The organism is Pseudomonas sp. LAIL14HWK12:I10, from assembly GCF_900184205.1.
GTDB classification, from domain to species: domain Bacteria; phylum Pseudomonadota; class Gammaproteobacteria; order Pseudomonadales; family Pseudomonadaceae; genus Aquipseudomonas; species Aquipseudomonas kermanshahensis.
The window spans coordinates 1-54058 of the sequence record NZ_FXWU01000020.1; the positions used below are offsets into that span (position 1 = coordinate 1).

At 63.1% G+C, this 54058-nt stretch carries 46 protein-coding genes, 1 rRNA gene and 1 pseudogene; 24 read left to right on the forward strand and 24 right to left on the reverse strand.

Annotated elements, in window-relative coordinates; translation table 11 throughout:
• The first annotated feature begins 108 nt into the window (after positions 1-108).
• The 7 genes from rrf (at position 109) to yfiB (ending at position 12003) form a co-directional block, all read left to right on the forward strand.
• Positions 109-224: ribosomal RNA gene (rrf, locus tag QOS90_RS26410) — 5S ribosomal RNA — on the forward strand.
• A gap of 147 nt (positions 225-371) precedes the next feature.
• Positions 372-3854: an exodeoxyribonuclease V subunit gamma gene (recC, locus tag QOS90_RS26415; protein WP_085273913.1), complete on the forward strand. Its 3483-nt coding sequence runs from the start codon at positions 372-374 to the stop codon at positions 3852-3854.
• On the forward strand, positions 3851-7528 hold the full coding sequence (gene recB / locus QOS90_RS26420; protein ID WP_085273914.1) for an exodeoxyribonuclease V subunit beta: 3678 nt from the start codon (positions 3851-3853) through the stop codon (positions 7526-7528). Before recC ends, recB begins: the two co-directional genes overlap by 4 nt.
• Positions 7525-9600: an exodeoxyribonuclease V subunit alpha gene (gene recD, locus QOS90_RS26425; protein ID WP_085273915.1), complete on the forward strand. Its 2076-nt coding sequence runs from the start codon at positions 7525-7527 to the stop codon at positions 9598-9600. Before recB ends, recD begins: the two co-directional genes overlap by 4 nt.
• A 78-nt stretch (positions 9601-9678) precedes the next feature.
• Complete coding sequence (gene yfiR, locus QOS90_RS26430) at positions 9679-10245, forward strand: regulatory sequestration protein YfiR (protein WP_085273916.1); 567 nt, start codon at positions 9679-9681, stop codon at positions 10243-10245.
• A complete protein-coding gene (gene dgcN / locus QOS90_RS26435) occupies positions 10242-11510 on the forward strand; it encodes a diguanylate cyclase DgcN/YfiN (protein ID WP_085273917.1) in 1269 nt (422 codons plus the stop codon). Before yfiR ends, dgcN begins: the two co-directional genes overlap by 4 nt.
• A 4-nt stretch (positions 11511-11514) precedes the next feature.
• Positions 11515-12003: an outer membrane lipoprotein YfiB gene (gene yfiB / locus QOS90_RS26440; protein WP_027595459.1), complete on the forward strand. Its 489-nt coding sequence runs from the start codon at positions 11515-11517 to the stop codon at positions 12001-12003.
• 174 nt (positions 12004-12177) lie between these two features.
• On the opposite strand, the gene QOS90_RS26445 is transcribed toward yfiB, so the two are convergent.
• Positions 12178-12309 (reverse strand): hypothetical protein, encoded by a 132-nt coding sequence (locus QOS90_RS26445; RefSeq protein WP_256577504.1) that lies wholly within the window; start codon positions 12307-12309, stop codon positions 12178-12180.
• A gap of 466 nt (positions 12310-12775) precedes the next feature.
• Complete coding sequence (locus tag QOS90_RS26450; protein WP_085273918.1) at positions 12776-13726, reverse strand: LysR family transcriptional regulator; 951 nt, start codon at positions 13724-13726, stop codon at positions 12776-12778.
• 132 nt (positions 13727-13858) lie between these two features.
• Here QOS90_RS26450 and QOS90_RS26455 point away from each other — a divergent pair, with 132 nt between their 5' ends.
• Positions 13859-15385: a CoA-acylating methylmalonate-semialdehyde dehydrogenase gene (locus tag QOS90_RS26455; protein WP_085273919.1), complete on the forward strand. Its 1527-nt coding sequence runs from the start codon at positions 13859-13861 to the stop codon at positions 15383-15385.
• Between the two features lie 10 nt (positions 15386-15395).
• On the forward strand, positions 15396-16283 hold the full coding sequence (mmsB, locus tag QOS90_RS26460; protein ID WP_027595454.1) for a 3-hydroxyisobutyrate dehydrogenase: 888 nt from the start codon (positions 15396-15398) through the stop codon (positions 16281-16283).
• Between the two features lie 234 nt (positions 16284-16517).
• Here the strand turns inward: mmsB and QOS90_RS26465 are convergent, their stop codons facing one another.
• On the reverse strand, positions 16518-16862 hold the full coding sequence (locus tag QOS90_RS26465; RefSeq protein ID WP_003251579.1) for a cupin domain-containing protein: 345 nt from the start codon (positions 16860-16862) through the stop codon (positions 16518-16520).
• Positions 16863-16958: 96 nt separating this feature from the next.
• Positions 16959-17888, reverse strand: a complete 930-nt coding sequence (gene dmeF / locus QOS90_RS26470) for a CDF family Co(II)/Ni(II) efflux transporter DmeF (protein WP_085273920.1) — start codon at positions 17886-17888, stop codon at positions 16959-16961.
• A 70-nt stretch (positions 17889-17958) separates the two neighbouring features.
• On the opposite strand from dmeF, the gene QOS90_RS26475 reads away from it, so the two are divergent.
• Positions 17959-18234 carry a metal/formaldehyde-sensitive transcriptional repressor gene (locus QOS90_RS26475; RefSeq protein WP_085273921.1) on the forward strand — a complete coding sequence of 92 codons (276 nt, stop codon included), beginning with the start codon at positions 17959-17961 and terminating at the stop codon, positions 18232-18234.
• Positions 18235-18337: 103 nt separating this feature from the next.
• On the opposite strand, the gene QOS90_RS26480 is transcribed toward QOS90_RS26475, so the two are convergent.
• The 7 genes from QOS90_RS26480 to QOS90_RS26510 form a co-directional block, all read right to left on the reverse strand.
• Entirely contained in the window at positions 18338-19270 is a 933-nt protein-coding gene (locus tag QOS90_RS26480; RefSeq protein ID WP_027595453.1) for a phosphatidate cytidylyltransferase, read from the reverse strand.
• Between the two features lies 1 nt (position 19271).
• The gene (locus QOS90_RS26485) at positions 19272-19895 is read right to left on the reverse strand and encodes a lysophospholipid acyltransferase family protein (RefSeq protein WP_027595452.1); all 624 of its coding nucleotides are present in this window, start codon (positions 19893-19895) and stop codon (positions 19272-19274) included.
• 10 nt (positions 19896-19905) lie between these two features.
• Positions 19906-20337, reverse strand: coding sequence for a hypothetical protein (locus QOS90_RS26490; RefSeq protein WP_027595451.1), 432 nt, complete (start codon positions 20335-20337; stop codon positions 19906-19908).
• On the reverse strand, positions 20334-21656 hold the full coding sequence (locus tag QOS90_RS26495; RefSeq protein WP_085273922.1) for a phosphatase PAP2/dual specificity phosphatase family protein: 1323 nt from the start codon (positions 21654-21656) through the stop codon (positions 20334-20336). Before QOS90_RS26495 ends, QOS90_RS26490 begins: the two co-directional genes overlap by 4 nt.
• Positions 21653-23410 (reverse strand): bifunctional alpha/beta hydrolase/class I SAM-dependent methyltransferase, encoded by a 1758-nt coding sequence (locus tag QOS90_RS26500; protein WP_085273923.1) that lies wholly within the window; start codon positions 23408-23410, stop codon positions 21653-21655. Before QOS90_RS26500 ends, QOS90_RS26495 begins: the two co-directional genes overlap by 4 nt.
• 30 nt (positions 23411-23440) lie before the next feature.
• Positions 23441-24046 (reverse strand): CDP-alcohol phosphatidyltransferase family protein, encoded by a 606-nt coding sequence (locus QOS90_RS26505; protein ID WP_027595449.1) that lies wholly within the window; start codon positions 24044-24046, stop codon positions 23441-23443.
• A gap of 78 nt (positions 24047-24124) precedes the next feature.
• Positions 24125-25036 (reverse strand): LysR substrate-binding domain-containing protein, encoded by a 912-nt coding sequence (locus tag QOS90_RS26510; protein ID WP_085273924.1) that lies wholly within the window; start codon positions 25034-25036, stop codon positions 24125-24127.
• A 77-nt stretch (positions 25037-25113) separates the two neighbouring features.
• On the opposite strand from QOS90_RS26510, the gene QOS90_RS26515 reads away from it, so the two are divergent.
• The gene (locus QOS90_RS26515; protein ID WP_085273925.1) at positions 25114-25878 is read left to right on the forward strand and encodes a sulfite exporter TauE/SafE family protein; all 765 of its coding nucleotides are present in this window, start codon (positions 25114-25116) and stop codon (positions 25876-25878) included.
• On the opposite strand, the gene QOS90_RS26520 is transcribed toward QOS90_RS26515, so the two are convergent.
• Positions 25868-26182, reverse strand: coding sequence for a putative quinol monooxygenase (locus tag QOS90_RS26520; RefSeq protein ID WP_085273926.1), 315 nt, complete (start codon positions 26180-26182; stop codon positions 25868-25870). The two genes, QOS90_RS26515 and QOS90_RS26520, sit on opposite strands and share 11 nt — an antisense overlap.
• Positions 26183-26377: 195 nt before the next feature.
• Between QOS90_RS26520 and mdaB the strand changes: the two genes are divergently transcribed.
• The 3 genes from mdaB to ggt all read left to right on the forward strand — a co-directional run bounded on the left by mdaB (position 26378) and on the right by ggt (position 29835).
• Positions 26378-26968: an NADPH:quinone oxidoreductase MdaB gene (gene mdaB / locus QOS90_RS26525; protein ID WP_027595445.1), complete on the forward strand. Its 591-nt coding sequence runs from the start codon at positions 26378-26380 to the stop codon at positions 26966-26968.
• A 185-nt stretch (positions 26969-27153) separates the two neighbouring features.
• A complete protein-coding gene (locus QOS90_RS26530) occupies positions 27154-28050 on the forward strand; it encodes a LysR family transcriptional regulator (protein ID WP_027595444.1) in 897 nt (298 codons plus the stop codon).
• Positions 28051-28167: 117 nt separating this feature from the next.
• Complete coding sequence (gene ggt / locus QOS90_RS26535) at positions 28168-29835, forward strand: gamma-glutamyltransferase (RefSeq protein WP_085273927.1); 1668 nt, start codon at positions 28168-28170, stop codon at positions 29833-29835.
• A 147-nt stretch (positions 29836-29982) separates the two neighbouring features.
• Here ggt and QOS90_RS27780 read toward each other — a convergent pair whose 3' ends face one another.
• The 3 genes and pseudogenes from QOS90_RS27780 to ypfJ form a co-directional block, all read right to left on the reverse strand.
• Complete coding sequence (locus QOS90_RS27780; protein ID WP_502944326.1) at positions 29983-30987, reverse strand: methyl-accepting chemotaxis protein; 1005 nt, start codon at positions 30985-30987, stop codon at positions 29983-29985.
• Positions 30988-31104: 117 nt separating this feature from the next.
• A pseudogene (locus QOS90_RS27785) lies at positions 31105-31902 on the reverse strand (methyl-accepting chemotaxis protein); the annotation flags it as partial.
• 182 nt (positions 31903-32084) lie between these two features.
• The gene (ypfJ, locus tag QOS90_RS26545) at positions 32085-32972 is read right to left on the reverse strand and encodes a KPN_02809 family neutral zinc metallopeptidase (RefSeq protein ID WP_027595441.1); all 888 of its coding nucleotides are present in this window, start codon (positions 32970-32972) and stop codon (positions 32085-32087) included.
• A 199-nt stretch (positions 32973-33171) separates the two neighbouring features.
• Between ypfJ and pcaH the strand changes: the two genes are divergently transcribed.
• Both pcaH and pcaG read left to right on the forward strand, forming a co-directional pair.
• Entirely contained in the window at positions 33172-33891 is a 720-nt protein-coding gene (pcaH, locus tag QOS90_RS26550) for a protocatechuate 3,4-dioxygenase subunit beta (RefSeq protein WP_027595440.1), read from the forward strand.
• A gap of 10 nt (positions 33892-33901) precedes the next feature.
• Complete coding sequence (gene pcaG, locus QOS90_RS26555) at positions 33902-34507, forward strand: protocatechuate 3,4-dioxygenase subunit alpha (protein WP_027595439.1); 606 nt, start codon at positions 33902-33904, stop codon at positions 34505-34507.
• 137 nt (positions 34508-34644) lie between these two features.
• On the opposite strand, the gene trmA is transcribed toward pcaG, so the two are convergent.
• From trmA to QOS90_RS26570, 3 genes are all read right to left on the reverse strand, one after another.
• The gene (trmA, locus tag QOS90_RS26560; RefSeq protein WP_027595438.1) at positions 34645-35730 is read right to left on the reverse strand and encodes a tRNA (uridine(54)-C5)-methyltransferase TrmA; all 1086 of its coding nucleotides are present in this window, start codon (positions 35728-35730) and stop codon (positions 34645-34647) included.
• Positions 35727-37022: an NCS2 family permease gene (locus tag QOS90_RS26565; protein ID WP_085273929.1), complete on the reverse strand. Its 1296-nt coding sequence runs from the start codon at positions 37020-37022 to the stop codon at positions 35727-35729. Before QOS90_RS26565 ends, trmA begins: the two co-directional genes overlap by 4 nt.
• Positions 37023-37343: 321 nt before the next feature.
• A complete protein-coding gene (locus QOS90_RS26570) occupies positions 37344-38564 on the reverse strand; it encodes an MFS transporter (protein ID WP_027595436.1) in 1221 nt (406 codons plus the stop codon).
• A 354-nt stretch (positions 38565-38918) separates the two neighbouring features.
• On the opposite strand from QOS90_RS26570, the gene QOS90_RS26575 reads away from it, so the two are divergent.
• From QOS90_RS26575 to QOS90_RS26585, 3 genes are read left to right on the forward strand one after another with little or no spacing between them, the layout of a single operon-like run.
• Positions 38919-40355 carry a cytochrome ubiquinol oxidase subunit I gene (locus QOS90_RS26575; protein WP_085273930.1) on the forward strand — a complete coding sequence of 479 codons (1437 nt, stop codon included), beginning with the start codon at positions 38919-38921 and terminating at the stop codon, positions 40353-40355.
• Between the two features lie 3 nt (positions 40356-40358).
• Entirely contained in the window at positions 40359-41366 is a 1008-nt protein-coding gene (cydB, locus tag QOS90_RS26580) for a cytochrome d ubiquinol oxidase subunit II (RefSeq protein WP_027595434.1), read from the forward strand.
• Between the two features lie 9 nt (positions 41367-41375).
• Positions 41376-41531, forward strand: coding sequence for a DUF2474 domain-containing protein (locus QOS90_RS26585; protein WP_081717522.1), 156 nt, complete (start codon positions 41376-41378; stop codon positions 41529-41531).
• Positions 41532-41683: 152 nt separating this feature from the next.
• On the opposite strand, the gene QOS90_RS26590 is transcribed toward QOS90_RS26585, so the two are convergent.
• On the reverse strand, positions 41684-42808 hold the full coding sequence (locus QOS90_RS26590; RefSeq protein WP_085273931.1) for a methyltransferase: 1125 nt from the start codon (positions 42806-42808) through the stop codon (positions 41684-41686).
• 96 nt (positions 42809-42904) lie between these two features.
• Positions 42905-43612 carry an autoinducer binding domain-containing protein gene (locus QOS90_RS26595; RefSeq protein ID WP_085273932.1) on the reverse strand — a complete coding sequence of 236 codons (708 nt, stop codon included), beginning with the start codon at positions 43610-43612 and terminating at the stop codon, positions 42905-42907.
• 212 nt (positions 43613-43824) lie between these two features.
• Between QOS90_RS26595 and QOS90_RS26600 the strand changes: the two genes are divergently transcribed.
• A complete protein-coding gene (locus QOS90_RS26600) occupies positions 43825-44601 on the forward strand; it encodes a ferredoxin--NADP reductase (RefSeq protein WP_085273933.1) in 777 nt (258 codons plus the stop codon).
• 32 nt (positions 44602-44633) lie between these two features.
• On the opposite strand, the gene mscL is transcribed toward QOS90_RS26600, so the two are convergent.
• The gene (gene mscL, locus QOS90_RS26605; RefSeq protein ID WP_027595230.1) at positions 44634-45053 is read right to left on the reverse strand and encodes a large-conductance mechanosensitive channel protein MscL; all 420 of its coding nucleotides are present in this window, start codon (positions 45051-45053) and stop codon (positions 44634-44636) included.
• Between the two features lie 176 nt (positions 45054-45229).
• Between mscL and radA the strand changes: the two genes are divergently transcribed.
• The gene (radA, locus tag QOS90_RS26610; RefSeq protein WP_027595231.1) at positions 45230-46600 is read left to right on the forward strand and encodes a DNA repair protein RadA; all 1371 of its coding nucleotides are present in this window, start codon (positions 45230-45232) and stop codon (positions 46598-46600) included.
• 173 nt (positions 46601-46773) lie between these two features.
• On the opposite strand, the gene QOS90_RS26615 is transcribed toward radA, so the two are convergent.
• Both QOS90_RS26615 and QOS90_RS26620 read right to left on the reverse strand, forming a co-directional pair.
• Positions 46774-48291, reverse strand: coding sequence for a nucleobase:cation symporter-2 family protein (locus tag QOS90_RS26615; RefSeq protein ID WP_033694267.1), 1518 nt, complete (start codon positions 48289-48291; stop codon positions 46774-46776).
• 265 nt (positions 48292-48556) lie between these two features.
• Entirely contained in the window at positions 48557-48919 is a 363-nt protein-coding gene (locus QOS90_RS26620) for a PilZ domain-containing protein (protein ID WP_027595233.1), read from the reverse strand.
• A 165-nt stretch (positions 48920-49084) separates the two neighbouring features.
• Between QOS90_RS26620 and QOS90_RS26625 the strand changes: the two genes are divergently transcribed.
• The 3 genes from QOS90_RS26625 (at position 49085) to yjiA (ending at position 52422) form a co-directional block, all read left to right on the forward strand.
• Positions 49085-51151 (forward strand): carbon starvation CstA family protein, encoded by a 2067-nt coding sequence (locus QOS90_RS26625; protein ID WP_012274172.1) that lies wholly within the window; start codon positions 49085-49087, stop codon positions 51149-51151.
• A gap of 17 nt (positions 51152-51168) precedes the next feature.
• Positions 51169-51366 (forward strand): YbdD/YjiX family protein, encoded by a 198-nt coding sequence (locus tag QOS90_RS26630; RefSeq protein ID WP_027595234.1) that lies wholly within the window; start codon positions 51169-51171, stop codon positions 51364-51366.
• A 78-nt stretch (positions 51367-51444) separates the two neighbouring features.
• The gene (gene yjiA, locus QOS90_RS26635; RefSeq protein WP_027595235.1) at positions 51445-52422 is read left to right on the forward strand and encodes a GTPase; all 978 of its coding nucleotides are present in this window, start codon (positions 51445-51447) and stop codon (positions 52420-52422) included.
• Here yjiA and QOS90_RS26640 read toward each other — a convergent pair.
• Positions 52382-53869: a methylenetetrahydrofolate reductase C-terminal domain-containing protein gene (locus QOS90_RS26640; RefSeq protein ID WP_085273934.1), complete on the reverse strand. Its 1488-nt coding sequence runs from the start codon at positions 53867-53869 to the stop codon at positions 52382-52384. The two genes, yjiA and QOS90_RS26640, sit on opposite strands and share 41 nt — an antisense overlap.
• Between the last annotated feature and the right edge of the window lie 189 nt (positions 53870-54058).

A 54058-nucleotide genomic window follows, 5' to 3' on the forward strand; every position in this document is an offset into this window, starting at 1 on the left:
TAGCGCAGATTGCGGTGGTGAAGACGAAAGACCCGAAAGTTCGTAACCACAAAATCGCATATCCGAATTCGCTGGGCTGTCCATCTGGACATTCTGGCTACAGAATTTCTTGACGACCATAGAGCATTGGAACCACCTGATCCCATCCCGAACTCAGTAGTGAAACGATGCATCGCCGATGGTAGTGTGGGGTTTCCCCATGTGAGAGTAGGTCATCGTCAAGATTCATTTCGCAAAACCCCTATCTGCGCGAGCAGGTAGGGGTTTTGTCTTTTGGGCTGGAAAAGATTTGTCGCCATGCCCGCCATAACCCCGGGCATGCCCCGTGATATGGTTCCGCATCAGAACCCACCGCTTCCAGGGAATGCTCAATGGTCAACACCACCGCCCTCCATCCCGGCTTCATGATCGTACATGGCAACCGCCTCGACGATTTGCGCAGCTTGGTGGTGAGCTGGATGCGCCGTTACCCGTTAGCGCCACTGGAAAACGAAATCGCCCTGGTGCAGAGCAACGGCATCGCCCAGTGGCTAAAACTGGCGCTGGCTGAAGACCCTGAAGAAGGGGACCTAGGCGGCTGTGGTATTGCCGCCGCGATCGATGTGCAGCTACCTGGTAGCTTCATGTGGCAGCTTTACCGGCGAGTGCTGGGCCGCGATGAGATCCCCGAAGTTTCCCTGCTCGACAAAGCACCGTTGACCTGGCGCCTCATGCGCTTGCTTCCGGCGTTGATCGAGCGCCCGCATTTCGAGCCCCTGCGCCGTTTTCTCATCGACGATAGCGACCTGCGCAAGCGTTACCAGCTTGCCGAGCGCCTGGCCGACCTGTTCGACCAGTACCAAGTCTACCGAGCCGATTGGCTCAAGGACTGGGCTGCCGGCGAGCACATCCTTAATACCGCCCGTGGCGAGCGTAAACCTTTGCCCCCTGGCAATCGCTGGCAGGCCGAATTGTGGCGGGCGCTGCTGGACGATGTCGGCGAGCAGGGCATGGCGCAAAGCCGTGCAGGTGTGCATCAACGGTTCATCGAGCGTATCAACAGCCTGGAGCAGGCACCTGTCGGCCTGCCATCGCGCGTGATCGTGTTCGGTATCTCCTCCCTGCCAGCGCAAGCATTGGAGGCTTTGGCGGGGCTTGCCCGGTTCAGCCAGGTACTGCTTTGCGTTCACAACCCGTGTCGCCATCACTGGGCCGATATCGTCGCCGACAAAGACCTGCTGCGGCATCAGTACAAACGTCAACAACGCAAGCAAGGCATGCCGCTTCTGCTGGATGACCAATCGCTACACCAGCATGCCCATCCGCTGCTGGCCGCCTGGGGCAAGCAGGGTCGTGATTACATCAACCTGCTCGACAGCTATGACGACCCCGGCAGCTACCGCGGCGTATTCAGCGAAGGGCGCATCGACCTGTTCAGCGAAGCTTCGCCGACCACGCTGCTCAACCAACTGCAAGATGACATCCTCGAACTGCGTCCACTTGCCGAAACCCGCGAACGCTGGCCGCAAGTCGACCTGGCGCAGGACCGTTCGATGCGCTTCCATGTCGCGCACAGCCCGCAACGCGAGGTGGAAATTCTCCACGACCAGTTACTGGCCCGCTTCAGCGCCGACCCTACGCTGCGCCCGCGCGATGTGATCGTGATGCTGCCGGCAATCGACACTTATGCACCCCATATCCGCGCCGTGTTCGGCCAATTGCAGCGCAACGACCCGCGCTACATCCCATTCACCCTAACCGACCAAGGCCAGCGCGGTCGCGAGCCCTTGCTGATTGCCCTGGAGCACCTGCTCAAGCTGCCAGACAGCCGCTTTGCGGTCAGTGAAGTGCTCGACCTGCTGGACGTGCCTGCTGTACGGGCCCGCTTCGGTATCCGTGAAAGCGATTTGCCCACGCTTCATCGCTGGATCGAAGGTGCCGGTATCCGCTGGGGCCTGAACGCCGAGCAACGGGCCAGCCTCGGCTTGCCTGAAGGCCTGGAACAGAACAGCTGGCGTTTCGGCCTGCGGCGCATGTTGTTGGGTTATGCCGTAGGTGTGGGTGAGGGGTGTGATGGCATTGAACCCTATGACGAAATCGGTGGCCTCGATGCGGCACTGATCGGCCCCTTGGTAGCCCTGCTGGACGCCCTTGAGGTGGCCTGCCAGGCACTGGCACAGCCGGCGACCGTCACCGAGTGGGGCGAGCGCTTGAATGCCTTGCTGCAGGTGTTTTTCCTGGCTGAGGGTGAGCACGACGAGTTTTTGCTGATGCAGTTGCAGGACCTGCGCGACGCCTGGCTGGAGGTGTGCGAAACCGTCGGCCTGCAAGACGCGCTACCGCTGACGGTGGTCCGCGAAGCGTGGTTGTCGGGGCTTGACCAAGGCAAGCTGTCCCAGCGTTTTCTGGCGGGTTCGGTGAACTTCTGCACCCTCATGCCCATGCGCGCCATCCCGTTCCGCGTGGTCTGCCTGCTGGGCATGAACGATGGTGACTACCCCCGCGCCCAGCAGCCGCTGGACTTCGACCTGATGGCCAGCGACTACCGCCCCGGTGATCGCTCGCGCCGTGAAGATGACCGTTACCTGTTGCTCGAAGCGCTGCTGTCGGCACGGGATCAGCTTTATGTCAGTTGGGTCGGGCGCAGCATCCGCGACAACAGCGAGCGCCCGGCCTCGGTGCTGATCGGCCAGTTGCGTGATCATGTGGCTGCCGGCTGGCGTTTGGCCGGTGCAGATGACGCGCCAGGCCAAGGGCCGGATGAGCGCTTGCTGCACGCCTTGACCCAGGAGCACCCGCTGCAGCCGTTCAGCCCGCGCTACTTCCAGAAGGGCAGCCCGTTGTTCAGCTTCGCCCATGAATGGCAGCTGCTGCATCGGCAAGGGCAGGACGCCACGCAGGTCGAGCCGGCTTTGCCTCCTTACGTCGACGACGAAGCACTGAGCCTGACGCAGCTGAACGATTTTCTTCGCCACCCGGTGCGGCACTTCTTCAGCCAGCGCCTGAAGGTGTTCTTCGAGGCCCTGGAGGCGCCGACGCCGGATGAAGAGCCGTTCGTCCTCGATACGCTGCAACGCTACAGCGCCAGTGAAACCCTATTGAATGCCGCGCTGGCCGACCCGGCGAATGCCGAGCAGGCCTTGCAGGTGCAGGCGCGCCGCCTGCAAGCGTGTGGCGTGTTGCCGCTTGCCGGTTTTGGCGCACTGTTGCAGGCCGATCTGATTCAGCCGCTGCCAGACCTGCTGCAACGTCATCGTCAGTTGTTGCAGCGTTGGCCACACCTGGTCGAAGGCGCATTGCCTGTGCATTACGAACAGGGCACGCACCGGCTGGAAGGCTGGCTAGGCCGGGTGTACCAGGCTGATGATCAAAGCCTGCTAAGCATCACCACCGTCCCGAACACCATCAGTGCCGGGCGCAACAACTATAAATGGCACCGGTTGATCGCACCCTGGGTCATGCACCTGGCTGCCTGCGCTGCGGGTTATCCGCTGAACAGTGCGCTGGTGGCCAGTGACCTGACCTTGCTCCTCGCACCTTTACCGCAAGACCAGGCGGCGCAATTGCTCGGCGACCTGTTGGTTGCACGCCAGGCCGCCATGAATGCGCCGCTGCCGGTGGCCGCCAAAACGGCCTTCGCCTGGCTGGCCCAAGACGATGCCGACAAAGCGCTGGCCGCGGCTGCTCGCGCCTATGAAGGCGATGAGCGCAACAGTTTTGGCGAGCGCAGCGAGAGCATCGCCCTGGCGCGGCAGTTCCATGACTTCGCCGCGCTCACCGCCGACGAAACCTTTGAAGGTTGGTGCGAAACCCTGTACCGCCCCTTGTTCAACGCACCCTGGCAGGCCCTGGGCAACCCGGAGAGTGGCGCATGACCCAGGACCGTCCCCTGGCACTGAGTTTCCCCTTGCACGGCAGCCAGCTGATTGAAGCAAGTGCCGGCACCGGCAAGACGTTTACCATCTCGGCGCTGTACCTGCGGCTCATCCTCGGGCACGGGGGCGAACAGGCCTTCGGCCGTGAACTGCTGCCCCCGCAGATTCTGGTGGTGACCTTTACCGACGCCGCCACCAAAGAGCTGCGCGAACGTATCCGCGCCCGCTTGGCCGAGGCGGCGCGGTTCTTCCGTGGCGAGCTTGACGCTGCCGACCCACTGCTGCACCAGTTGCGCGACGATTACCCGCAAGAGGCTTGGCCACGTTGTGCCAGCCGCCTGGAAATCGCCGTGCAATGGATGGACGAAGCCGCAGTGTCGACCATCCACGGTTGGTGCCAGCGCATGCTTCGCGAGCACGCGTTCGACAGCGGCAGCCTGTTCACCCAGACACTCGAGACCGATCACAGCGATTTGCTGGGCCAGGTCATGCGCGATTACTGGCGCCGGTTCTGCTATGGCATGCAAGGTGAGGCCCTGGCCTGGGTGCGTGGGCATTGGGGCAGCCCCGACGCGCTGTTGCCGCGGATTCGCCCGCTGTTCGGCCGGGTACGGGCACAGCAGGACGGGCAAGCGCCCGAAGCGTTGATTCAAACCGCGCTTGGGCAACGTACCGAGCAGTTGGCTGCGCTCAAGGCGCCCTGGGCACAATGGGCCGAGGAACTGCGGCAGATCTGCCGCGATGCCGTGGCCGCCAAGCAGGCCGACGGGCGCAAGATGCAGGCACGCTATTTTGAACCCTGGTTCGACAAGCTGTGCGCCTGGGCCGGCGACGAGCAGGCCGTGGAGCTCGATCTTGGCACCGGCTTCACCCGCCTGACGCCAGCGGGCATGGCCGAGGCCTGGAAGTCTGGCGAGCCACCCGATCACCCCGGGCTGCACGCCATGCAAACGCTGCAGCAACAGTTGCAGGCCCTCGCCAGCCCGGATGCGCAGTTGCTTGAACACGCTGCTGGCTGGGTGTCGGCGCGCTTCGAAGTGGAAAAGCGCCGGCGCGCCGAGATGGGCTTCGACGACATGCTGCTGCGGCTGCAACATGCCTTGGCCAGTGAGGCCGGCGAGCGCCTAGCCGGGTTGATTCGTGAGCAGTTCCCGGTAGCGCTGATCGACGAATTCCAGGACACCGACCCGGTCCAGTACGGGATTTTCGAGCGGATCTACCAGATCAGCGAGAACCGCCCTGAAACCGGGCTGTTCATGATTGGCGACCCCAAGCAGGCGATCTATGCCTTCCGCGGTGCCGACATCTATACCTACCTCGCTGCCCGGCGCGCCACCACCGGGCGTCTGCACAGCCTGGACACCAACTACCGTTCGAGCCAGGCCATGGTCGCGGCGGTAAACCAGGTGTTTCTCCAGGCCGAGGCCCGAAGCCAGGGGCGAGGGGCGTTTCTGTTCCGTGAAGCGCAAGACAACCCGTTGCCCTTCATCGAGGTCCGCGCCAAAGGCCGTAGCGAGCACCTGCTGGTGGACGGCCAGCCAAGTGCAGCCCTGCAATGCTGGCACCTGCAGAGCGAAGAGCCGGTATCGAGCAGCGTTTACCGCCAGCACCTGGCTGCCAGCTGCGCCAGCCATATCGTCGCCTTGCTCAACGGTGGGCAGCAGGGTACGGCGGGTTTCCGCAACGGCGAAGGTGAACTGCGCCCCTGCCTGCCTTCGGATATCGCCATTCTCGTGCGCGACGGCCACGAGGCACAGATGGTCCGTGCCGAACTGGCCGCGCGTGAGGTGCGCAGCGTGTACCTGTCCGACAAGGACTCGGTGTTCGCCGCCCAAGAGGCGCATGACCTGCTGGCCTGGCTCAAGGCCTGCGCCGAGCCGGATTCGGAGCGCCTGCTCAAGGCCGCGCTGGCCAGCCTTACGCTCAACCTGTCACTGGCGGCGCTGGACAAGCTGAACCAGGACGAACGGGTGTGGGAAGACTGGGTCATGCGTTTTCGGCGCTATCGCGATACCTGGCAGCGCCAAGGCGTGCTGCCGATGCTGCGCCACCTGCTGCACGACTTCCAGTTGCCGCGCACGCTCATCGCCCGCAGTGACGGCGAGCGTGTGCTAACCAACCTGCTGCACCTGGCCGAGCTGTTGCAACAGGCGGCGGGCGAGCTTGATGGCGAGCAAGCGTTGATTCGTCACCTGGCCGAACACCTGGCCAGCTCCGGTCAGGCCGGTGAAGAACAGATCCTGCGGCTGGAGAGCGATGAGCAACTGGTCAAAGTGGTGACCATCCACAAGTCCAAGGGCCTCGAATACCCCTTGGTCTACTTGCCGTTCATCTGCACCAGCAAGCCCGTGGACGGTACCCGCCTGCCCTTGGCCTGGCATGACAGCCAAGGCAACGCGCACCTGACGTTAACCCCTGACCAGGAACAGATCGCCCGCGCCGACGACGAGCGCCTGGCCGAAGACCTGCGTCTGCTCTACGTGGCCCTGACCCGCGCCCAGCATGCCTGCTGGCTTGGCGTCGCCGACCTCAAGCGCGGCAACCAGAAGAGCTCGCAACTGCACCGCTCAGCCCTCGGTTACCTGCTTGGCGGTGGCCTTGCGTTGACGGGGTCCGGGCAATTGGCGGACTGGCTGCAGGCGTTGGCATCAAGCTGCCCGTACATTGAGTGCCCGCCGCTGCCGCTGGCCGACGAGCAGCTGTACCGCACGCCACATGCCGAACGTGAGCTGCTGCCTGCGCGCAAGCCCCGGCGAGCGGCCGCCGAGCACTGGTGGATTGCGTCCTATAGTGCCTTGCGCGTCGGTGACCAGACCCTCGGTGCCGACAGCTCACAGGCTCAGCAGCTGCTGGATGACGAAGTCCTCGATGCGCAACTGCTGCGCGAGGTGCCGGCTGAAGGGGGGGATATCCACCGCTTCCCACGCGGGCCAAACCCCGGCACCTTCCTGCATGGCCTGCTGGAATGGGCCGGCCGAGAAGGCTTCGCCGAAGTCAGCGGCAACCCCGAGCTGATCGAGCGCACGGTCGGGCAGCGCTGCAATCGCCGTGACTGGACCGGCTGGATCCCGACGCTGACGCCGTGGCTGCGCCAGTTGCTGAACGAACCGCTGCCTGTCCTTGCCAACGACGTAAGCCTCACCCTGGCGCACCTGCGTCACTACCAGATCGAAATGGAATTCTGGTTCGCCAGCCATCAGGTCGACGCCGAACAGCTCGATCAACTGGTGGCGCGTTATACGCACCCAGGCCAGGCGCGGCCGGCGGCACAGCCGACGCTGCTCAACGGCATGTTCAAGGGCTTCATCGACCTGGCGTTCGAGCTGGACGGGCGCTATTACGTGGCCGATTACAAATCCAACTGGCTGGGCCCGGACATCCAGTCCTACGACAGCCAGGCCATGGAAAAGGCCATCCTCGAGCATCGTTACGACTTGCAGTACGTGCTCTACCTGCTGGCCCTGCACCGCCAACTGCGCGCCCGCCTGCCTGACTACGATTACGACCGCCATGTCGGCGGCGCCCTGTTCATCTTCCTGCGCGGTGCCAACAGCAGCGGTCATGGTGTGTACTTCGTCAAGCCGCCGCGGGCACTGATCGAAGCCCTCGATGCGCTGTTCCGTGGCGAGCATGCACCCGCACAGCAGGACCTGTTTGCCGGAGCCGCACCATGAGCCGAACCCTCACCGACCTGCTGCCCACGCCGCTGCACGCCGAACACCTGCTGGCCCTGGCGCCGCAGCGTGTCAGCGCTGACCTGCTGCAACTGCTGGACCGTTGGGTCGAGCGTGGCTGGCTGCGAGCCCTCGACCGCGCGTTCGTGTCGTTTCTCGAAGAGCGTGCCCCGGGCAGCGACCCCTTGCTATTGCTGGCGGCTGCCCTGGCGAGCCATCAGCTGGGCCACGGCCATGTCTGCCTGGACTTGCAGCAAACCCTGGCCGAACCGGACTTTGCGCTGTCGCTGCCGCCAGAAGGCGACGCCTTGATCGGCCCCTTGCTGCTGCCTTCGCAACTGCTTGCAAACCTGGACCTTCTGGCCTGGCGCCAGCGCATCGCTGCCAGCCCACTGGTGGCCGCTGGCGACACGCCAGGCCAGCAGGCACGGCCGCTGGTGCTCAGCGGCGAGCGCCTGTACCTGCGCCGCTATTGGAACTACGAACGGCGCATCGACCAGAACTTGCGCCAGCGCCTGAGCCAGGATGAAGCCGCACCGGCCGACTTGCCGGCGCGCCTGGCACAGCTGTTCGACGCGGGTGCCCTGGCCGGTCAGGTTGATTGGCAAAAGCTGGCGTGCGCCCTGGCGACCCGCGCCGGCTTCAGCATCATCACCGGCGGCCCTGGCACCGGCAAGACCACCACGGTGGTGCGTCTGCTGGCCTTGCTGCAGGCCCCGGCGGTGGAGCAGGGCAGGCCTCTGCGTATTCGCCTGGCCGCGCCGACCGGCAAGGCCGCTGCGCGCTTGACCGAATCCATTGGCCAGCAGGTCGAGCGCCTGCAAGTCAGCGCAGCCGTGCGCGGGCAGATCCCCACCGAGGTCAGCACCGTGCACCGGCTGCTGGGCAGCCGCCCCGGGTCGCGGCATTTCCGTCATCACGCGGGCAACCCGTTGCCATTGGACGTGCTGGTGGTCGACGAAGCCTCGATGATCGACTTGGAGATGATGGCCAACCTCCTCGACGCCCTGCCACCCCGCGCACGGCTGATCCTGCTGGGTGACAAAGACCAGTTGGCCTCGGTCGAGGCGGGGGCGGTATTGGGCGACCTGTGCCGGGATGCCGAAGAGGGCTGTTACTCACCCGCGACCCAGGCGTGGCTGGAGCAGATTGGTGGCCAGTCGCTGGAAGGCAGCGGTCTCAAAGCCGGTGATGCGCAGCGCAATCCGCTGGCCCAGCAGGTAGTGATGCTGCGTTTCTCCCGGCGCTTCGGCGAAGGCAGCGGGATTGGCCGGTTGGCGCGGCTGGTCAACCGTCAGGAATCCCATGCGGCGCGTAATCTGCTCGCGATGCCACCGCCGGATGTCAATGGCCTGGCGCTGAAGAACGAACACGATCGAGCCTTCGACCGTCTACTGCTCGACGGCCTCAACCGCGGCGCAGAAGGGCCTCAAGGCTATCGCAGCTACCTTCGAACACTGGGCCGCTATCGGCCGGCTCCGGCAACCGCGTTCGATGACCCGCTCTGGGAACGATGGGCAAGCAAGGTGCTGCACAGTTTCGAGGACTTCCAGCTGCTCTGCGCGGTACGCAGGGGCGCATGGGGTGTCGAAGGCCTTAACGAACGGGTGGCGCGGGTGCTGCACAACGCCGGGCTGATCGACGCTCAGCAGCCTTGGTATGAGGGCCGGCCGGTGCTGGTGACCCGTAACGATTATGGCCTGGGCCTGATGAACGGCGACATCGGCATCGCCTTGCGCCTGCCCGACGAGCGGGGCGAGCCCCTGCTACGGGTTGCCTTCCCGCGTAACGACGGCAACGGTGGGGTACGTTTCGTCTTGCCAAGCCGGCTTAACGAAGTGGAAACCGTGTTCGCCATGACGGTGCACAAGTCCCAGGGCTCGGAGTTCAGCCATACCGCCCTGGTGCTGCCGGACGCCCTTAACCCGGTGCTGACCAAAGAGCTTGTGTACACCGGCATCACCCGGGCCAAGCATTGCTTCAGCCTGATCGAACCACGGCAGGGCATCTTCGAGGAGGCGGTGTCGCGCAAGGTGCGGCGCATTTCCGGCCTGATGCTCGAACAGGTCTGACACTGGCCGCCAGGTACGATTGGCGGCCATGTGCTATCGTTGCGCCAACATCTGAAAGGACTTCGAGAGATTTCCCACATGACCGTGGCCGGAAGGCGAGTGACGCGCTGTACGCTTTCGCTGTTGCTGGCGGTCCTGTTACTACTGGCAGGCCCTGCCTGGGCGGAAACCTCAGCAACCGCTGTGCAGGCCCAGCAACGTGCCAAGGCTGTCACCCAGGTGGTGTTGGGCATCCTCAGTTACGCCCGCTGGCCCGTCGAGCCTACGCCCCTGCGCCTGTGCCTGATCGGCCCCACCGAATACGCAGACGACCTGATCAAGGGCCATGTGCAAGAGTCCGGGCGGCCGCTGCAGGTGCGTCGACTGCTGGCTGACGATGTGCAGGTTGCCCAGGCCTGTGATGCCATCTACATCGGTAAACTCGATCAGGGCCAGCGCGACCGCTTGTTCCAGCGTGTCAGCGGTCATCCGGTGCTGAGCATCAGCGAGGCCGACGACCCGTGTACGGTCGGCAGCCTGTTCTGCCTGCGGGTCAGCGACCAGCAGGTCGCCTTTGAAGTGAACCTCGATTCCGTGGCCCGTTCCGGCGTACGCATCCACCCCAGTGTGCTGCAATTGTCGCGGCGCCGAGGTGTGCAGCCATGAAAACGACCAACAGGCGTATTCGCCCGACCCTGCGTTCGGTGCTCGGCCGTGGGCACCTCAGTGTCGCTCTGCTCGCCGTGGGCCTGGTCGGTATTTCGCTGACCGTGCTGGGCGTGCTTGCCCTGCAGGTCTATGCCAACCACAACCTGCACCTTATCGCCCGCTCGATCACCTACACCGTCGAAGCCGCCGTGGTATTCGACGATAGCGTTGCGGCCAGTGAGGCACTGGCACTGATTGCCAGTACCGAAGAGGTGGCCGACGCCAAGGTCTTTAACAATGAAGGCGAGCAACTGGCCCACTGGCAACGCAATGACAGCGGCATGCTCGCGCACCTGGAAAGCCAGGTCGCCACCGCGCTGCTGGACGAGCCGGTCAACCTGCCGATCATTCACCAGCAGCAGAAGGTCGGGCATATCGAACTGATTGGCCAAGGCCGTAGCCTGTTGTTGTTCCTGCTCGGCGGGTTGGGCGGGATCCTGTTGTGCATGGTACTCAGCGCCGTCATCGCCCTGTATTTGTCGCGGCGCCTGCTCGGCGACATCGTTCGCCCATTGCGCGCCCTGGCCAGCGTTGCCCATGCAGCCCGCCGTGAACGTCGTTTCGACCGCCGCGTGCCAGAAGCCCCGATCGCCGAGCTCAACGAGCTGAGTAACGACTTCAACGCCTTGCTCGATGAACTTGAGGTGTGGCACAGCCACCTGCAGAGCGAAAACCAGACCCTCGCTCACCAGGCCAGCCACGACAGCCTGACCGGCCTGCCCAACCGCGCCTTTTTCGAAGGCCGCCTTAGCCGCAGCCTGCGCAACGCTGCGCGGCAGCAGGATCATCTGGCGCTGCTGTTCCTCGACAGTGACCACTTCAAGCAGATCAACGACAGCCTCGGCCATGCCGTGGGCGATGAAGTGCTGATCAGCGTGGCCGACCGCATTCGCGCCCAACTGCGTGAGCATGACCTGGTGGCGCGCCTGGGCGGCGACGAGTTCGCGGTGTTGCTGACACCGCTGCAGTCCCGCTCAGACGCCGAACTCATCGCCGAGAAAATCGTCGCCAGCATGAAACTGCCGGTACAGCTGGACAGTGGCAGCAGCATTGCCACCTCGCTGAGTGTCGGCATCGCCTTTTACCCCCAGGATGGCACTGACCCTGCCAGCCTTCTCGACGCCGCCGATGCGGCAATGTACCAGGCCAAGCGTAAGCACCGTGGTCATTGGCAAGTGGCGCAGACGGAACGGTCCGCCACCGAAATCAAGAACAGGAGTTGAACCCGTGATTCATCGTTTGCGTTTTCCCCTTTGGGCGTTATTGCTCGCCATGCTGGCGCTTACCGGTTGCCAGACCACACCCAAGGGGCTAACTGCTGAGCAAATCGCTGTGCTCAAGCGTGAAGGTTTTGCCCCGACTGATGAAGGTTGGGCGTTTGACCTGTCCGGCAAGGTACTGTTTGGCAGTGACCTGGACAGCCTCAATGGCCAGAGCCAGGCGATCGTCGAGCGAATTGGCAAAGCGTTGCTGGGCGTAGGTCTCCAACGCGTGCGGGTGGATGGCCACGCGGATGCGTCGGGCAGGGCCACCTATAACCAGCAATTGTCCGAGCGCCGCGCACAGAGCGTGGCCAGAACGCTGATCGGGGTCGGCATGCCCGCGCAGAACATCCAGACCCGCGGCCTGGGCAGCACCCAGCCGGTGGCGGACAACCGCAGCAGCGCCGGGCGCACCGAAAATCGACGCGTATCGATCATCGTGGCGTCCTACTGAACAGACCCACCCTGTACGGGGCTGTGGCTGAGGGTCGCATCAGCCCTGAGCAAACCGCATTTCGCGGGTCTCGCCCATCGACAGCGGGGCATTCGCCACTGTCGACTGGGTCAAGAGAGAAATGTCGCAATAACAAGAAACCCGCCGAAGCGGGTTTCCGTTTACTGTTTACTCTCAGCCACGCTTGCGGCTGCGATAACCCTCAAACTGCATCAGCATGAAATAAGCCACCGCAAGCACCGCAGCGGACTTCTGGAAGATAAAGTTTTCATTAACAAACACAGCGACGTCGGCAATCGTAGTCATTGCTCTTCTTCTCTTTTGGTTAGTATCAGTACGCGATCTACTGACACACATAGGCTGCACTATTGTTTTTATGAAATCAACTATGCACTTTCGGTTAAGTTCGGTATATATCTCGATAACCTATAACGGGACTGCATAAAAATAGGGTGTTTTGTTAACGATATGCTAACCATGGAGCCTTGATGTGGCTTCGGGTGGCAATTGTTACAAGTTGTGTACCGGCTTTTTTTACAAACCCCCTGTTAGGTTTTGTACGAAAAGTATGGTCATCCGTCGTTGTGGGAGCGGGCTTGCCCCGCGATCTGCCGCAACGCGGCAGCAAAGCTGAATTCGCGGCGTCTTTGCACTATTTGATATCGGGTAGAGGAGCGCTTCGCACTCCATCGCGGGGCAAGCCCGCTCCCACAAAACTTTCGTATAGAGCCTAATACTGGTTAGGATGGGGCACCCCTGACTCCTTGTCGATCTACCCCTGAGCAAACCGCATTTCGCGCGTATCGCCCATCAACAAAGGCGCATTCGCCTCGGTCACCTCGCGAATGTAATCCCACAACAGGGTTATCCGCTTCAGCTTCCTCAAGTCCTCCCGGCAATACATCCAGAACTGCCGCGTCACCTCGATCTCTTTCGGTAACACCGTCACCAGCCGCGGGTCCTGCGCGGCCAGAAAACACGGCAAGATTGCCAGCCCACGCCCCTGCAATGCCGCGGTGTACTGGGCAATCACGCTGGTACTGCGCAAATGCGCATTGGCATTGGGAATCAGGTTGGCCAGGTACAACAGCTCCGAACTGAACGCCAGGTCATCCACATAACTAATGAACGGGTGCTTCGCCAAGTCCCCGACCTGCCGAATCGGCGCGTGGTTATCCAGGTATGTCTGGGTTGCGTACAGCCGCAGCCGGTAGTCGCACAGCTTGCAGCACACATAAGGGCCGTGTTCAGGCCGTTCCAGGGCGATGACGATATCCGCCTCGCGCTTGGACAGGCTGATGAAGTGCGGCAACGGCAAGATGTCCACCGAAATGGCCGGATACGCATCGACGAAGTGGCTGAGTTGCGGCGTGACGAAGAAGCTGCCAAAGCCTTCGGTGCAGCCCATGCGCACATGCCCCGACAACGCCACGCCCGACCCCGAAACCTGCTCGCACGCCATGTGCAGAGTGCTTTCGATCGACTCGGCATAGCCCAGCAGGCGCTGGCCTTCGGCGGTCAGGACGAAGCCGTTGGTCCGGGATTTTTCGAACAACAACGTGCCCAGCGCACCCTCCAGCGAGGTGATGCGCCGTGACACCGTGGTGTAGTCGACGCTCAGGCGCTTGGCGGCGCTACTGGCTTTGCGGGTGCGGGCCACTTCGAGGAAGAACTTCAGGTCGTCCCAGTTGAGCGCGCTCAGGGATGTGAGGTCTTTTTGCATGATGATCCGGTTTTTTTGTGCGTTCTTGTTGGATGTTTGCACATCTATACTCGAAAAAAGCCCCAGGACGCCACCTCGCGTTTGCACGGCGCTGGCGATCTCGACCCGACAATAATTCCAAGGAGAACCCAGATGAACGCACCTCAATCCCCCGACCAGACCAAGGTCGCGCAGGTCAAGCTGCTGATCGATGGCCAATGGGTCGAATCCAAGACCACCGAATGGCGCGACATCGTCAACCCGGCCACCCAAGAGGTGTTGGCGCGGGTGCCGTTCGCCACCGTCGAGGAAGTCGACGCTGCCGTGGCCGCTGCCCATCGCGCCTTCAAGACCTGGCGTGACACCCCAATCGGCGCGCGCATGCGCATCATGCTCAAGCTGCAGGCGCTGATCCGCGAACACACCAAACGCATCGCCCAAACCCTCAGCGCCGAGCAGGGTAAAACCCTCGCCGATGCCGAAGGCGACATCTTCCGCGGCCTGGAAGTGGTCGAGCACGCCGCTTCGATCGGCACCCTGCAGATGGGCGAGTTCGCCGAGAACGTTGCCGGCGGCGTCGACACCTACACCTTGCGCCAGCCGATCGGCGTGTGCGCGGGCATCACCCCGTTCAACTTCCCGGCCATGATCCCGCTGTGGATGTTCCCCATGGCCATCGTCTGCGGCAACACCTTCGTGCTCAAGCCTTCCGAGCAGGACCCACTGTCGACCATGATGCTGGTGGAGCTGGCGCTGGAAGCCGGCGTGCCGGCCGGTGTGCTCAACGTGGTGCATGGCGGCAAGCAGGTAGTGGATGCGATCTGCACCCATCAAGACATCAAGGCGATCTCGTTCGTCGGCTCTACCGAAGTGGGCACCCACGTCTACAACCTGGGCAGCCAGCACGGCAAGCGCGTGCAGTCGATGATGGGCGCGAAGAACCACGCCGTGGTGCTGCCTGACGCTAACCGCACCCAAACCGTCAACGCCCTGGTCGGCGCGGCCTTTGGCGCTGCCGGCCAGCGCTGCATGGCAACCTCCGTGGCGGTGCTGGTGGGCAAGGCCCGCGAGTGGCTGCCGGACATCAAAGAGGCCGCGAGCAAGCTCAAGGTCAATGCCGGCTCCGAGCCGGGCACCGATGTCGGGCCGGTGGTATCCAAGCGGGCCAAGGAGCGGGTACTGGGCTTGATCGAAAGCGGCATCAAGGAAGGCGCCAAGCTCGAACTCGATGGCCGCGGCGTCACGGTGCCGGGCTATGAGCAAGGTAACTTCGTTGGCCCGACCCTGTTCTCTGGGGTTAAAACCGACATGCAGGTCTACACCCAGGAAATCTTCGGCCCGGTGCTGGTGACCTTGGAAGTCGACACCCTCGATGAAGCGATCGCCCTGGTCAACAGCAACCCGTTCGGCAACGGCACCGGCCTGTTCACCCAGAGCGGCGCGGCTGCACGCAAGTTCCAGAGCGAAATCGACATCGGCCAGGTCGGCATCAATATCCCGATCCCGGTACCGGTACCGTTCTTCAGCTTCACCGGCTCGCGCGGCTCCAAGCTGGGTGATCTCGGCCCTTACGGCAAGCAAGTGGTGCAGTTCTACACTCAGACCAAGACCGTCACCGCCCGCTGGTTCGATGACGACAGCGTCAATGACGGTGTGAACACCACCATCAGCCTGCGCTAAGGAGTTCGCCATGCGTATTGCATTCATCGGCCTGGGCAACATGGGCGCGCCCATGGCCCGCAACCTGATCAAGGCCGGGCATCAGCTGAACCTGTTTGACTTGAACAAGACTGTGCTGGCCGAGCTCGCCGAACTGGGCGGGCAGGTCAGCCCGTCACCCAAGGAGGCGGCGGCCAACAGTGAGCTGGTGATCACCATGCTGCCGGCCGCAGCCCATGTGCGCAGCGTCTATCTGAACGATGATGGCGTGCTGGCGGGCATACGCCCCGGCACGCCGACCGTGGACTGCAGCACCATCGACCCGCAGACCGCCCGCGAGGTGTCCAAGGCCGCAGCGGCCAAAGGCGTCGACATGGGCGATGCGCCGGTGTCCGGTGGTACGGGCGGCGCGGCGGCCGGCACCCTGACCTTCATGGTCGGTGCCAGTGCCGAGCTGTTTGCCACGCTCAAACCGGTGCTGGAGCAGATGGGCCGCAACATCGTGCACTGTGGTGAGGTCGGCACAGGGCAGATCGCCAAGATCTGCAACAACCTGCTGCTGGGCATCTCGATGATCGGCGTGTCAGAGGCCATGGCCCTGGGTAACGCACTGGGCATCGACACCAAAGTGCTGGCCGGCATCATCAACAGCTCGACCGGGCGTTGCTGGAGTTCAGACACGTACAACCCGTGGCCCGGCATCATCGAGACCGCACCAGCTTCACGCGGTTACACCGGCGGCTTTGGCGCCGAATTGATGCTCAAGGACTTGGGGCTGGCTACCGAAGCTGCACGCCAGGCGCACCAGCCGGTGATTCTAGGTGCCGTGGCACAGCAGCTGTATCAGGCAATGAGCCTGCGCGGGGAGGGTGGTAAAGACTTCTCGGCCATCGTCGAGGGGTACCGCAAGCAGGATTGACGAGCGAGGTGTACTTCATCGCGGGCCAGGCGGCCTTCCCTCTGTAACTGCGCACCAGAGGGAAGGGCACCTGCTCCGCGATTTTTTTTGCCCTGAACGTGCAGGCTTGAATGCCTCTTGTAGGAGCAGCCTTGTGCTGCGAAGAGGCCAGCCAAGGCAACACAATTGCTATGCCTGGTTTGGCCCTTTCGCAGCGCAAGGCTGCTCCTACAGGGGGATTTGCAGCCTAAGGAATCAGGCGAACACGAAGTACTTGCGCACGGTTTCGACCACTTCCCAGGTGCCTTTCATACCAGGTTCGATCACGAATACATCACCGGCCTTCAGGTGCTTCGGCTCTTCGCCTTCCGGGGTGATGATGCAGTAGCCGTCGAGGAAGTGGCAGAACTCCCACTTGTCATAGTTGACCTCGAACTTGCCCGGGGTGCAGATCCAGGTACCCATGATCTTGCTGCCGTCGGCCGACAGGTAGGCGTTCAGGTTGACGGTGTGCGGATCGCCGCCGATGCGCTTCCACTTGGTGGCGTCCACGACCGGCGTCGGGCAGGTTTCGCGCAGGACGGTGATGAAATCGGACATGGCACAACTCCTGGTGACTGGCTGAATGACTCGACACCATAGGGCCATTGGCCGCGCCGCAGTTGCCTGGGCTCGACGTTTAGCTGTCTGGCCGCGCTATGCCAGGGCATTTACCTCGACGGTCACATGGGCCAGTTCTTCATGTACGCCCAGGGCCTGTCGGACACTGTCAGCGTCCAGTGCGCCACAAGTGGCAAGGCTCAGAATGCAGGCGTACTGGTCCTTGCCAACGCGCCATACATGCAGGTCGGTGATGCTGGCCGATACTGGCAATTGAGCGACCACCTCGCGGATCTCCTTGACCACTGGCGCATCCATTTCGGCATCCAGCAGCACGCGGCTGGTATCGCACAGGAGGCTGCGGGCCCACAGCGCCACCAGCAGCGCGCCGACCAGGCCCATTACCGGGTCGAGCCAGGCAGCGCCCCAGAATTTGCCCGCTAACAGGGCGATGATCGCCAGTACCGAAGTGGCAGCGTCGGCGATCACATGCAGGTAGGCAGAGCGAAGGTTCAAGTCGTGGTGATGGTCATGGCTGTGATGATGCGCGTGGCCATGTTCATGATGCGCGTGGTCGTCACGTAGCAGCCAGGCGCAAAGCAGGTTCACGGCCAGGCCCACGACAGCGACGAAAATCGCCTCGTCATAGTGGATCGGCCCTGGCGCCAGCAAGCGTTCTGCGGACTGAAACACCATCAGGCCAGCGACGCCGAGCAGCAGTAGGGCGCTGGTGTAACCTCCGAGAATCTCGATTTTCCAAGTGCCAAAGGCGAAACGTTTGTCAGCCGCATAACGCCGGGCAGCGGCATAGGCCAGTAGCGACAAGCCAAGCGCCAGTGCGTGGGAGCTCATGTGCCAGCCGTCGGCGAGCAGCGCCATGGAATTGAAGAACCAGCCGCCCGCTATTTCCGCCACCATCATCACAGCCGTCAGCCATACCGCCAGGCGCGTCTTGCGCTCGGCCCCGAGGTTGCTGGTGTGGAACTGATGACTGTGCTGCCAGCGGCCTGAGGTTTGCGTCGCCATGGTTTATCATGCTCCCGGAACGTCGAAAAATATACTATACCCCAGTATACCTAGTTTGGTGTGGAAGCGAATGGCACATATCCAGAAGAGCAAGAAGCAGCTGCTGACCCGCGTGCGAAAGATCAAGGGCCAGGCGGCCGCCTTGGAGACCGCGCTGGAGCAGGACAAGGATTGCCTTGCGATCCTGCAGCAGATCGCCGCCGTGCGCGGTGCGGTAAACGGGTTGATGGCGGAGGTGATGGAAGGCCACATCCGTGAGCACCTTGTCGCGGATGGGTTGAGCTCTGAAGAACGGCAGGAAGAGGCGGACAAGGTAGCGGCGTTGTTGCGGTCTTATCTCAAGTGATACCCCAGGGGGGTATCACGCAGGTTTCTAGCATCGGCAGCGTTGCGAGAGCTGGCAATCGCGCACTGATCTAAGGTGGGGGAGACAGTTGCATGGCCACGTCTCAAGCCCACCAATACCGCACAAAGTGGAAAAACACCGGCGCCGCAAAGCACACCGAGTCCATCCGGTCGAGCATGCCGCCGTGGCCTTCGATCATGTGCCCCCAGTCTTTCACCCCGCGGTCACGCTTGATCGCCGACATGACCAGCCCGCCGAAGAAGCCCATGGCGTTCACGGTCAGGGCCATCAGTGCCGCCTGCCAGAAGTTGAATGGGGTGATCCAGCACAGCAGGGCGCCGATCAGTGTGGCCAGTGCCACGCCACCGACGAGGCCTTCGAGGGTTTTCGAGGGCGACAGGTTGGGCGCCACCTTGCGTTTGCCGAACAGCTTGCCGCACACGTATTGCAGCACGTCGCTGATTTGCACCACGAGGATCAGCCAGGCGATCAGCAGCAGGTTGCGGCCCTCGAACCCGGGGATGTCGAGGGTCATCAGCGCGGGCACCGAAGACACGCAATACACCGCGATCATCAGCCCCCATTGCACCTTTGATGCGCGCTCGAGAAAGCGCGTAGTGTCGCCGCCGAAACTGGCAAGGATCGGCAGCAGCAAAAAGAGATACACCGGGATGAAAATACTGAACAAGCCATACCAGTCCATGGCGATCAGCACGTACTGCACCGGCAGCGCCACATAGAACGCCGCCACCAACGCCGGGTAGTCGCTGCGCCGGGTCGGGGTGAGGGTCATGAACTCGCGCAGCGCATAAAACGACACGCCGTAGAACAGCACGATCACGCCGTACTTGCCGAACAGGAAGGCGATGCCGATCACCAGCACCATCACCCACCAGGCGTTGATGCGGGCGTTGAGGTTGTCGATCACCGCATGCGGCGCGGGGCCGGCACGCCACTTGAGCAGGCGGCCGATCACGCTGGCGAGCAGCAGCAGGGCGCCGATGCCGGCGAACAGCGAAAGGGTATTGTCGTCCATGTCAGGCATCCTTCGGCGCCAGGTTCAGCAGGGCCTGGCTGGCCCGCTCGAGAAAGGCCTGCTTGTTTTCATCAGCCAGCAGGTGGAGAGGTTCGCCAAAGCTCAGCGTGCACAGCAGCGGCAATGGCAGGGCGCGGCCCTTGGGCATGACCCGGTTGAGGTTGGCGATCCACACCGGCACCAGCTCGACGTCGGGGTTGGCCGCAGCCAAATGGTAAAGGCCGCTTCTGAATGGCATGAGCGGCTCGTCGCCCAGGTTGCGGGTGCCTTCCGGGAAGAAGATTAACGAATCGCCCTGGGCCACGGCCTCAAGAATCGGCTGCAGGGGGCTGCCTTGGCCTTCTGCGCGCTGGCGGTCGATCAAGACGCCGTTGAACACCTTGCGGATGAGAAAGTCGCGAATACCGGGCTTCGCCCAGTAGTCGGCCCCGGCCACCGGGCGGGTGCGCCTGCGCAAAGGTTCTGGCAGCGAGGCCCAGAGCAGCACGAAGTCGCCGTGGCTGCTGTGGTTGGCGAAGTACAGGCGTTGCACCGGCTGCGGTGTGCAGCCGAGCCATAACGCACGGGCGCCAGTGATCAGCCGGGCGGCCGAAGTGATGACGAAAGCGGTCAAGGTCGCAAGCATGGGGCGGTGGTCATCCGGTAAAGGGCAGTGTCAGCAGGGTAGCCAAGGCCAGCAACAGTTGTAGGCCCAGGCACATGGCTTGGCGGCGCAGCAGGGCTAATGCGGCTTGGCTGCGAGCGGGCCAGTCGCGGCTATCCTTGGCGTGCGGTTTCAGGTTGAGGTCGAACAAGGCACGGTCCAGCGCTTGCGTGTCTGCAGGTAGGTCTTGGCTGGCGCCAAGGTGGGCGAACAGTTCGGCGTCCAGGGCCACGCGGATGGCCCAGTACTTGTGCAGCACGCCGAGCGCCAGCAGCAGCGCGCATAGCAGGCTGCCCAGTGGCGGCAGCGCGGCGCCCAGCAAGGGCGCCAGGCCAACGCCCAGGGCGAGCAGCGTGATGCCGTCCGACAGGCGCTCCAGCTGGGGGCCCCGGGCCAGTAGGCTGGCAGTCAGTTGCAGGTTCATCGCTGTGCGCCAAGTTGTTGCAGGGCCTGTCGATGGGCCGCGTGCAAGACCACGCCAGCGCGTGCGCTGCGTATCCGCTGTTCAGCTTGGTCAGCATCGGCGCAGCGCCCCGTGAGTACCAGCCAGGCCGCCACGGCGCTGGCGCTGCGCGAATATCCCAGAGCGCAACAGACCAGCAGAGGGCCTTGCTGGCGTAACTGCTCGATAGCGTTTGCAGCTTCGTGCAACAGGTTGCTGTCGGGCACGATCAGGTCCAGGGTGGGAAGCGAGCGGTAGTTCTGAGCGGTGAGAGCGGCCCCAGTGCGGCACGGCAGCTCGGCGCAAAGGTCGACGATGGCAGCGAACTGCGCGCCCTCACCACGGCCAGGAATCCGCCCCAGGAATACCCCGTCACACACCTCATCCGCCTGCGGATGGCGCCGTGTCCATACCCTGGAATTGATCCACGCCCCGATCAGATAGGGCAGCAGCAGCCAGGTCGCGGCGCTGGACAAGCGCCCATCGGCGCCCTTCTGAAAACCACCCGCGCCGAACAAGCCGTAGTTCAGTGCCACCCACAACAGCGCCACGGCTGGCCATGACAGCCACAACCCGGCACCGCCCACCGCGTACGCCAGCCCCGCGCACAGCAAGGCCCCAACGCCATAACACAGCGCCAGCCGCTGGCATTTGCCATCGTGCGCAAGGCGGGCCTGCTGCCATGGCAGGCGACCTTGCCACGGCCATAGCCATAAGCAGACAAACCCTGCCAATGCGCCGGTGGGCACGTCGATGAAGTGATGCTGCCAGGTGGTCAGCACCGACACGCCGATCAACGCCATCCAGCCATGCACCACCCAGCGCCAGGGCTGGCGGTGCACGTGCCGGGCGAACATCGTCCAGATGATCACCAGCAACGCGATGTGCAGCGAAGGCGCCTGATTGTAAGGCTTGTCGAAGCCCATCAGCACATCGAACAGCCAGCCGAACAGCCCAGCCATTTCTGGCCGTTCGAAGGTGAACCGCAGCGGCCAGAGCAGGAAGCAACTGACGCTGATCACCTGTGCCGTGAGCAGCGCCAGGGCATGCCGGTCCATCTCCTGGCGCGTGCGTGGCAGCAGGAATGACAACCCGTACAGCAGGTCGATCGACCAGTACGGGATGATCGTCCAGGGCCACAGCGGCATGCCGTGCTCCCAGCCGAACACCAGGCTGCCGACATCACTGCGGCTGGCGGTGTGGGTGTTCACCAGCCCATAGCTGAGGAAGAAGAACGGCCCCAGCAGCAACAGCCAGAACACGCCCCGCCGAATCAGCCCGGGCTCACGCGTTGGGTTCATTCACGCACCCGTTGCGCCAGGCTGACGCTGAAGATGCCCCATTCGTCGATGCGCTGGGCCAGTTTGCGGAAGCCCGCCGCCTCTACCAGTTGGTCCATCTCTGCCTGGCTGCGCCGGCGCATCACCCACGCCTCGCCGCCGCGATGGCTGGTCAGGGCACGCGCGATCATCTCCAGTTGAGGGTGCCAAGGTTGGCCTGTGTAGACCAGGTAACCGCCTGCTTCGACGGCATCGGCAAGGCCGGCCAGGGAATTGCTCACCAACGCGTTGCTGGGGAACAGTTCGTACAGGCCAGACACCACGGCCAGCGTAGGCCCTGGCTGCAGCGCCGCGAGGCTGGCGCGGTCGAAGGCATCGCCCTGGACGAAGCGAGCAACCTCGGCCAGGCCTTTTTCGGCGATCAATGCGCTGCCTTGTTGCACGTTCAGTTCGCTGTAGTCGCGCAGCAGGATGGAGTCCGGCCGTTGTTCGAGTTCCTCCAAGGCTTCGAGGATGTAACGGCCGTGGCCGGCGGCGATGTCGACGATATGCACCGGCCGCTGCTCGGCGCGCAGGCGGGCAATGGCCTCGCGCAGCAGTTCTTCGACGTGCAGTTTGCGCTGACGAATGCCGCGCCAGCCGATGGCGTTGAGGTAGTTCTGGTCGACCATGCGGCCCAGCTTGCCTTTGCCCGTCGGCTGGTTGCGGTAGACGTAGTCGAGGGTGCTGCCAGAGTCGAAGCCGGTGTCAAACCCCAGCTTCACGCCCTCGGCCAGCCCTTTGCCCAGGCGCAGGCTTGCACGGGTGGCGCGCCAGTAGAGGTCGCGGGGCGAATTGCGTGGCAAGGGCGCGGCCAGGCTTTCGGCTTCGGCGCAGCTGGCGCCGACCTTGTCGGCATCGAGCAGCGAAGGCGCGGTAACAGGGCTGTCGAAGCAATGTGCGACGAAGCGCTCGATGCGCTTCAGCGCATGGGCGCGGTCGCGTTCACCGAGGGTGTCATGGAAAAAGCCCGGGAGGATGTGCATTTCTTTACGTGCACTGCCCAGGCGCTCGAAAAAGCGCTCCTGCGGTTTGCGCTCGACCACAAGGTCTGCACCAGAGACCAGCAACTGCGTCGGTACCTGAATAGCCTGGGCGTCAGCCACCACACGGTCGGCGGCTTCGTACAGGCCCAGTAGCATGGTCACCGAAATCGGCCGGCTGATCAGCGGGTCGGCCACGTACGACATGACCCGCTCGGGGTCATGGGTAAGCAGGCGCGGCTTGACGTAACTGTTGACGAAGAAGTTGCCGCGCACGGCCTTGAGCAGCTTCAGGCCGGGCCGTGCGAAGGGCACGTACAGCTTGACCTTGAACGCCGGCGAGGCCAGCACCAGGCAGCGTACCTTGGGCGCGTAGTCGTGGGCCCAGGTGGCGATCAGCACGGCGCCGACGCTTTGCGCCAGCACCACCATGTCGTGCTCGGCGATGCCGTGCACGGTCTGCAGATGCTCGATGAAGGTCTGCACGTCGCGCACGCTGGTGGCAAACCCTGGGCTGTCGCCGCGGGCGCCCGGCGACTGGCCGTGGCCGCGGGCATCCCAGGCGAAGAAATCGTAGCCGGGCATGTCCAGTTCGTCGGCCAGGTGGGCCATGCGCCCGCCGTGTTCGTGGCCACGGTGGAACATCACCACGGCGCGGCGCGGCTGGTGTTCATTGCGTGTCGCGGGCCAATGACGGTAGTGCAACTCGACACCATCATGGGTAGAGAAATGCAGCGATTGCGCTTGGCGCATGGCGAGAATCCTTGTCCGGCGGCGATGGGCTCAGCGGGCTTCAACCAGCCCTTGGCGAACCCGGTTGTAGAGGGTATAGAGCGAGAGCGCGAAGATGACCAGCAAGAGGCCGTTGAGCCAGGTGGCGTTGAGCAGGCCGAACGCAACGCCGGTGCCCAGTACGCCAAAGGCGAATGCCCGGTCGCTCTTGCCCATCGGCCCGTCGTAGCGGCGCGAGGCGCCTGCCAGCGGGCCCATGACGCCGGCGTATTCGCTAAACGTCGCACTCAGCACCACCAGCACCACCAGGCTGGGCCACACGCCAGCCAGCAGGGCGAAAGGCAGGTACAGCGCGGCGTCAGCGATCACGTCGCACAGTTCGTTGAGGTAGGCACCGAGCCTGGATTGCTGGCCGAATTCCCGCGCAAGCATGCCGTCCACGGCGTTGAGCGCCATGCGCAGCAACATCCACAGCGGGATCAGGATGAACAGCCAGGTGATGTGGCTGAACCCGGCCAGCAGCAGGCCCAGCAGGACCGAGACCAAGGCGGCGGCGACGGTGACCTGGTTGGCGGTGACGCCACGGTCGTAGAGGCGCTTGACGCCGGGCCGGAGCAAGGCCTGGAAGCGGGGTTTGAGCTGGTAGATCGAGGGCACTTGGAACTCCTTTTCGTGGTGCAGCGTGATTGTGGGCAAAGAGCCCCAGTGGCCGCAAGCGGGTTGGTGAGAGATGGCTCACATCTGAACGGGGTGTAAGGGTGTTGTTCCGCCAACCAAGCGCTTGACCAAACCCGCCGCATACCCTGGCAACGCTGCAAAGTCCCGCGCGCACACCATCAATTGGCGGTTGGCCCAGTCCTCGCGAAGCGCCACCCAGTGCAGCGGCAACAGCCCTTGCCAGCGTTGCACCGAAGCCAAGGGCACAACGCCGACCCCGGCGCCCCCCGCGACCATGCGCAGCACCCCATCGAAGCCATCGGCTCGTACCCGTACGCGCATCCGCAAGCCTTCACGCAGGGCCTGTTCCTCCAGGTACAAGGCCAATGCGCTGTCTGCTCCCAGCCCGACATGACCATGGGCCAGGCTGTCGATGAAGCTTGGCGCAGGGTGTAACGCCAGCGGATGCGCAAGGGGGGTCACCAACACTAGTGGGTCATCGCGAAAGGGCAGGGTCTGCAAATGCTCGCTGGGCGCCGCAGTCGAAATGATCCCCAGGTCGGCGATGCCTTGGGTAATCGACTGCACGATGTGCAAGCTTGGCAGCTCTTGGACATCGACACTGATGCCGGGGTTCTGTGCCAGATAACTGGCCAGCAATTCGGGCAGGTACTCGGTCAGCGCCGCGGTGTTGCACAACAGCCGCACCTGGCCCTGCAGCCCCTGCGCGTACTGGCTCAGGTCGAACTGCAGGCGCTCCACTTGCTGCGCGATCAGGCGGGCATGCTGCAGCAGCGCCTGCCCGGCAGGCGTCGGTTGTACGCCGCGGCGATTGCGCGCTAGCAATTGCGTGCCCAGGGACGCTTCCATCGCGCGGATGCGCGCACTGGCAGCTGGCAGCGACAGATGGCTGCGCCGGGCGCCGGCAGTGATGTTGCCGCATTCCAGGGTGTGCCGGAAAAGCGCGAGGTCGATCAGGTCGAAATGCATGTGCCTCTGTCCTGCCAATAGTCAGGCTGAGTATATGGCAGATTTTCAGCCAGCCTGGCGCACGCCATCATGGCCCTATGAATACCTTGATCGCGTTCTATCAACACATTGGCCCGGCACTGACACTGCTGGTGGTTATCACCTTTCTGCTGGCCGGCACCGTCAAAGGTGTTATCGGCCTTGGCTTGCCGACCATCGCCATGGGCCTGCTGGGCCTGGCTATGCCGCCTGCGCAGGCTGCCGCTTTACTCATCGTGCCGTCGACACTCACCAACCTCTGGCAGCTGGCTGCCGGTGGTCATCTGTGGGTGCTGCTGCGTCGCCTGGGGCCGATGCTGGTGATGATCTGTGTCGGCACGCTGGTCGGCAGCGCATGGTTGGGCATTAACAGTGGCGCGTGGGCCGCGCATGCGCTGGGCGCCGCGTTGCTGGTGTATGCGGTGTATGGGCTGATGGGCCCAGGGTTGCGCGTAGCGCAAGCGCGGGAAGGGTGGCTGGGGCCGCTGTGCGGCTTGGTGACGGGCGTAGTCACGGCCGCTACCGGGGTATTCGTGATGCCGGCAGTGCCGTACCTGCAAAGCCTTGGCCTGAACCGCGACGAGATGATCCAGGCCTTGGGCCTGTCGTTCACGGTCTCGACCCTGGCGCTGGCCTTGGGCCTGGCTGGGCAAGATGCCTTGGGCGGCCAGGCGCTAGGTGCTTCATTGCTGATGCTGGCGCCAGCACTGGTGGGCATGCTGGCGGGGCAGTGGTTGCGTCAGCGCATCAGCGCCGCGCTGTTCAAACGCTGCTTCTTCATTGGCTTGGCCATGCTCGGCGGCCATCTGCTGATCAACGGTTAGCAGACGAGGCGCTGAGCATGTCGATCAACTGGATATCGAACTCGCGCTCCAGGTAGTCCATGCGCTTTTCGAAGAACGCGACCATGTGCGGCAGGGCCGAGTGCACATCCAGTGCAGCTTTGTCCGCCCACACTTCGTAGAACACGAACAGGCTCGGGTCGGCCTTGTCGCGCAGCATGTGGTACTCGATGCAGCCCGGTTCCTGGCGGCTGGGTTCGACATAGGCGCGGAACAGGGTTTCGAAGGCTTCGGCCATTTCCGGGCGGGTCTTGGCTTTGAGGATAAAAGCGTACTGCTCGCTCATGGATCGCTACTCGCTGGTGAATGATGAACCGATTCTAAGGCAATAATTAGCTGGCCATTCGTGATTTGAAAGCAATTGTATTTTGACTCATAGCCGCTGTTTCCCCTGCCGCTGAGTCTCTAATCTGCCGGTCATCCAATTTGACTCGACCGAGGCAGAACGCCCTCGGATCGACATCGCCAAATCGAGGCCAGCATGAAAAACATCCTTCTGCTCAACGGTGGTAAACAGTTCGCTCACTCCGATGGCCGCCTTAACGCGACCCTGCACGAAGCGGCCCTCGCTCACCTGGACCGTGCCGGTTTCGACGTGCGGCAGACCTTCATCGATGGCGGTTACGATGTGCGGGAAGAGGTCGAGAAATTTCTTTGGGCCGACGTGGTGATCTACCAGATGCCCGGTTGGTGGATGGGCGCACCGTGGACGGTGAAGAAGTACATCGATGACGTCTTCACCGAAGGCCATGGCAGCCTGTACGCCAACGACGGCCGTACCCGTTCGGATGCCTCGCAGAAGTACGGCAGCGGTGGCCTGATTCAAGGCAAGCAGTACATGTTGTCGCTGACCTGGAACGCCCCGCAGCAGGCGTTTGACGACCCCAGCGATTTCTTCGAGGGCAAGGGTGTGGACGCCGTGTATTTCCCGTTCCACAAGGCTAACCAGTTCCTTGGCATGACCGGCTTGCCGACCTTCCTGGCGGTGGATGTGATGAAACGCCCGGATGTGCCAGCGGCGTTGGCAGCGTATGAAGCGCACCTGGACAAGGTGTTTGGCAAATCTGTGTAAGTTGCCTGTGAAAGGGGCTGCTGCGCAGCCCAATCGCCGGCAAGCCGGCTCCCACAGTGGGTTCGACGACAACGCGAACCCTGTGGGAGCTGGCTTGCCAGCGATTGGGCCGCGCAGCGGCCCCCCTTGCACAGACCCCACCGACCCGCTATGAATCACGGCACACTCCAGCCAAGGCCAAGCGCGTGAAAACCCGATCCGAAGAACTCCAGGTATTCGTCGCTGTGATCGACTGCGGTTCGATCTCTGCTGCTGCCGAGCAGGTGGGCCAGACCCCGTCAGCCGTCAGCCGCACCTTGTCGCGCCTGGAGGCCAAGCTTGGCACCACCCTGGTCAACCGCACCACCCGGCGCATGGACCTGACCGAAGAAGGCCGCTTCTTTCTTGAGCGCTCGCGGCTGATCCTGGAACAGATGGACGCGATGGAAGAGCGCCTGTCGATGAACCACCAGACTGCTACTGGGCGCCTGCGCATCAACGCCGCCGCGCCGTTCATGCTGCACGCCATCCTGCCCTGGATCGGCGAGTTCCGCCGCCAGTATCCCGGCATCGAGCTGGAACTCAACACCGACGACCTGATCATCGACCTGCTCGAACAGAGCACCGATGTGGCGATCCGTATCGGCGAGCTGGCCGACTCCAGCCTGCACGCCCGCAACCTGGGGTGCAGCCCGGTGCAGGTGCTGGCCAGCCCCGCCTACCTGGAACGCCACGGCACCCCGCAGCGCGTCGAAGACCTGGCCAACCACTGCTTGCTCGGCTTCAGCCAACCCGAGTCGCTCAACCACTGGCCCTTGCGCCATGCCCAGGGCGACCGCTGGGCGATCCGCCCCGCGCTGATCGCCTCCAGCGGCGAAACCCTGCGCCAGCTGGCGCTGGCCGGGGAGGGCATCGTCAGCCTGTCGCATTTCATGACCCACGAAGACATCCGCAGCGGCCGCCTGCAGGTGCTGCTGGGCGACGCCAACAACGGCTATCGCCAGCCGATCCATGCGGTGTACTACCGCAACACTCAGTTGGCGCTGCGCATCCAGTGCTTCCTCGATTTTATCCAGCGCAAGCTGGCGATGTACGCCTGCTGAGTTGCCTGAACGCGACACATCCTGCCCAAAGGCGGCGAAACTTCCTACGTTGGATTGCACAGTCGACACGCTTCGGCCTTACTGAGTGATCAACAAAAACAACACCAAGGAAGTGTCATGCGTATTGTCCTGTTCCCGACCATGGCCCTCGGAGCCGCGATCCTGACCTGTTCCTCGGCCTATGCAGCCGCCCTGGAAGGTGGCGCGGTGGCTGCGCCCGATCAATATGGTGCACAGGTTGCCGCCGATATCCTGAAAAAAGGCGGCAACGCCGTGGACGCCGCCGTGGCCACGGCATTCACCCTGGCGGTGACCTACCCAGAGGCCGGCAACATCGGCGGCGGTGGCTTCATGACCCTGTTCGTCGACGGCAAGCCCTACTTCCTCGACTACCGCGAAGTGGCGCCCAAGGCAGCCAGCCGCAACATGTACCTGGACGACAAAGGCGAGGTGATCGAGAACCTCAGCCTGGTCGGTGTGCGGGCAGCGGGTGTACCCGGCACGGTGATGGGCCTGTGGGAGGCGCACCAGAAGTTCGGCAAGTTGCCGTGGAGCGAGCTGCTGACGCCGGCCATCGGCTATGCCAAAAACGGTTTCAAGATTGCCGAAAAACAGTACCAGTACCGCAACGATGCCCAAGGCCTGTTCAAGACGGCGACCAACTTCAACGACTACTTCGGCAACATGAAGGTCGGCGAACTGTTCAAACAGCCAGAAATGGCCCAGACCCTCGAGCGCATTGCCGACAAGGGCGTAAGCGAGTTCTACCAGGGCAAGACCGCCGACCTGCTGGTGGCGCAGATGCAGGCTGACAAAGGCCTGATCACCAAGCAAGACCTCAAGGACTACAAGGCGGTCTGGCGTGAGCCGATGGCCTTGAGCTGGCGCGGTAATGTGGTCTACACCGCGCCGCCGCCAAGCTCCGGCGGCGTCGCCCTGGCCCAGTTGCTGGGCATCAAGGAAGACCGCGCGGCAGACTTCAAGGGCGTGGCGCACAACTCGGCGCAGTACATTCACCTGCTTGCCGAGATCGAGAAGCGCGTGTTTGCCGACCGTGCCGACTACCTGGGCGACCCGGCCTTCACCAAGGTGCCGGTCGATCAGTTGATTGCCAAGGATTACCTGGCCAAGCGCGCCGCGCAGGTCAACCCCAAGGCCATTTCGGTCACCGATGACGTCAAGCCGGGGCTGGAGCCGCACCAGACCACGCACTTCTCCATCGTCGACAAACAGGGCAACGCGGTCAGCAACACCTACACCCTCAACCTCGACTACGGCAGTGGCGTGGTGGTCAAGGGCGCCGGCTTCCTGCTCAACGACGAGATGGACGACTTCAGCGCCAAGCCGGGTGCGGCTAATGCCTTTGGTGTGGTGGGCGGGGATGCCAACGCCATCGAGCCGGGCAAGCGCATGCTGTCATCCATGAGCCCGAGCCTGATGACCCGCGATGGCAAGGTTGAGCTGGTGATCGGTACGCCAGGTGGCTCGCGCATCTTCACCTCGATCTTCCAGGTGATGAACAACCTGTACGACTACGACATGCCGCTGGAAAAGGCGGTAGCGGCGCAGCGTGTGCACCATCAGTTGCTGCCTAAAGACACTATCTACTTCGACAGCTATGCACCGCTGACCGGCGCGGTGGCGGAAGACTTGAAGAAAATGGGGTATGTGCTGGAGGACCAGGGCTGGGAGATGGGCGATATCCAGGCGATCCGGGTGAACGGGGACAAGCTGGAAACGGCGTCCGATCCGCGTGGGCGTGGGGTGGGGATGATCGTCAAATAACGATCGCACCTGTGTAGGAGCAGCCTTGTGCTGCGAAGAGGCCAGTGGCAGCCCAGTAAATCTGCGGTGCTGCCACTGGCCTCTTCGCAGCACAAGGCTGCTCCTACCTGGGTTTGGCGCACGGAGTGTGCGCCCGCCGTGGTTGAATCAAACGCGGAACTGGCTCACCAGCATCTGCAACTGCCCGCCCAACCGCGCCAGCTCAACGCTGGACGCCGCTGTCTCGTTATTGGCCGCTGCCGTCTGCTCGGACACATCCCGCACATTCAGAATGCTCCGGCTGATTTCTTCGGCCACCGCGCTCTGCTGTTCCGCCGCCGCCGCAATCTGCTGGTTCATCGACTGAATGCTAGACACCGTGCCGGTGATGCTTTCCAGCGAGGCGCCGGCCTTGCGCGCCAGTTCGACACTGCTGTCGGTCAGGGTCCGGCTACCCTGCATGGCCGTCGCCACTTGCTGGGTGCCGTGCTGCAGGCTGGCAATCAGCTCTTCGATCTCTTCGGTGGACTTCTGCGTGCGCTGGGCCAACCCACGCACCTCGTCAGCGACCACGGCAAAGCCACGGCCCGCCTCGCCGGCACGGGCCGCTTCGATCGCGGCGTTGAGTGCCAGCAGGTTGGTCTGGTCGGCTACCGACTTGATCACGTCCATCACGCTGCCGATCTTCTGGCTTTCTTGTTGCAGCAGGTTCATGGCCTCGGTGGAGCGGTGCATTTCTTCGGCCAGGCGTTCGATTTGGCTGATCGCCTCACCGACCACCTGATCACCCGCGCGGGCTTCATCGTCGGCACCGGTGGCGGCATGCGAGGCCTGCTCGGCGTTGCGCGCGACTTCCTGAACCGTGGCCGCCATTTCGTGCATAGCAGTGGCGACTTGGTCGGTCTCGACTTTCTGGCTGTTGGCCCCCGCGCTGGTTTGCTCGGTGACCGCCGACAGCTCTTCGGCAGCGCTGGCGATCTGGGTGACGCCGTCGCGGATGCCGCTGATCAGCTCGCGCAGGGTGGTGCCCATGCGGGCGATGCCCTGTTGCAATACGCCCAGTTCATCACGGCGGGTGACGCGCAGGTCGTGCGTCAGGTCGCCGCCCGCGATGCGCTCCACCGCTTGCAAGGTTTCCTGCAGCGGGCGGGTGATCTGCCGGGTAATGAGCACCGCGGCCAGTACGCCGACCAGCAACGCCAGCAAGGTCGCGATGGCCTGCAGGCTACGGGCCTGCGCACTCTCGATGTCGCGGCGCTCCAGCTGGATTTTGTACAGCGCGTCGCTGGTCTTGACGATGTCGGCGCCTTGGGCAGTCATTTCAGCGCGCGCGCTGGTAATGCTGGCCAGCGCATCACGGAACTGGCGCACGGCGTCACGGTAGGCCAGCACTGACTGTTCGAACTGCTGCAGACGCGCGTCGGCGGCCGGCAGCCGGCGCTTGAGGTTGTCGGCCTCGGCCAGCGCCGCTTCGAGCTGGCGCAGGGCGGCCTGTTCATTGGTCGCGCTGTTATCGGCCATGTAGCCGCGCACGTCGATGCGTACCTGCAGCAGTTGCTGGCGGGCCTTGCTGATCAGCTGGTACTGGGCCAGGCGCACGCTGTCGGTTTCGGGGCGTGCCATGACTTCCTGGCTAAGGGCGTCCATGGCCTGGTCGGCCTTGGCGCCCGATGCATTCATGGCATCACGCGCGGCTCGGGTGGCGTTGTAGCCCGTGCGCATGGTGGCCAGCGAGACCTTGTACTGGCTGATGGTCTGCCCCAGTTCGTGCAGCAGCTTGACGTTGTCCGGGCTCTTGAACGTGCTGACCAGGCGTTGTTGCTGGTTACTGAAGGCATCGAGCTTGTTCAGCGTGTTGGCCGCCGCCGCATCATCGCCATTGGCAATCATGTACTGCAGGCGCGCGATGCGCAGGTCAGTCAGGTCCTTGTTGAGCTGACTGATATCGCTCATCCAGTTGCTGCGGTCGATCAGGCTGCCCAGGCTGGTCCAGCCGGTCAGGGCCAGCAGGCCGGTGAGGATCAGCACCAGGCCGAAGCCCAGGCCGAGTTTGAGGTTGACGCTGATGTTGGCAAACCAGCTGTTCATGCACGCACTCCAGAAGTTGTTTTCGCTCTCTTGATCGTCGATCGCAAGGCGTTGTTGTTCTGGATGCCCGCTGATTCGTGCAGGGGTTATCGGCAATGATCAGGGAAGCTGAAACGCTTTTTCAGCAGATTTGTAACTTGTCGTTAGGGTGAGGCTGGGGCTGCCAGGCAGCCCCAGGCGTGTCAGAGGTTACGGGCACTGAAGGTATCGCAGCTGTTCACTTCGCCCTCGGCAAACCCCGCCTTGAACCAGCGCACACGCTGCGCCGAGGTGCCGTGGGTGAAGGAGTCGGGCACCACGCGGCCCTGGCCTTTCTGCTGCAGGCGGTCATCACCGATGGCATTGGCCGCGTTCAGCGCTTCCTCGACGTCACCCGGCTCCAGCCAGTTCAGGCGTTTTTGCGCTTGGTAGGCCCACACCCCTGCCAGGCAGTCGGCCTGCAGCTCCTGGCGCACCAGCAAGCCGTTGTCGCCTTCCATGCGCTGGCCATTGCGGCGGGCGGCATCGACCTTGGCCGACACGCCGAGCAGGGTCTGCACGTGGTGGCCGATCTCGTGGGCGATGACGTAGGCCTGGGCAAAGTCACCCGCGGCGGCGAAACGGGTTTCCATCTCGCGGAAGAACGACATGTCCAGGTACACCCGCTGGTCGGCCGGGCAATAGAACGGGCCGACGGCTGCCGAAGCGAAGCCGCAGGCCGAGTTGACCTGGCCACTGAACAGCACCAGTTTGGGGTCGCGGTACTGCTTGCCCGCCTGGGAGAACAGCGCTTTCCAGGTGTCTTCCGTGTCACCCAGCACCGAGGCGACGAAGTCGGCCTGCTGGTCATTGGCTGGCGGCGCCTTGCCGCCTGCGCCACTGGGCGCCTGCTGCTGCTGGGTCATCTGCCCGGTGAGCTGGCCGAGTATCTGCAGCGGGTCTTGCCCGGTCAGCCAGCCAATGCCCACGATAAGCAGGATGGCCCCCAGCCCGAGGCCCTTGCCGCCGCCGAAGCGCATGCCGCCACCACCGCCACCTTCACCTCGGGCATCGACCACGTTGTCGCTGCGTCGGCCTTTTCGCCATTCCATGAATGCTCTCCGGAGCGTGAAACAAGAAGACAAAGATTAGTTCACCAACGGGGAGGGTGTCAGACAAAGGTGTTAACCCATAACCATATGGTTATGTATGTGAGGGCTGATTTCAGTATTCATCCCGCGCGGCTTATCTGAAACTGTAAGTCCGCCTGCCCTGCAAGGCGTCCAGATAATTCCAAGAGAGGAAAACGGCATGCCCGCCCAGGACACCAGCCGCTTCGTGATCCGTGATCGCAACTGGCACCCTAAAGCCCTGACCCCCGACTACAAGACCTCCATTGCCCGCTCGCCGCGCCAGGCATTGGTCAGCATCCCGCAGTCGATCAGCGAAACCACCGGCCCGGACTTCACCCACCTGGGTTTCGGCGCCCACGACCATGACCTGCTGCTGAACTTCAACAACGGTGGCCTGCCGATTGGTGAGCGCATCATCGTTGCCGGCCGCGTGGTCGACCAATACGGCAAGCCTGTGCCCAATACCCTGGTGGAAATGTGGCAGGCCAACGCTGGTGGCCGCTACCGCCACAAGAACGACCGCTACCTGGCACCGCTGGACCCTAACTTCGGTGGCGTCGGCCGTTGCCTGACCGACCGCGACGGCTACTACAGCTTCCGCACCATCAAGCCGGGCCCCTACCCATGGCGCAACGGCCCGAACGACTGGCGCCCGGCGCACATCCACTTCGGCATCAGCGGCCCATCGATTGCGACCAAGCTGATCACCCAGCTGTACTTCGAGGGTGACCCGCTGATCCCGATGTGCCCGATCGTCAAGTCGATCGCCAACCCAGAAGCCGTGCAGCAGTTGATCGCCAAGCTCGACATGAGCAACGCCAACCCGATGGACTGCCTGGCATACCGCTTTGACATCGTGCTGCGCGGCCAGCGCAAGACCCACTTCGAAAACTGCTGAGGACCCCGCCATGCCAATCGAACTGCTGCCGGAAACCCCTTCGCAGACTGCCGGCCCCTACGTGCATATCGGCCTGGCCCTGGAAGCGGCCGGCAACCCGACCCGCAACCAGGAAATCTGGAACCGCCTGGCCAAGCCAGAGGCGCCGGGTGAACACATCCTGTTGATCGGCCAGGTCTATGACGGTAACGGGCACTTGGTGCGCGATTCGTTCCTGGAGCTGTGGCAGGCCGATGCCGCCGGCCAGTACCAGGATGCATACAACCTGGAAAACGCCTTCAACAGCTTCGGCCGCACCGCTACCACTTTCGATGCCGGTGAGTGGACCGTGCAAACGGTGAAGCCGGGTGTGGTGAAGAACGCGGCCGGCGTGCCGATGGCGCCGCACATCAACATCAGCCTGTTTGCCCGTGGCATCAACATCCACCTGCACACGCGCTTGTATTTTGATGATGAAGCCGAAGCCAACGCCAAGTGCCCGGTGCTGAACCTGATCGAGCAGCCGCAGCGCCGTGAGACGTTGATTGCCAAGCGTTGCGAAGTGGATGGGAAAACGGCGTACCGTTTCGATATCCGTATTCAGGGGGAAGGGGAGACGGTGTTCTTCGACTTCTGAGTTATTGGGGGCCGCTTCGCGGCCCATCGCAGGCAAGCCAGCTCCTACAGGTACAGCGCCAGTCAAGAGGTTGACGCTGTACCTGTAGGAGCTGGCTTACCTGCGATGGGCTGCAAAGCAGCCCCAATGTCTAACAATCAACGCCGAACCAGCAAAACCCCACTTTCCATGTGATGGGTATACGGGAACTGGTCAAACAACGCACAACGCTCGATGCGGTGTGTGTCCTGCAACTGCTCGATGTTCGCCGCCAGCGTTTCCGGATTGCACGAGATGTACAAAATCCGCTCGAAGCGCCGGGTCAGCTCGCAGGTATCCGGGTCCATCCCCGCACGCGGCGGGTCGACGAACACGGTACCGAACGCGTAACTTTTCAGGTCGATCCCTTCCAACCGACGGAACGGGCGCACGTCATTCAGCGCCTGGGTCAGCTCTTCAGCCGACAGCCGCACCAAGCGCACGTTATCCACACCGTTCTCATCAAGGTTGCTCAGCGCAGCATTGACCGAGGTCTTGCTGATCTCGGTGGCCAGCACTTGGCGCGCACGGGTGGCCAGTGGCAGGGTGAAGTTGCCGTTGCCGCAATACAGCTCCAGCAGGTCATCCTCGCGCTCGCCCATGGCGTCGAACGCCCAGCTCAGCATCTTCTGGTTCACCGCGCCGTTAGGCTGGGTGAACGCGCCTTCCGGCTGGCGATAGCTGAACACACGGCCCGCCACGTCCAGTTTCTCTACCGCGTAATCACGGCCAATCACCAGGCGCTTGCCCTTGGACCGGCCGATCAGGCTTACCCCCAGTTCGTCGGCCAGCTGCCGTGCGGCCACTTCCCAGGCCTCGTCCAGCGGGCGGTGGTAGCACATCGTGACCATCGCATCGCCGGCCAGTGTGGTGAGGAACTCCACCTGGAACAGGCGATTGCTCAGTGCCTCGCTGGCCTGCCAGGCCGCCTTCAGGCGCGGCATCAAGTCGTTGATGCGCTCGCTGGCGATGGGGAAGTCGTCGATCAGGATCGCCTTGTGCTTCTCGCCCGGGGCGAACATCGCGTAGTGGCGCTGGCCGTCCTCGCGCCACAGGCGGAACTCGGCGCGCAGGCGATAGTGCTCGCGCGGCGAATCGAAAACAGCCGGTTCTGGCGCGCCGAATGGCGCCAGCAGCTCGCGCAGCCGGGCAACCTTGGCGTCCAGCTGGGTGGCGTAGGAGGAGGGGTCGAAAGCAGCACTCATGCGTTGAACCAGCCCAGCTTGATGACGAACAGGATGGAAAGGATTACCAGGGCCGGGTTCAGGTCGCGGTGGCGACCGGAGATCAGCTTGACGGCGGTCCAGGAAATGAAGCCGAAGGCGATGCCGTTAGCGATCGAGTAGGTCAGCGGCATGGCCAGGGCGGTTACCACCACAGGTGCGGCTTCGGTGACGTCGTCCCAGTTTATTTCTGCCAGGCCCGAGGCCATCAGCACGGCGACGAACAGCAGCGCTGGCGCCGTGGCGAAGGCCGGTACGCTACCGGCCAGCGGTGCGAAGAACAGCGCCAGCAGGAACAGCACGGCCACCACGATGGCGGTCAGGCCGGTGCGCCCGCCCGCGCTCACGCCGGCAGCCGATTCGATGTAGCTGGTGGTGGTCGAGGTGCCCAGCAGCGAGCCGGCCATGGCGGCGGTGCTGTCGGCGATCAGGGCGCGGCCCATCTTCGGCATGTGGCCGTCCTTGCCCATCAGGCCGGCGCGTTTGGCCACGCCGATCAGGGTGCCGGAGTTGTCGAACAGGTCGACGAACAGGAAGGCGAAGATGACGCTGACCAGGCCCACATCCAAGGCACCGGCGATGTCCAGCTGGAGGAAGGTCGGTGCCAGCGATGGCGGCATGGACACGACGCCGGCGAACGGCGTCACGCCCATCGCGATCGCGGCGATGGTCACGGCCAGAATGCCGATCAGCACCGCGCCGCGAACCTTCAGCGATTCGAGGCCGACGATCAGGAAGAAGCCCAGGGTGGCGAGGATCGGCGCCGGCTGCTTGAGGTCGCCCAGGCCTACCAGGGTGGCCGGGTTATCGACGACGATGCCGGCGTTATGCAGGGCAATCAGTGCCAGGAACAAGCCGATACCGGCAGCAATGGCCGAGCGCAGCGGCAGTGGGATGCTGTTCACGATCCATTCGCGAATGCGGAAGATCGACAGCAGGAAGAACATCACCGCCGACAGGAACACCGCGCCCAGCGCGACCTGCCAGGTGTGGCCCATGTGCAGGACCACGGTGTAGGTGAAGAAGGCGTTCAGGCCCATGCCCGGCGCCAGGGCGATCGGGTAGTTGGCGATCAGGCCCATGGTCGTCGAGCCGATGGCCGCGGCCAGGCAGGTGGCGACGAAGATCGCACCTTTGTCCATGCCGGTCTCGCCGAGGATGCTCGGGTTGACGAACAGGATGTAGGCCATGGCCAGGAAGGTGGTGACGCCCGCAAGAATCTCGGTGCGCACATTGGTGTTGTGTGCTTTTAGTTGAAACAGCCTTTCCAGCATGCCCGCTCCCCAAGGCGCCCCCGGCGCCGTGATTTGTATCGACCCCATCAGCAAAGCACAGACCGTACCGGTTGCCGTGGTTTTATCTGGGGCGGAAAAAAGCCGCGCATCATACCAGCATGCATGGCGGGGGCCTATGGCCATTGGGGAATGGGATTTTTGCAAACCCACGCCACCCTCAACGCCTGTGCTGAAAACCGTGTAGGAGCAGCCTTGTGCTGCGAAGAGGCCGGTCTGACAGACGATTCTTTATGGCAGTAAGGGCCTCTTCGCAGCACAAGGCTGCTCCTACAAGGCTACGCGCAGGGCCTGGGCCGGTGATCAGCCGCTGTGCAACCGATCGCGTTTGGCCAACGTTGGGAACAGTTTTATCCACACCCCGGTCACCACCAGCGTGCCCACGCCACCGAGCACCACCGCCGGCACTGTGCCAAACCAGTGCGCCGTGACCCCCGATTCGAACTCGCCGAGCTGGTTCGAGGCACCGATGAACAAGCCGTTGACGGCACTCACCCGCCCGCGCATTTCATCTGGCGTCTCCAGCTGCACGAACGAACTGCGAATGACCATGCTGATCATGTCCGCCGCACCCAGCACCACCAGCACCGCCAGCGAGAACCAGAACGACGTCGACAGGCCAAACGCGATGGTCGCCACGCCAAATACGCCCACCGCTGTGAACATGGTGCGCCCGACCTTGCGCTCGAACGGGAAGCGCGCCAGCCACAGCGACATCAGCAACGCGCCCACCGCCGGTGCCGAGCGCAGCAGGCCCAGGCCCCAGGGGCCGGTGAGCAGGATGTCCTTGGCGAACACCGGCAACAGCGCGGTCGCGCCGCCCAGCAGCACGGCGAACAGGTCGAGCGAAATGGCCCCGAGGATGTCTGGCCGGCTGCGGATAAAGCGAATACCGGCCAATAGCGACTCCAGGCTGGCACGGCCGCGTTGGGCCACTTGCTGGCGCGCGTCCAGGCTCAAGGTCAGCACGCAGGCGATGGCGTACAGCCCTACGGTCGGCCCGTACACCCAGATGCTGCCAAAGGCATACAGCAAGCCGCCCACCGCCGGGGCGACGATGGTGGCGGCCTGGGTCGCCGAGGCCGAGGCTGCCACTGCCCGGGGGAACAACCCCGGCGGCACGACGTTGGGCAGCAGGGCTTGGGTGGCCGGCATCTCGAACGAACGTGTCGCGCCCAGCAGGAAGGCCAGGGCGAAAATCAGCTCGCGGCTGACGTTGTCGGTGGCGCTGCCCACCGCCAGCGCCAGGGCAATCAACCCCTGCAGGCTCTGGCACAGGGCGGCGACCTTGCGCCGGTCATAGCGGTCGGCAACATGCCCGGTGTGCAGCATGAACAGCACGCGCGGGGCGAATTCGACCAGGCCGACCAGGCCCAGGTCGAGCACATTGCCGGTGAGCTGGTAGAGGTGCCAACCGATGGCCACGGTGAGCATCTGGAAGCCGCTGGCGGTGAACACACGGGCCAGCCAGAAGGCGATGAAGGGGCGATGATGACGCAACAACTGCGGTGCGGAATCGGACATCGGAAACCTGTGGCCTCGGCGCAGTAGAGGGGGCGGCAGATTATCATCTGTTTGTAACAAGCAGTTACTGTTTGCCGTAATCGGCACTTTTTCACGGTTTATGAAAGAGGGTGGGGCAACGGGTCACGCGGCAATCAACCACACGGCCCGCCTGGCCATTCAGGACTATGCTTCCAGTCAGTCGTTGACCTGGATCAATCGTTGTAAATGCAACGATCAGCCGACGATGTGGCCTTTGGGCCGGAATCCCTGCGATTGCACAGAACAATTCCAACTCGCCGCACTCGATACCGTGGGGGCAGTAGGCGCCAGGGCCACAAGCCCGAACGCCGGATTATCTGAAGAGGAAGCACTATGTTCGGTTTAGAGGCCCTAGATCTCGCCCGAATCCAGTTTGCATTTACCGTGTCCTTTCACATCCTGTTCCCGGCCATCACCATTGGCTTGGCGAGCTATCTGGCGGTCCTCGAAGGCCTTTGGCTGCGGACCCACAACCAGGTCTACCGTGACCTCTACCACTTCTGGTCGAAAATCTTCGCCGTCAACTTCGGCATGGGCGTGGTTTCTGGCCTGGTCATGGCCTATCAGTTCGGCACCAACTGGAGCCGCTTCTCCGATTTCGCCGGCGCCGTCACTGGCCCCTTGCTCACTTATGAGGTGCTGACGGCGTTCTTCCTCGAGGCAGGCTTCCTGGGCGTCATGCTGTTTGGCTGGAACCGTGTCGGCCGCGGCCTGCACTTCTTCGCCACAGTCATGGTGGCGCTCGGCACGCTGGTCTCGACCTTCTGGATCCTGGCCTCCAACAGCTGGATGCAGACCCCGCAAGGCCACGAGATCATTGATGGCCGCGTGGTGCCGGTGGACTGGCTGGCGGTGATCTTCAACCCCTCGTTCCCCTACCGGTTGATGCACATGGCCACGGCCGCGTTCGTCGCCACTGCCTTCTTCGTCGGCGCCTCGGCGGCCTGGCACTTGCTGCGCGGGCGTGACAACCCGGCCGTGCGCAAGATGCTGTCGATGGCCATGTGGATGGCGCTGATCGTTGCGCCGATCCAAGCGGTGATCGGTGACTTCCACGGGCTCAACACGCTCAAGCACCAGCCGGTCAAAATTGCCGCCATCGAGGGCCATTGGGAGAACGTGCCGGGCGAACCGACCCCGTTGATCCTGTTCGGCATCCCTGACATGAAAGCCGAGACCACGCGCTTCAAGGTCGAGATCCCGGCCCTCGGCAGCCTGATCCTGACCCACAGCCTGGACAAGCAAGTGCCCGCGATGAAGGAATTCCCGGCAGCGGACCGGCCCAACTCGACCATCGTGTTCTGGTCGTTCCGGGTCATGGTCGGGCTTGGCTTCCTGATGATCTTCGTGGGCCTGTGGAGCCTGTGGCTGCGCAAGCGCGGCACGCTCTACAGCTCCAGGCCGTTCCTGTACCTGACCCTGTGGATGGGGCCTTCCGGCCTGATCGCCATCCTGGCCGGCTGGTTCACCACCGAAATCGGCCGCCAGCCGTGGGTGGTGTATGGCCTGATGCGCACCTCTGAAGGGGTCTCCAACCACAGCTACGTTCAGCTCGGCTTTACCCTGGTGGCGTTCGTGGTGGTGTACTTCGCCCTGTTCGGCACCGGCCTTGGCTACATGATGCGCCTGGTGCGCAAAGGGCCGAAGACGGGCGAGGGGGATGAACCCAACCCAGGTGGCCCAGGCCAGAAACGCACGCCGGCGCGGCCGCTGTCCGCCGCCGATGATGGCCATGAGGCCAACACCGTCATCCTGAGCAAGGGGAACTGAGCCATGGGTATCGACCTTCCGCTGATCTGGGCCGTGATCATCATCTTCGGCGTCATGATGTACGTGGTGATGGATGGTTTCGACCTGGGCATCGGCATGCTCTTCCCCTTCGTCAAGGGCGAGCGTGACCGTGATGTGATGATGAACACCGTCGCCCCCGTGTGGGACGGCAACGAGACCTGGCTGGTGCTGGGCGGCGCCGGGCTGTTCGGGGCCTTCCCGATGGCCTATTCGGTGGTGCTCGAAGCCTTGTACCTGCCGCTGATCCTCATGCTGATCGGCTTGATCTTCCGCGGCGTGGCCTTCGAGTTCCGTTTCAAGGCCAAGGATGACAAGCGGCACATCTGGGACAAGGCGTTCATTTGGGGTTCGTTGATCGCGACCTTCTTCCAGGGCGTTGCGCTGGGCGCGTTCATCGAGGGCTTCAAGGTGGTTGACCGCCACTATGCCGGTGGCACCCTCGACTGGCTGACCCCGTTCAGTGTGTTCAGCGGGTTGGGCCTGATCGTCGCCTACACCCTGCTGGGCTGCACGTGGCTGATCATGAAGACCGAAGGGCCGCTGCAACTGCAGATGCATGATCTGGCCAAGCCGCTGGCGCTGGTGCTGCTGGTGGTAATCGGTATCGTCAGCCTGTGGACGCCGATCGCCTACCCGCAAATCGCCGACCGCTGGTTCAGCATGCCTAACCTGATCTGGTTCATGCCGGTGCCGATTCTGGTGCTGGTGACCTTCTACGGGTTGCTCAAGGCGGTCGCGCGCAATGCCAACTACACGCCGTTCCTGCTGACCTTGGTGCTGATCTTCCTCGGTTACAGCGGCCTGGGCATCAGCGTATGGCCGAACATCATCCCGCCGTCGATCTCGATCTGGGATGCCGCGGCGCCGCCGCAGAGCCAAGGGTTCATGCTGGTGGGTACGTTGTTCATCCTGCCGTTCATCCTGGGGTACACCTTCTGGAGCTACTACGTGTTCCGCGGCAAGGTGACCCATGAAGACGGCTATCACTAGGAGGCGCGCATGATGACCGGCAAGCATGGCTTGGAAGAGAAGAAGCCACTGTGGCAGCGCCTGGGTTGGCTGGTGCTGATCTGGGCAATGAGTGTGGCGGCCCTGGGTGTAGCGGCCTATGTGATGCGCCTGTTCATGGGGGCAGCTGGCCTCACCACCCATTGATCAAAAGGGTTTAGCCCTTCCTTGGAGCAGCCTTGTGCTGCGAAGAGGCCAGTGGCAGCACGTAGATTTTCGCTGCTGTCACCTGCCTCTTCGCAGCACAAGGGTGCTCCTACCTGGGTTGCGCATGCCTGGATTTAGGCAGTCGCAGATTGTTACTTGCGGGCTTTGAGAATCACGAACTTCGGCGTCGCTGCCACTTGTACAACCCCGCGGAACAGCCGCGCCAGCTTGCTGTGGTAACCCAGGTGGCGGTTACCGACGATGTACAGCGCACCCCCCACCACCAATGCCTCGCGGGCCTGCTGGAACATGCGCCAGGCCAGGAAGTCGCCGACCACTTGCTGCTGGTGGAACGGCGGGTTGCACAGCACCACGTCCAGCGATTGTTTTTCCACCCCCGCCAAGCCATCGGCCGCCAGCATCAGTGCCGGGCGCTCGCCCAGCGCTGCCTGCCAGTTTTCGCGTGCCGATTGCACCGCCATGTACGATTCGTCGACCAGCGTGTAATGGGCCTCAGGGTTGTCCAGGGCGCTGGCAATCGCCAACACGCCGTTGCCGCAGCCCAGGTCCGCGACACGGGCAGCGCCCAGGTTGCGCGGCAGGTGCGGGAGAAACGCACGGGTGCCGATATCCAGGCCATCGCGGCAGAACACATTGGCGTGGTTGACCAGTTCCAGCGCCGGCGATTCGAGCTGATAGCGGCTAGGGTAGGGCGAGCGCGCAGTTGGGCGCTCGGCAACGGTGGCCGTCAGCAGGCGGGCCTTTTTTTGCGCCAGCGAGGCCTGTACCGGGCCGATGTACTTTTCCATCAGGTCACCCGCCGCGCGTGGCAAGTGCTTGATCATCGCCCCGGCGATCACCTGCGCGCCGGGCGCCAGGTGGCCCTGCAGGCGGATGAGTTGCTCTTCGAGCAAGGCCAGGGTCTTGGGCACACGCACCAGTACTCGGTCGAACGGGCCCTGCCACGGCTCACTGGCCGGCACGAACGGCACGCTGTCGAACGGCTTGCCGTTACGGGCGAGGTTTTTTTCCAGGGCCAGGTGCGCCAGGTGCGAGTCGCCGCTGCTGACCACCGCAAGTTGCCCGGCCAAGCTGGCAGCCAAGGCACCAAAGCTGTCATTGAGCACCAGTACCCGGCAGTTCGCGTCAGGCGCCTGCTCATGCAGTTGCGCGAGCAGGTACTCGTCGGCGGCATCGAAGGCCTGCAGCGGGTCGTTGGCCTGGTCCGGCTGGCGGATCAGGTCGAGTTCGGCGTAGGGGGTGGTCAACAAGGGCATGGCGTCTGGCTCGGGTACGAATCTGCCCGTTGCGGATCGCCACGGGCTTTGCCGCGCAATTCTACAGGGCTTTGCCGATGGTCGCAGAAATGGCTGTCAGATCCACCCACGCAGGGCGGCAATGGCGATGGCGCCGGCCTTGTTGGCGGCGTTGGTCTTGGTGATCACGCTGCGGATGTGGAAATTCACCGTGCTTTGCGACAGTGACAGGATGCAGGCGACGTCGGCGGCAGTCTTGCCGGCGGCCGACCATTTCAGCACTTCCAGTTCCCGCTCGCTCATTTTCGGCTGGGGTGGGCAGAGGGCGTCCAGGTGGTGCTCGCACAGCACGGCGTGCAGGGTGTGGCACAGCCACTGCACGCTGCCGCCTTTTTCATAGAGTTCGTTGATAGCTATTCTGCCCGCCGGCCTGGCGACGCTCACCTGGCTCTCGTTGTGTTGCAAGTCGTGCAGCGACTGCGTCCAGCCATGACGCAGGCCATGTTCGCAGGCTACTTCGCGAAAGTGCGGGGCTTCACGGTACAGCTCGTCGGTCCAGAGTACGGGCATGGTTTGGCAATGGCTTACGCGTGCGGCAGGGTCCTGCATGTAGAACTCATCGCGCTGATAGCGCTCGATCCACTCGGTGGGGTAGTTGCTGTAGAGGTACACCCGGGGCGTCTGGGTGGCAATCTGGATGCGGATGTTCAGCCCGAGGTGTTGCATCCCCAGGTCCTGAACCAGGTGCACAGCGATGTCGAACAGCTTCCGTGGGGATCGCTCGCTGACAAAATAATGAAGATGCTCAGGCTTCCAGTGATGCATCCATAACACTCCGAAGGGGCAACAGGATCCAATCCGTTTGCATACCCGCATCATTGTAGGAAAAGACCTAGTGTGGCGTTGGGATTTTTTGTTATAGCAATCAGGTTTATCTGCAACATGGCAGCATCGGTGTGGTGAGGCCTTACAAACCGGTGGTTTTTATCCAGGCCGCTTTGCGCGACACTGTGCGCACGTCAACCTTGGAGCCCGATATGACCGCCAGCGCCGAAAAGTTCACCCGCCAGACACTGCTCGATGTTCAGCCATTGACGCCGAACCTCTTCAGCCTGCGGGTCACGCGCGATTCGGGTTTTCGCTTCCGTGCGGGCCAGTTCGCTCGCCTTGGCGTGACCAAGGCCGATGGCAGTGTAGTCTGGCGCGCCTACTCCATGGTCAGCGCGCCCCATGACGAGTTCCTCGACTTCTTCTCGATCGTGGTGCCCGGGGGGGAGTTCACCAGCGAACTGAGCCGGTTGGGCGCAGGTGACAGCTTGCTGATCGACCGGCAGGCCTTTGGTTTTCTGACCCTCGATCGCTTCATCGGCGGCCGCGACCTGTGGCTGCTGGCCACCGGCACCGGCATCGCACCGTTCATGTCCATCCTGCAGGACTTCGAGGCCTGGGAGCGTTTCGACAGCATCAAGCTGGTGTACTCGGTACGCGAGGCGAAGGAGCTGGCCTACGTGGACGACATCGCCGGGTTGGAGCAACGTGATTACCTGGCCGAGTTTGCCGGCAAGTTGCAGTTCATTCCGGTGGTCACGCGTGAGCAGCACCCCGGTGCGTTGAATGCGCGTATTACCACGCTGATCGAGAATGGCGAGCTGGAGAAGGCGGCGGGGCTGGAACTGTCGCCTGAGCATTCGCGCATCATGCTCTGCGGTAACCCGGAGATGATCGATGAAACCCGAAAGGTGCTCAAGGCGCGTGACCTGCAGTTGAGCCTGAGCAAGCGGCCGGGGCAGGTGGCGGTGGAAAACTACTGGTAACGTACGGGGCCGCAATGCGGCCCCAGTACGTTTCAGGGCAAGCGATTCTGGTTCTGCGTCTTGAGCAGGTCACGAATCTCGGTCAGCAGCGTTTCTTCAGCGCTTGGCACGGGCGGTGCGCTCGGTGCCACGGCTTCTTCGCGCTTCAGGCGGTTGATCGCCTTCACACCCATGAAGATGGCAAACGCAACGATCACGAAGTCGATCACGGTCTGGATGAACTTGCCGTAGGCCAGCACCACCGCCGGAATGTCACCTTCTGCAGCTTTCAAGGTAATCGCCAGGTCACTGAAGTCCACGCCACCAATCAACAGCCCCAGTGGCGGCATGACCACGTCACCCACGAAGGACGAGACGATCTTGCCGAAGGCCGCGCCGATGATGATACCGACCGCCATGTCGACGACATTGCCTTTGACCGCGAAGGCCTTGAACTCACTGATCATACCCATGTTCGATTCCTTTGTAACAAATGGTGAGGTAAACGCAGTGTAAGCCACTTAAACGCTTCATGCGTTATGTACAGCCCTAATGACTGTGGTTAGAACGAATAGTTTTGTCGCATCTCGAAGCGTTCGAGACACGTCTCGCTCGGCTATCATGGCGGTTTTTCCAGGAGATTCCGCCCATGGCCAAGGCCAAGCGCTTGTATGGCTGCACCGAGTGCGGCGCGACCTTTCCCAAATGGGCCGGCCAGTGCGGTGAATGCGGGGCCTGGAACACCCTGGTCGAAACCATGATCGAAAGCGGCGGCGCGGCCGCGCCCAGCAGCGGCCGTGCCGGCTGGACCGGGCAGCAGGCGCAGATCAAGACACTGGCCGAAGTCAGTGTGGAAGAAATCCCGCGGTTTACCACCAGCAGCACCGAACTGGACCGCGTACTGGGCGGCGGCTTGGTCGACGGCTCGGTGGTGCTGATCGGGGGTGACCCAGGCATCGGCAAGTCGACCATCCTGCTGCAGACGTTGTGCAACATCGCGGTGCAGATGCCCGCGCTGTACGTCACCGGCGAAGAGTCGCAACAGCAGGTGGCCATGCGCTCGCGCCGCCTGGGCCTGCCCCAGGACCAGCTCAAGGTGATGACCGAAACCTGCATCGAGACCATCATCGCCACGGCCCGGGTGGAAAAACCCCGGGTCATGGTCATCGACTCGATCCAGACCATTTTCACCGAACAACTGCAATCGGCGCCCGGCGGCGTGGCCCAGGTGCGCGAGAGCACGGCATTGCTGGTGCGCTACGCCAAGCAGAGCGGCACGGCGATTTTCCTGGTTGGCCACGTCACCAAGGAAGGCTCGCTGGCCGGGCCTCGCGTGCTCGAGCACATGGTCGATACGGTGCTGTATTTCGAAGGTGAGTCCGATGGCCGCCTGCGGCTTCTGCGGGCGGTGAAGAACCGTTTTGGCGCGGTCAACGAACTGGGCGTGTTCGGCATGACCGACCGCGGCCTCAAGGAGGTCTCGAACCCGTCGGCGATCTTCCTCAACCGCACCCAGGAAGAAGTGCCGGGCAGTGTGGTGATGGCTACCTGGGAGGGCACGCGGCCGATGTTGGTCGAGGTGCAGGCGCTGGTCGATGACAGCCACCTGGCCAACCCGCGCCGGGTGACCCTGGGCCTGGATCAGAACCGGTTGGCCATGTTGCTGGCGGTGCTGCACCGCCATGGCGGCATTCCCACCCACGACCAGGACGTGTTCCTTAACGTGGTGGGCGGGGTGAAGGTACTCGAAACCGCGTCTGACCTGGCGTTGCTGGCTGCGGTGATGTCCAGCTTGCGCAACCGGCCGTTGGCCCATGGGCTGCTGGTGTTTGGCGAAATTGGCCTGTCGGGTGAGGTGCGGCCGGTGCCCAGCGGCCAGGAGCGGTTGAAAGAGGCGGCCAAGCACGGCTTCAAGCGGGCCATCGTGCCCAAGGGCAATGCGCCGAAGGAGCCGCCTGCGGGGTTGCAGGTGATTGCCGTGACCCGGCTGGAGCAGGCCTTGGACGCCCTGTTCGAGTAATCCTGCACCGGCCTCTTCGCGGGTAAACCCGCTCCCACAGGTACTCCACTGCGCTTGAGATTAGTGGAGTACCTGTGGGAGCGGGTTTACCCGCGAAGAGGCCGGCACAGGCAAACAAAAAAAGGGAGCCGACGATGCGCATCGGCTCCCCCGCGTAACCGCTCAATCAGCGGTCAATGCTCGGCAACCGCACTGCGCCTGGGCGCCTCGTTGCCATGCTCGTCCAGTTCCATCATCGGCACTTCATTACCCTCGGCATCGAACAGCTTGCCCTCCTTGAAGTAGTCGCCATCGCGCAGTGCGGAGATGTCCGAATACTGGATGGTGCGCTCGTAGGCCGCAGCGAACACCGACTGCTGGTCCGAATTACCGGCTGTGAAGTGGTTGAAGATCAGGTTCAGCAGGATGGCCATGATCGCCGCCGAGCTGATGCCGGAGTGGAAGATGGTCTCGAACCAGTTCGGGAAGTGGTGGTAGAAGGTCGGTGCGGCAATCGGGATCATGCCGAAGCCCAGCGACGCGGCGACGATGATCAGGTTGACGTTGTTCTTGTAGCTGACCTTGGACAGGGTCCGGATGCCGCTGGCCGCCACGGTGCCGAACAGCACGATGCCCGCGCCACCCAGTACCGGGGTGGGTACCGCGGCAATCACCCGGCCCATGATCGGCAGCAGGCCGAGCACCACCAGAATCACGCCACCGGTGGCCACCACATAACGGCTCTTGACCCCGGTCACGGCCACCAGGCCGACGTTCTGGGCGAAGGCACTTTGGGTGAACGAGCCGAAGATCGGCGCCAGGATGCTCGACGCCATGTCGGCACGCAGGCCATTGCCCAGGCGCTTGGAGTCGACCTTGGTTTCAATGATGTCGCCCACTGCGAGGATGTCGGCCGAGGTTTCCACCAGGGTCACCATGATCACGATGCACATCGACAGGATCGCGGCGATGTGGAATTCCGGCATGCCGAAGTGGAACGGCGTGGGGAAGGCGAACATCGGGCCTTGGGTGACCTTGCTGAAATCGGTCATGCCCAGCGCCCAGGCGATCAAGGTGCCTACCACCATGGCCAGCAGAATCGACAGACGGGAGATGGTCGCGCTGCCCAGCTTGCTCAGCAGCAAGACGATGGCGAAGGTCAGCGCCGCCAGGCCGATGTTGGCCATGCTGCCGAACTCCGGCGAGGCGCTGTTGCCGCCCATCACCCAGCGTGCGGCCACTGGCATCAGGGTCAGGCCGATGGTGGTGATGACGATGCCGGTCACCAGCGGCGGGAAGAACTTGGTGATGCGCGAAAACACGGGGGTAATCAGGAAGCCGATGAACGAGGCCGCCATGACCGCGCCCAGCACACCTGGCAGGCCACCGCCGCCCTCGCTGCTGAGGATCGCGCCCATGGTTGCCACGCCAGCGAACGACACGCCCTGCACCAGCGGCAGCTGACAGCCGAAGAACGGCAGGCCCAGCGTCTGCAGCAAGGTGGCCAGGCCACCGGCAAACAACGAGGCGGCGATCAGCATGCCGATCTCGGCACCGTTCAGGCCTGCGGCCTGCCCCAGAATCAGGGGTACCGCGACAATCCCTCCATACATGGTCAACACATGCTGCAGACCATAGGCCAAGTTGGCCCCAAGGCCGAGGTTTTCATCCTCGGGGCGCTTGGCGGGAGACGTGCTAGGGGACGTAGTCATGGAGCAGGCTCTCTGCGTTTATTGTTGTGCCGCTACTGTAGACACTTCCTACAAATGATTGCCACAACAATTGTATACAATATTTTGATCGGAGCGCGAACATGCAGGCTCGCAAGGTGTGCTAGAGCCCAATGCAGAACGCGTACCAAGCCGACAGAGGCTGTACTAGAGGGGTGTGTACAAAGCACTGCTACCCAGGCTTAAAGCTGTCTGGGTAGACAGGAAACACGGGGTGGGGAGGATGTTAGCTAGCTAAAAGATCCCATTATTCGATGAGTTCACGCAGCTCACGCATCATTTCGGTGCTGTCGGCCACGTTCAATTCCACAAGACGGTGCAAATGGGTCATTGAATCGATGTCGATGTAGAGGCAAACAAAGCCCAGGCGGGTGGGTTCTTCGTGGCGCAGTTCCACTTGCATCTCTACCCGGGTGGAAGGGTCGAGGTGGATAATTGCCTCGAAGTCCTGCGTCAAGTCCGCTTCCCAGTTCGCCGGCCGTTCCACCAGCAGGCCTTTGAGTGAAACGTCCAGCAACTTCGTCGGCCAGCGCTGCAGGCCTTGGCGCAATTCGGTCGTTGCATCGAACTCGATGCGTTGAAAACGGCGGCGTTCGTCGTGATCGCTCATGGGCGGACTCTCCGGGTGACAACCTGACTATAGTGAGTATGGTAGGTACATCAGGTACCGCAATCTGGCCGCAGAGGCTCTAGACCAAAGCAAGTGTGGCAATGCGCGATGACTCGCCCTAGACTCGATAGGCGGTCTTTCCAATCCACCAGCTGGAAGCAAACCATGAACAACAATAATAGCCTGCTACGCCATATTCCGTGGCTGGCGCTGGCAGTCATAGGGGCCTGCGCGCTGGGTGTGGTTGCCCTGCGTCGCGGTGAGGCGATCAACGCCTTGTGGATCGTGGTCGCGGCAGTGGCCATCTACTTGGTCGCCTATCGCTACTACAGCCTGTTCATCGCCACCAAGGTGATGCAACTCGACCCTCGCCGCGCCACGCCGGCGGTGCTCAACAACGATGGCCTGGACTACGTCCCGACCAACAAACACATCCTGTTCGGCCACCACTTCGCCGCCATCGCGGGCGCCGGCCCGCTGGTCGGCCCGGTACTCGCCGCGCAGATGGGCTACCTGCCCGGCACACTCTGGCTGATCGCCGGTGTGGTGCTGGCTGGTGCGGTGCAGGACTTCATGGTCCTGTTCATGTCGACCCGCCGCAATGGCCGCTCGCTGGGCGACATGGTGCGTGAGGAAATGGGCCGCATCCCGGGCACCATCGCCTTGTTCGGCTGCTTCCTGATCATGATCATCATCCTCGCCGTGCTGGCGCTGATCGTGGTCAAGGCCCTGGCCGAGAGCCCATGGGGCATGTTCACGGTGATGGCGACCATCCCGATCGCGATGTTCATGGGCATCTACATGCGCTACATCCGTCCGGGCCGCATTGGCGAGATCTCGGTGGTCGGCGTGGTGCTGCTGCTGGCGTCGATCTGGCTCGGCGGCGTGATCGCTGCAGACCCGGTCTGGGGCCCGGCGTTCACCTTCACCGGCGTGCAGATCACCTGGATGCTGGTGGGTTATGGCTTCGTCGCTGCCGTACTGCCGGTTTGGCTGGTACTGGCACCGCGTGACTACCTGTCGACCTTCCTCAAGATCGGCACCATCGTGGGCCTGGCCATCGGTATCCTGATCATCGCGCCTGAGCTGAAAATGCCGGCCCTGACCCAGTTCACCGACGGTACCGGCCCGGTCTGGAAGGGCACCCTGTTCCCGTTCCTGTTCATCACCATTGCGTGTGGTGCGGTATCGGGCTTCCATGCGCTGATCTCTTCGGGCACCACGCCCAAGCTGCTGGACAACGAAACCAACGCCCGTTACATCGGCTACGGCGGCATGCTGATGGAATCGTTCGTCGCCATCATGGCCATGGTCGCCGCTTCGGTGATCGAACCGGGCGTTTACTTCGCCATGAACAGCCCGGCCGCCGTGGTCGGTGCCGACGTGGCGTCGGTGGCGCAGACGGTCAGCAGTTGGGGCTTCCTGATCACCCCTGAGCAGCTCGAAGCGGTCGCCCGCGACATCGGCGAGCACACCATCCTGGCCCGTGCCGGTGGTGCGCCAACCTTGGCGGTGGGTATCGCACAGATCCTTCACCAGGTGCTGCCGGGTGAAAACACCATGGCCTTCTGGTACCACTTCGCGATCCTGTTCGAAGCGTTGTTCATCCTGACCGCCGTGGACGCCGGTACCCGTGCCGGCCGCTTCATGCTGCAAGACCTGCTGGGCAGCTTCGTACCGGCCCTGAAACGCACCGAATCGTGGGGCGCCAACCTGCTCGCCACCGCCGGTTGCGTGGCTCTCTGGGGCTACTTGCTGTACCAAGGCGTGATCGACCCGCTGGGTGGCATCAACACCTTGTGGCCGCTGTTCGGCATCTCCAACCAGATGCTGGCCGGTATCGCCTTGATGCTGGGTACCGTGGTGCTGATCAAGATGAAGCGCCAGCGCTACATCTGGGTGACCCTGCTGCCGGCTGTGTGGCTACTGATTTGCACCACCGCTGCGGGCCTGATCAAGCTGTTCGACCCGAACCCGGCCGTGGGCTTCCTGGCCCTGGCCAAGAAGTACAGCACCGCCCTGGACGCTGGCCAAGTACTGGCCCCGGCCAAGGACATCGGCCAGATGCAGCACGTGATCTTCAACGCCTACACCAACGCGGGCCTGACGATTCTGTTCCTGCTGGTGGTCTTCAGCATCCTGTTCTTCGCCATCAAGGTCGGCTACGCCGCCCTCGGCCGCAAGGAACGCACCGACAAGGAAACCCCGTTCCAGGCGCTGCCTGACGCGTAAACGAGAGGACTGCAGCTATGTTCAACGACCTGGGTCGACTGGGTAAGTACCTGGGGCAGGCAGCCCGCCTGATGGTCGGCATGCCCGACTACGACAACTATGTCGAACACATGCAGAACAAGCACCCGGACAAACCGGTGATGAGCTACGAGGCGTTCTTCCGCGAACGCCAGGAAGCGCGCTACGGTGGCAAGTCCGGGCCCAAGTGCTGTTGAGCCTGCAACACCTGTGAACCTGTGGGAGCCCGGGCAACCGGGCTCCCACAGTCATTTTCAGCTTCAGGAGTACATCGCGTGCAAACGCCTATCCCCGTCACTGTACTGACCGGCTTTCTGGGTGCCGGCAAGACCACCTTGCTCAAGCACATGCTCAAGGCCGAGCACGGCCTGAAGATCGCCGTGATCGAAAACGAGTTCAGCGAGGCCGGCATCGACAGCCAATTGCTGGGTGACGAGCCGGTGCAAGTCATGACCCTGGCCAACGGCTGCGTGTGTTGCAGCATTCATGGCGACCTGACCCGTGCCTTGTACCTGCTGCTGGAACGCCTGGACGCTGGCGAGATCGCCTTCGACCGCCTGGTGATAGAGTGCACCGGCCTTGCCGACCCGGCACCGGTGGCGCAGACCTTTTTCATCGACGAGGACCTGCGTGACCGCTACATCCTCGACGGCATCATCACCTTGGTCGATGCCGCCCATGCCGAGCTGCACCTGACCCAGGCCATCGCCCAGGCCCAGGTGGGTTTTGCCGACCGGCTGTTGCTGAGCAAGACTGACTTGGTCGAGCCTGCAGCGGTGGAGGCCCTGCGTGAGCGGCTGTCGCGCATCAACGGCCGTGCCGCTGTGCGTGTGGTCGAGCACGGGCGCATCGATTTGGCCGAGCTGCTCGATGTGCGCGGTTTCAACCTCAATACCGACTTGGGCGCCAGCCTTAAACCCACCCTGCGCCCGGTGCTCAAACCGGCCACCCCGGACCGCATCTCCACCCTGGTGCTGCGCACCGACACCCCGCTGGACATCGACCGGCTCAGCGACTTCATGAACGAACTGCTGGAAACCCATGGCAAGCAGTTGCTGCGTTACAAGGGCGTGCTGAACATTGCCGGCGAAGACCGTCGCCTGGTGTTTCAGGGCGTGCTGAAACTGTACGGCTTCGACTGGGATGCCGAGTGGGCAGCAGGCGAGGCACGCGAAAGCGTGATGGTGTTCATTGCCGACGAACTGCCCGAGGCTACGATTCGGGCTGGGTTCGAGGCTTTGAGCAAGCCTTGAGCCGCTGAGGTGCCTGAGCCGCGAACCAGGCCGGCCATGAACTGCGGTGGCGGGTTTGCACCTCGATGCACGGGATCAGGCGCTCAGTCAGCACGGCTGTCTGCCGCACGGCCTTGGCGGTGCGGTATTTGACGCTGTGGATGCACTCGCGGTCGCCGAATTCGCAGCGGTTCAGCGAGGTGCCGCCGCAGGGGCCGTTGGCCAAACCTTTGGGGCAGGTTTCCGGGCAGATGTAGAGGGTGTCTTCGAGGCGGCAGCGGCCGCAGGTGTCGCAGCCCAGCAACGGGCGTTTCACCGCACGTTCCACCCCGTGCAGCACGCGGGCGCCCGAGGCCGAGGCCCACAGCGGTTGGCGAACGGCCCAGCCGAATGCCTTGCTCAGCAAGTTGTTGCGGCTGAACAGCAGGGCATGGAAGGCGTGCAGCAGGTGGTAGCGCGCTTTTTCTGTGCTCGACGCGCTGACTTTCGACTCGCCCTGGCGCCAGCTCGCTGCTGGGGGGTGGAAGGCCACGGCGGGCAGGCCGGGTACCTGCCAGCTGGCAGCCCAGGCGGGCGCCCATTGCTCCAGCGAATGGAGCTGCGCTTGCCAATATTCGAGGCGTTTTTCCAGAGCCAGCAACTGCTTGAGTTCGTGAATGCCCGACAGGTGCACACCGGCGTAGCCCATCAACTTCACACCGATGACCTGCAGGGCCAGGCGGTCGACGCTGCGCGCCTGTGCGTACGCCTTGGACACGGCGGCCTCGGCTTCGAGCATGTCGCGCATGGACGGGCTGACCGTCACCCCGGCCACGTGATCGAGCATGGCGGCGCGCCCGTGGGTAATGCTCATGAGGCACGCCAGCAAAGGTTTAGGGTTGGGCTGACGGTTCATCCACGCCTGGGCTTCCTGATGCTTGCTGGCATCGAAGCCCAGTTGCAGGGTCAGGAAATCGGCCCCTGCGGCGAGTTTTTTCTCGGCTTTGAAGTACTGCGCCCCACCTTCATCCTCGCAGTACTTGAACGGGTTGAGCGCGGCACCCAGCAGCCAGTGCGGGCAGGCTTGGCGCGCGATCTGCAGGGCGGCCACCGATTCCAGGTAGCGCACCGGGCGCTGCCCAGGTTGATGGCCGGGCAGGCGGTCGCCGGTGAGCAGCAGTAACTGGTCCAGCCCATCGGCATCCATGCGTTGCAGTTGCGCAAGCAAGTGGTGGCGTTCGCGGTCCTTGCCAGAGAAGTGCGGCAAAGCCGGCACGGGCGAGCTGAAGCTGGCCAGGGCGTCGAGTGGCGACATGTCCAGCGGGCTGCCAACGCGATCACCAATGGCTACCGTCATCGGCCAGCCACACAGGTGCCCTCGGGCCATGATCGCTTGCATGGCGGCGAAGCGTTCCGACGACGGCTTGGGGACGAACTCCATGACGCAGACGAAGGTTTTTTCGTGCAGCGCCGTTTTCAGCAGGCTCATGGATCGGGCACCGAATTGGGGCAGGGTGGCATTGTGCGGCAAATGGTCGAGAGGGTCATGTCCGCATGCGTAGCGCGCTGCTCTGAACAAGACATCCCCGTACTCTGCACCGGTATTTTCGCGCGCTTCTGTGTAGGAGCAGCCTTGCGCTGCGAAGAGGCCCGTATGCCGGGTAGAGATGTATTAGCC

Bases quoted from the DNA above. Each gene is read 5' to 3' on its own strand.
- QOS90_RS26465 (WP_003251579.1), bottom strand. From the start codon at position 16,862: ATGTCCGATTTCATCACCGTCCTGCGCGAAACCTGCCCGACGCCGGTC.
- recD (WP_085273915.1), top strand. From the start codon at position 7,525: ATGAGCCGAACCCTCACCGACCTGCTGCCCACGCCGCTGCACGCCGAA.
- recB (WP_085273914.1), top strand. From the start codon at position 3,851: ATGACCCAGGACCGTCCCCTGGCACTGAGTTTCCCCTTGCACGGCAGC.
- QOS90_RS26455 (WP_085273919.1), top strand. From the start codon at position 13,859: ATGAACGCACCTCAATCCCCCGACCAGACCAAGGTCGCGCAGGTCAAG.
- QOS90_RS26570 (WP_027595436.1), bottom strand. From the start codon at position 38,564: ATGTCCGATTCCGCACCGCAGTTGTTGCGTCATCATCGCCCCTTCATC.
- pcaH (WP_027595440.1), top strand. From the start codon at position 33,172: ATGCCCGCCCAGGACACCAGCCGCTTCGTGATCCGTGATCGCAACTGG.
- pcaG (WP_027595439.1), top strand. From the start codon at position 33,902: ATGCCAATCGAACTGCTGCCGGAAACCCCTTCGCAGACTGCCGGCCCC.
- QOS90_RS26515 (WP_085273925.1), top strand. From the start codon at position 25,114: ATGAATACCTTGATCGCGTTCTATCAACACATTGGCCCGGCACTGACA.
- QOS90_RS26445 (WP_256577504.1), bottom strand. From the start codon at position 12,309: ATGACTACGATTGCCGACGTCGCTGTGTTTGTTAATGAAAACTTTATC.
- recC (WP_085273913.1), top strand. From the start codon at position 372: ATGGTCAACACCACCGCCCTCCATCCCGGCTTCATGATCGTACATGGC.
- QOS90_RS26630 (WP_027595234.1), top strand. From the start codon at position 51,169: ATGTTCAACGACCTGGGTCGACTGGGTAAGTACCTGGGGCAGGCAGCC.
- QOS90_RS26590 (WP_085273931.1), bottom strand. From the start codon at position 42,808: ATGCCCTTGTTGACCACCCCCTACGCCGAACTCGACCTGATCCGCCAG.
- QOS90_RS26595 (WP_085273932.1), bottom strand. From the start codon at position 43,612: ATGCATCACTGGAAGCCTGAGCATCTTCATTATTTTGTCAGCGAGCGA.
- QOS90_RS26585 (WP_081717522.1), top strand. From the start codon at position 41,376: ATGATGACCGGCAAGCATGGCTTGGAAGAGAAGAAGCCACTGTGGCAG.
- QOS90_RS26495 (WP_085273922.1), bottom strand. From the start codon at position 21,656: ATGAACCCAACGCGTGAGCCCGGGCTGATTCGGCGGGGCGTGTTCTGG.
- mscL (WP_027595230.1), bottom strand. From the start codon at position 45,053: ATGGGTATGATCAGTGAGTTCAAGGCCTTCGCGGTCAAAGGCAATGTC.
- QOS90_RS26575 (WP_085273930.1), top strand. From the start codon at position 38,919: ATGTTCGGTTTAGAGGCCCTAGATCTCGCCCGAATCCAGTTTGCATTT.
- QOS90_RS26520 (WP_085273926.1), bottom strand. From the start codon at position 26,182: ATGAGCGAGCAGTACGCTTTTATCCTCAAAGCCAAGACCCGCCCGGAA.
- QOS90_RS26625 (WP_012274172.1), top strand. From the start codon at position 49,085: ATGAACAACAATAATAGCCTGCTACGCCATATTCCGTGGCTGGCGCTG.
- mdaB (WP_027595445.1), top strand. From the start codon at position 26,378: ATGAAAAACATCCTTCTGCTCAACGGTGGTAAACAGTTCGCTCACTCC.
- dmeF (WP_085273920.1), bottom strand. From the start codon at position 17,888: ATGGCGACGCAAACCTCAGGCCGCTGGCAGCACAGTCATCAGTTCCAC.
- yfiR (WP_085273916.1), top strand. From the start codon at position 9,679: ATGACCGTGGCCGGAAGGCGAGTGACGCGCTGTACGCTTTCGCTGTTG.
- dgcN (WP_085273917.1), top strand. From the start codon at position 10,242: ATGAAAACGACCAACAGGCGTATTCGCCCGACCCTGCGTTCGGTGCTC.
- QOS90_RS26490 (WP_027595451.1), bottom strand. From the start codon at position 20,337: ATGAACCTGCAACTGACTGCCAGCCTACTGGCCCGGGGCCCCCAGCTG.
- radA (WP_027595231.1), top strand. From the start codon at position 45,230: ATGGCCAAGGCCAAGCGCTTGTATGGCTGCACCGAGTGCGGCGCGACC.
- QOS90_RS26640 (WP_085273934.1), bottom strand. From the start codon at position 53,869: ATGAGCCTGCTGAAAACGGCGCTGCACGAAAAAACCTTCGTCTGCGTC.
- QOS90_RS26500 (WP_085273923.1), bottom strand. From the start codon at position 23,410: ATGCGCCAAGCGCAATCGCTGCATTTCTCTACCCATGATGGTGTCGAG.
- mmsB (WP_027595454.1), top strand. From the start codon at position 15,396: ATGCGTATTGCATTCATCGGCCTGGGCAACATGGGCGCGCCCATGGCC.
- trmA (WP_027595438.1), bottom strand. From the start codon at position 35,730: ATGAGTGCTGCTTTCGACCCCTCCTCCTACGCCACCCAGCTGGACGCC.
- QOS90_RS26615 (WP_033694267.1), bottom strand. From the start codon at position 48,291: ATGACTACGTCCCCTAGCACGTCTCCCGCCAAGCGCCCCGAGGATGAA.
- cydB (WP_027595434.1), top strand. From the start codon at position 40,359: ATGGGTATCGACCTTCCGCTGATCTGGGCCGTGATCATCATCTTCGGC.
- QOS90_RS26485 (WP_027595452.1), bottom strand. From the start codon at position 19,895: ATGCTTGCGACCTTGACCGCTTTCGTCATCACTTCGGCCGCCCGGCTG.
- QOS90_RS26600 (WP_085273933.1), top strand. From the start codon at position 43,825: ATGACCGCCAGCGCCGAAAAGTTCACCCGCCAGACACTGCTCGATGTT.
- QOS90_RS26450 (WP_085273918.1), bottom strand. From the start codon at position 13,726: ATGCAAAAAGACCTCACATCCCTGAGCGCGCTCAACTGGGACGACCTG.
- QOS90_RS26620 (WP_027595233.1), bottom strand. From the start codon at position 48,919: ATGAGCGATCACGACGAACGCCGCCGTTTTCAACGCATCGAGTTCGAT.
- QOS90_RS26480 (WP_027595453.1), bottom strand. From the start codon at position 19,270: ATGGACGACAATACCCTTTCGCTGTTCGCCGGCATCGGCGCCCTGCTG.
- ggt (WP_085273927.1), top strand. From the start codon at position 28,168: ATGCGTATTGTCCTGTTCCCGACCATGGCCCTCGGAGCCGCGATCCTG.
- QOS90_RS26475 (WP_085273921.1), top strand. From the start codon at position 17,959: ATGGCACATATCCAGAAGAGCAAGAAGCAGCTGCTGACCCGCGTGCGA.
- QOS90_RS26510 (WP_085273924.1), bottom strand. From the start codon at position 25,036: ATGCATTTCGACCTGATCGACCTCGCGCTTTTCCGGCACACCCTGGAA.
- ypfJ (WP_027595441.1), bottom strand. From the start codon at position 32,972: ATGGAATGGCGAAAAGGCCGACGCAGCGACAACGTGGTCGATGCCCGA.
- QOS90_RS26565 (WP_085273929.1), bottom strand. From the start codon at position 37,022: ATGCTGGAAAGGCTGTTTCAACTAAAAGCACACAACACCAATGTGCGC.